Source organism: Streptomyces canus, from assembly GCF_001514145.1.
Lineage (GTDB): Bacteria > Actinomycetota > Actinomycetes > Streptomycetales > Streptomycetaceae > Streptomyces > Streptomyces canus.
Genome location: NZ_KQ948658.1, coordinates 295,041 through 352,711, shown reverse-complemented (window position 1 = coordinate 352,711; position 57,671 = coordinate 295,041). Strand labels below are relative to the sequence as shown.

The window sequence follows — 57,671 nt, the reverse complement described above, 5'->3', positions numbered from 1 at the left end:
ATGCCGGTGCTGTACGCGGAGAACGGCCGCGAGGGCATCGAGACCCTGGAGCGCAACCCGGATGTGGAACTCGTGCTGATGGACATCATGATGCCGGAGATGGACGGCTACGAGACCATCGCCGCCATCCGGCGCACCTCGCGCTGGTCCGGTCTGCCCATCGTCGCGCTCACCGCGAAGGCGATGCCCGGAGACCGAGAGAAGTCGATCGCGCGCGGCGCCAACGACTACGTACCCAAGCCGGTGGACGTCGACCAGCTGCTGACCGTCGTCTGGGCACTTCTGGACCCCGAGGGCGCTCGGACGGAGGAGCGGACCGACGTCGAGGAAGCGGTGGTCCCGCCCACCGACGACTGAATGAGGCAGTCACATGAGCAGCGCCGAGGCAAGGACCGACGAGAGCGCAGGCATCCTCCTGGTCGACGACATGGAGGACAACCTGATCGCCCTGGAGGCCGTCCTGGGATCCCTCAACGAACCACTGTTCCGCGCCCGTTCGGGCGAGGAGGCGATGAAGGCCCTGCTCCGCCGCCAGTTCGCCCTGGTCCTCCTGGACGTCCGCATGCCGGGCATGGACGGCTTCGAGACGGCGGCGCACATCAAACGCCTGGACCAGACGAAGGACGTCCCGATCATCTTCCTCACGGGCGCGGAGGACGACTCCGGCTACGCCTTTCGCGGCTACGCCACGGGCGCCGCGGACTATCTGACCAAGCCGTTCGACCCCTGGGTGCTGAGGGCAAAGGTGAGCGTCTTCCTGGAACTGCACAGGAAGAAGCAGCAGTTGGAGAGTCTGCTGGCGCGACAACGGGCGGACTACGAGGAGGTGAACAAGCAACTGGCCGCGCTGGAGACCGAGTTGGCCGATCCCCAGCGCACCCAGGTGAGAGAGCTACGTCAGCTTCTGGGGCGATTTTAGGGGCGCGGGGAACTGCGCGACCAGCCACGACGAACCCGCGGCCGCCCAGCAGCCCCCACCACCCTCCCGCTTACGCGCTACGCCTCCCGAGACCCCGCGTACATCTCCTCGATGAGGTGCTTGTACTCCCGCTCCACCACCGGCCGCTTCAGCTTCAGGCTCGGCGTGATCTCACCGTGCTCCACGTCCAGATCCCTCGGCAGCAACCGGAACTTCTTGATCGTCTGCCACCGCTGAAGCCCCTCGTTGAGCTGCTTCACATAGCCCTCGACCATGGAGACGGTGACGGGCGCGGCGACGACCTCCGCGTACGACTTCCCTTCGAGCCCGTTCTCCTTGGCCCACTCCAGGATGGACACCTCGTCCAGCGCGATGAGCGCCGTGCAGAAGTTCCGGTCCGCCCCGTGCACCAGGATGTTGGACACGTACGGGCACACCGCCTTGAACTGCCCCTCGACCTCGGCGGGCGCGATGTACTTGCCGCCGGACGTCTTGATGAGGTCCTTCTTGCGGTCGGTGATCCGCAGATACCCGTCGGGCGACAGCTCACCGATGTCCCCGGTGTGGAACCACCCGTCGGCCTCGAGAACCTCGGCGGTCTTCTCGGGCAGACCGTGGTAGCCCTCCATGATCCCCGGGCCGCGCAGCAGGATCTCCCCGTCATCCGCGATACGGACCTCCGTGCCGGGCAGCGGCTTGCCGACCGTACCGGTGCGGTAGGCCTCGCCCGGGTTCACGAAGGAGGCCGCCGAGGACTCCGTCAGGCCGTAGCCCTCGAGGATGTGGATGCCGGCGCCGGCGAAGAAGTACCCGATGTCGGGGGCGAGCGCGGCGGACCCGGAGACACACGCCCGCAGGTTCCCGCCGAACGCCTCGCGGATCTTCGAGAAGACCAGCGCGTCGGCCACCTTGTGCTTGGCGCTCAGCCCGAAGGACGCACCCGCGGTGCCGGTGCGCCGGAAGTTGTCCTGGCTCTCCTTGGCGTAGGCGCGGCCGACCTCGGCGGCCCACTGGAAGATCTTGTACTTGGCGCCGCCGCCCGCACGGGCCTTCGCGGCGACCCCGTTGTAGACCTTCTCGAAGATGCGCGGGACGGCCGCCATGTACGTCGGCTGCACGACCGGCAGATTCTCGATGATCTTGTCGACGCGGCCGTCGACGGCGGTGACGTGACCGACCTCGATCTGCCCGGAGGTGAGCACCTTGCCGAAGACGTGGGCGAGCGGCAGCCACAGGTACTGCACGTCCTCGCTGCTGATCAGGCCGGTCGCGGCGGTCGCCTTCGCCATGTAGGCCCAGTTGTCGTGCGGCAGCCGCACACCCTTGGGACGTCCGGTGGTGCCGGAGGTGTAGATCAGCGTCGCGAGCTGGTCCTTGGTGATCGCGCCGACCCGCTCCTTGATCAGCTCGGGGTCCTTCTCGAGGCGGGCGGCCCCACGGGCCTCCAGCTCGGAGAGGGTCAGGATCCAGTCGGCGGTCTCGACACCGGCCGGGTCGATCACCACGACGTGGGTGAGGGCGGGCAGTTCGCCGCGCTTCTCGACCGCCTTGGCGAGCTGGGCCGCGTCCTCCGCGATCAGCACCCGGCTCTCGGAGTCGGAGAGGATGAACGCCGACTCGTCGGCGTTGGTCTGCGGGTAGACCGTGGTCGTGGCGGCGCCGGCGCACATGATGCCGAGGTCCGCGAGGATCCACTCGATCCGGGTCGAGGAGGCGAGGGCGACTCGCTGCTCCGGCTGTACTCCCAGTTCGATCAGCCCGGCCGCGATGGCGTACACCCGCTCCGCGGCCTGCGCCCAGCTGAGCGACTTCCAGTCGTCCGGGCCCTGCCCGGAGGCCGCCGGTACCGGGTACCGGTACGCCTCGGCGTCCGGCGTGGCCGCAACGCGCTCCAGGAAGACGGTCGCCACACTCGGCGGACGGTTCTCGATCAGTGTCTGTGTGTCGCTCACGACATCCTCCGGGCCCGCGACAATGCGGCTGGCTCAGGTTGCGGCTGTTGTTTAACTCGCGAGTAACTATCGAGCAGGGATCAGAGTAAAGCGCGGCCGACCCGTTCGTAAGGGGCGGCGGCCTGTCACTTCGTACAGAGCGCGACCCTACGCACGCGTAGGGGTCCACCGCACTTTCGCACGACGGACCCCTTTCCGTCCGATTCGACGGGTAACCGGCTGTAACCCGCGGTTACTTCTTGCCCTTGCCCGACCCCGCGCTGTCATCACTGGAGAGCACCGCGATGAAGGCCTCCTGCGGAACCTCCACGGAACCCACCATCTTCATCCGCTTCTTGCCTTCCTTCTGCTTCTCCAGCAGCTTCCGCTTACGGGAGATGTCACCGCCGTAGCACTTGGCGAGGACGTCCTTGCGGATGGCGCGGATGGTCTCGCGGGCGATGACCCGGGAGCCGATGGCGGCCTGGATGGGCACCTCGAAGGCCTGCCGCGGGATCAGCTCGCGCAGCTTGGCGACGAGCCGCACACCGTAGGCGTAGGCCGCGTCCTTGTGCGTGATCGCGGAGAACGCGTCCACCTTGTCGCCGTGCAGCAGGATGTCGACCTTGACCAGGCTGGAGGCCAGCTCGCCGGTGGGCTCGTAGTCCAGCGACGCGTAGCCGCGCGTCTTCGACTTCAGCTGGTCGAAGAAGTCGAAGACGATCTCCGCGAGGGGAAGCGTGTAGCGGATCTCGACCCGGTCCTCGGACAGGTAGTCCATGCCGAGCAGGGTGCCGCGCCGGGTCTGGCACAACTCCATGATCGAGCCGATGAACTCGGACGGGGCGAGGATCGTGGCGCGTACGACGGGCTCGTACACCTCACTGATCTTCCCCTCCGGGAACTCGCTCGGGTTGGTGACGGTGTGCTCGGTGCCGTCCTCCATGAGGACGCGGTAGACCACGTTCGGGGCCGTGGCGATCAGGTCGAGGCCGAACTCGCGCTCCAGCCGCTCCCGGATCACGTCGAGGTGCAGCAGGCCGAGGAAGCCGACGCGGAAGCCGAAGCCGAGGGCGGCGGAGGTCTCCGGCTCGTAGACGAGGGCGGCGTCGTTGAGCTGGAGCTTGTCGAGGGCGTCGCGCAGCTCGGGGTAGTCGGAGCCGTCCAGCGGATACAGGCCCGAGAAGACCATCGGCTTGGGGTCCTTGTAGCCGCCGAGCGCCTCGGTCGCCCCCTTGTTCAGGGTGGTGATCGTGTCACCGACCTTGGACTGGCGGACGTCCTTCACTCCGGTGATGATGTAGCCCACCTCGCCGACACCGAGACCGTCGGCGGAGAGCATCTCCGGCGAGTTGGTCCCGATCTCCAGCAGCTCGTGCGTGGCGTTCGTGGACATCATCCGGATGCGCTCGCGCTTGTTGAGCTGTCCGTCGATGACTCGTACGTACGTCACCACGCCCCGGTAGGAGTCGTAGACCGAGTCGAAGATCATCGCGCGGGCCGGGGCGTCCTGGACGCCGACCGGGGCGGGAACCTCCGCCACCACCTTGTCGAGCAGCGCCTCGACGCCGAGCCCGGTCTTGGCGGAGACCTTGAGCACGTCCGCGGGGTCGCAGCCGATGAGGTTGGCGAGTTCCTCGGAGAACTTCTCCGGCTGGGCGGCCGGCAGGTCGATCTTGTTCAGTACGGGGATGATCTTGAGGTCGTTCTCCATCGCCAGGTAGAGGTTGGCGAGGGTCTGGGCCTCGATGCCCTGGGCGGCGTCGACGAGGAGGACGGTGCCCTCACAGGCGGCGAGCGACCGCGAGACCTCGTAGGTGAAGTCGACGTGTCCCGGGGTGTCGATCATGTTGAGGATGTGCGTGTTGGTCTTGTCGTGGGTCGGGGCCCACGGCAGACGCACCGCCTGCGACTTGATCGTGATTCCGCGCTCACGCTCGATGTCCATGCGGTCGAGATACTGAGCACGCATCTGGCGCTGCTCGACCACGCCGGTCAGCTGGAGCATCCGGTCGGCGAGCGTGGACTTGCCGTGGTCGATGTGCGCGATGATGCAGAAGTTGCGGATCAGAGCCGGGTCGGTACGGCTCGGCTCGGGCACGTGGCTGGGGATCGCGGGCACGCAGGGTCCTGATTCTTGAGGCGTCCGCAGTGTCTGCGGTCTCGGGTCGGATCGATACGTAGCCTCCATGGTCCCACGGGTGGGGACCGGCGACCGGTTTGGGCCAGTCGCGGAGCCGCTGGTACTCTGAGTGGCTGTGTCCTCATGCCCTCTCAGCGCGAGGCACAACTCCGAGAAATCACCTGGTACGGGACCCTGGGTTTCCCTTCGTGGGAATCCTCCTGGCCCCGTGCCTGAACCTGTAGAGGCTCATTCGTGGCGAACATCAAGTCCCAGATCAAGCGGATCAAGACCAACGAGAAGGCCCGGCTGCGCAACAAGGCCGTCAAGTCCTCCCTGAAGACCGCGATCCGCAAGGCCCGTGAGGCCGCTGCCGCGGGTGACGCCGAGAAGGCCACCGAGTACCAGCGCGCTGCTGCGCGTGCGCTCGACAAGGCCGTCGCCAAGGGCGTCATCCACAAGAACCAGGCCGCCAACAAGAAGTCGGCGCTTGCTTCGAAGGTCGCCGGCCTCTAAGGCTGACTCTTTCTGATCTGACCGGTCCCGTTCCACGGGGCCGAACCGCCGGAAGGACCCAGAGCGGGCCCTCTCTCATCCGCTCCCGACCGGCTCCCAGGAGCCACGCGCGGCCTGCGTTCGCCACGCGGGCGTGACTCCGACAGCTTGAACCGAAGGCCCCGGTGGCGTGCCCTTCCCCAGGGCAGCGTGACCGGGGCCTTCGTCATGATCTGCGTAGATCCTGTCTACCGGGCGGCTCAGTCCGCCCAGAACTCATTGCTCTTGTCGATGTCCTCGACGCACTCGTCGAGATCGGTGACCTTGTCCCCGACGATCCGGAAGACGATGCACCCGGTGTCGTCCAGGCGCCGGCCCTTCCGCTCGGCCGTGAACCGGCACATCCCGACGGCGTGACCACGCCCGTCCACGGCGATCCCGAGCATCTCCAGACGCATCGACCCGCCGGTCTCCTGCCCGAGCCTCTGATACATGTCGATGATCGCGTCCTGCCCCTTGAAGTCCCCCGAGAGCGGGTGACTACCGGGCACGTGATGCGTGGCGTCCTTCGCGATCAACTCCCGCAGGGTGTCCAGATCCCCCCGCATGAACGCCTCGAACCCCTTGCGAACGAGCACTGCGTGCGGATGCTCAGCCATGACGACCGCCACCTCTCCGTTGTCCGGCGATGTTCGGCTGACACGACGATTCTCCTCCCGAGCGCCCGAAGGGGCGCGGGGAGCTGCGCGGCCGACCGCAGCGCACGCCGCGGACGCACTACGGCAATGCGGGGCACCCCCGATGACGCGACGGCTCCCGCACAGGCACAGGCACAGGCACAGGCACGCCGGACGCTAACCGCGCCCCCGAGACCGCGCCGCCCGAGCAATCGCCACAACCGCCTTCTCCAGGGCGTACCCGGGATCGTCTCCCCCGCCCTTCACTCCCGCGTCCGCCTCAGCCACGGCCCGCAGCGCGACGGCGACCCCGTCCGGCGTCCACCCCCGCATCTGCTGCCGCACCCGATCGATCTTCCAGGGCGGCATCCCCAGCTCACGCGCGAGATCAGCGGGCCGCCCGCCCCGCGCGGACGACAGCTTCCCGATCGCTCGCACGCCCTGGGCCAGCGCACTGGTGATCAGGACCGGCGCAACCCCGGTCGACAACGACCACCGCAACGCCTCCAACGCCTCCGCGGCCCGCCCCTCCACGGCCCGGTCGGCAACGGTGAAACTCGAAGCCTCGGCCCGCCCCGTGTAGTACCGCCCCACGACGGCCTCGTCGATCGTCCCCTCGACATCCGCGACCAGCTGGGACACGGCGGACGCCAGCTCCCGCAGATCACTCCCGATCGCATCGACCAGGGCCTGGCACGCCTCGGGTGTGGCGGACCGCCCCGTCCCCCGGAACTCCTGCCGCACGAAGGCCAGCCGGTCCGCCGGCTTGGTCATCTTCGGACAGAGGACCTCTCGGGCCCCCGCCTTCCGCGCAGCGTCGAGCAGTGTCTTGCCCTTGGCTCCCCCCGCGTGCAACAGCACGAGGGTGATCTCCTCGGCGGGCGCCCCGAGATACGCCTTCACATCCTTGACGGTGTCGGCGGAGAGATCCTGCGCATTGCGCACGACCACGACCTTGCGCTCCGCGAACAACGACGGGCTGGTCAACTCGGCGAGCGTCCCCGGCTGCAACTGTTCCGGATTCAGATCCCGCACGTCCGTATCCGCATCGGCGGCCCGAGCGGCAGCGACCACCTCCCGCACAGCCCGGTCAAGCAGGAGATCCTCCTGGCCCACGGCAAGGGTCACCGGGGCGAGAGGGTCGTCATGAGCAGTCTTCTTGGCCATCGCGTACAGCATGGCACGGGCCACTGACAGCGCCGTAGCTGCGGACCGGGGGGATGACAGGGGGCTGGTGGGGCGCCGGAGCGGGTTGGTCGCGCAGCTCCTCGCGCCCCTGGACGGGCGCGCCCACGCAGGCCCGGCAGCGCTGCCTGCGCAGCACCCGCCGACGCGGGCGAGCGAAAACCCACCCCCGCCCAGCCCACCGGGCGTCACCTGACGAACCCGGCCCCACCTCACCCGGCCAAGCCGCCGCAGGCTCACGGCTCTTCCCGCCACCCGTCCCACTCCCCCGCGAACTCGTTCAGCTCCCCGGCGTCCAACCGCCCCGCCGCATCCCGCAGCACGACGAGCCACTGCGCGTCCTCCGCATCGTCCTCCCCCGCCAGCGCGTCCCGAACGACCTGCGGCTCCTCGTCCACCCCGAACCGCTCCGAGAGCGCCTCGACGACCTCCTCCGCGGCATCCCGATCGGGCAGCACCAGCACATGTCTCACATCGCTCACGGCACCATTTTCCAGCTCGGCCCCGGTGCCCGACCGCTCACCCCTTCGGCACGGCCTGCACACCGCCGTTCCCGTCGGGGTGCCGCACCGTCGGCACCTGGTCGAGCTCGATACCGAACCTCTCCCGGTACGTCCCCAGCACCTCCTCGTCCGTCCCCAACTCCCGTTCCTCCCGCGCCCCGTCGGCCTCCGTCACCTTGAAGACACGACCGCTGAGAGTGATCCGCCCGCCGTCCTCCGTCACCCTCGAACACACCAGTGACCGGGTGAAGTGCGAGGCCGGCGAGGTGCTGTGCCACCAGGCCCCGGCCACGAAATCCCCGAGCGCCCGGGGCCGCACCTCGAGCCGGTACTGGCTCCTGCCGCCCATGAGGACATCCAGATCCGCGGCGTCACTCCCTCCCCTCTTCACCGCACCGTCCCCGCTCCGCACCCCGGCGGCATCGGGCCCCGCCTCGACGATCCGGAAGGTCCCGCAGGGATCCTCCTGCTCTCCCCGCGCCCCGAACGCCAGCGGGTAGTGGCTGTGCGCCCCGAACCCGACATCGGCCAGCCACTCGCCCCCGTCCACGGTCCGCACTCGCAGGGCCAGATGGTCGTACGGGATCCCGAGCCGCCCCTCGTCCCCGTACACCCGGCCGGCGAGCAGAGTGACGTCGTAGCCGAGCGCGGCCAGCAACGCCCCGAACGCCCCGTTCAGTTCGTAGCAGAACCCTCCCCTCCGGGCGCCCACCACCTTCTCCACCAGCCGCTCCTCCTCCAGCACGATCTCCTCGCCGAGGTGGACCGACAGGTTCTCGAAGGGCACGGTCTGCAGATGGCGCAGATGCAGCTCGCGCAGGACCTCCACGGTGGGCCACGCCGGGTGCTGGACTCCCAGTCGGCGGAGATATGCGTCAACCTGTGTGGGATTCATGCCTCCAGTCTCGCGCCACCCACAGCTCCGCACCGCCCGCGCCACTGCCACCAGCGCCGCGCCCCGCACCTCCTCCGTCTCCGGCGTCTCCGGCTCTGTCTCCCTCTCTGTGTCCGCCGCCAGCCCCGGCGACCGCCAGCGCCCCGTCCCGGTCCGTCCGCAGCACCACGGCACCCCCGGCCCGCAGCGCGGCGACCGTACCGGGAGCCGGATGGCCGTACGAGTTGTCGGCACCGACGGAGATGAGCGCGAGCCGCGCGGCGGCCCTGAGTATCAGCTCCGGGTCCTGGTAGGCCGAACCGTGGTGAGCGACCTTGAGGACATCCACCCCGGCCAGCCGCGCACCCGCCGGTGACCTCAACAGCTCCTGCTGGGCCGGGGGTTCGAGGTCCCCGAGGAGGAGGAAGCGCAGCCCGGCCGAGCGTACGAGCATCGTGACACTGGCGTCGTTCGGCCCGTCCGTCGCCGCCACCGTCGCGGGGCCCGCCGGCGGCCACAGCACCTCCCAGGTGAGCGCTCCCGTACGCCGCTCCTCCCCGGCTACGGCACGCGTCACCGGAATGCGCCGGGCGGCCGCCTCCCGCCGTACGGCCTCGGCCTGGTCCAGCGGCTCCTCGAACCCCGTCGTCTCGATCGCCCCCACCGACCGCCCCCGCAGCACCCCGGCCAGCCCCGCCACGTGGTCGGCGTGGAAATGGGTCAGCACCACGAGCGGCACCTTGGTGATGCCGAGCGTGCGCAGACAGTCGTCGACGAGCCTCGGATCGGGTCCGGCGTCCACGACCACTCCCGTGCCCTCGCCCGCCGCCAGCACCATCGCGTCGCCCTGGCCCACGTCGCACATCGCCAGCCGCCAGCCCGGCGGTGGCCAGCCCGTGATCACCCGGGTCAGTGGTGGCGGCTGCACGACCGTGAGCACGAACGCCATGGCACAGACGGCACACCACCAGGGATGCCTCAGCAGCCGTCGCCCGACAAGCAGCAGGAGCCCGGTGACGAGTGCGAGCAGCCCCGCCCCTGTCCAGCTGCCCGGCCAGTCCACTCCCCCGCCGGGCAGCGACGCCCCGGTCCGGGCGACGTCCGCGATCCACCCGGCGGGCCAACTCGCACACCAGGCCAGCGCCTTGGCCACCGGCATCGTCACGGGTGCCGTCGCCAGCGCCGCGAAGCCGAGCACCGTAGCCGGGGCGACCGCGAACTCCACGAGCAGATTGCACGGCACCGCCACCAGGCTCACCCGCGCCGACAGCACAGCGACCACCGGCGCGCACAGGGCCTGCGCGGCGGCCGCGGCGGCCAACGCCTCCGCCAACCGCGGCGGTACCCGGCGCCGGCGCAACGCCAGGCTCCAGCGCGGCGCGAGCGTGAGCAGGGCGCCGGTGGCCAGCACGGAGAGCAGAAAGCCGTAACTGCGGGCCAGCCAGGGGTCGTACAGCACCAGCAGCAGGACGGCTGTCGCCAGCGCTGGGATCAGTGATCTGCGGCGTCCGGTCGCGAGCGCGAGCAACGCGACGGCCCCGCAGGCCGCGGCCCGCAGCACGCTCGGGTCCGGCCGGCACACGACGACGAATCCCAGCGTGAGGCCGCCGCCGAGCAGAGCGGTCGTCCGCAGCGACACCCCGAGGCGGGGCGCCAGTCCCCGTCGCTCGACGAGTTGGGCGAGGCCGGGCGGCCCGATGAGCAGGGCGAGCAGGATCGTGAGGTTGCTGCCGGAGACGGCGAGCGTGTGTGCGAGGTCGGTCTCCTTGAAGGCTTCGTCCAACTCGGGTGTGATCCGCGAGGTGTCTCCGACGACCAGCCCAGGCAACAGCGACCGGGCATCCGCCGGCAGCCCGTCGGTGGCTTCCCGCAGCCCTTCCCGCAACCGCCCCGCGAACCGCTGCGTCCCCGACGCCTCCCCCACCACCTCGGGCCCTCCCTGGTCCCGCACCCGCAGTACGGCCGCGACCCGGTCACTCCCGGCCAACGCCGGCGCGGCACGCGCGGTGACCCGCACCCGCGTGGACGGCAGCAACCCGAGCCAGGGCGACCGAGCCGGACCTTCCACGGCGGACGGCGCACTACGTGCCCCCTGTGCACCCGAGCCGGCGCCCGCACGCGCGTCGACGATCAACAGCACCGGCGCCCGCGTCACCACCGCCCGCCCGTCCGCCGTCTCCACCCGCCGGACGTCGGCACCGACGACGACGGCGGTCGGGGCCGCGTGGTCCCCCGTAACGCGGGGCCGGGTCAGCCGGGGGTCGGAGGTCACCTCGACCTCGGCGGTCACGGTGGCGTACTGCCGGGCCAGCGCGGGCACCGGTCCCCGTCGCAGATCGGCCCCGTGCAGCCCGGCCGACATGGCGGCCGCCGCGACGCAGAGCAGCACAGCGGCGACCGGCACCCGGCCGCCCCTTCCCGGGCCCCGCACTCGGCGCCACCGTCCCGCCAACAACACGCAGGCGAGCACCAGGCACCCGGCCACCATCCACGTGACCCACCCCGACGAGGCATCCAGGGTCACAGCGGCCGTGGCCCAGGCCGCGAGCGCCGCCGGTACCAGCCGCAGATCCGTAGGGCCTTCCTGCCGGGGGTGGGCATCCCCGAGTCGCTTCCCCGAGGCAGCGTGCACAGCGACCCGCACCGGCGCCTCGTTCTCATGCTCTCGCCGCATCCTGGAGTCGTGCCTCATGGCTGTACGAGATTCCGCAGATCGGCGAAGCGGCGGTCGCCGATGCCGTTGACCTCGCGCAGTTCGTCCACCGAGCGGAAGCCGCCGTGCCGGGTGCGGTAGTCGACGATGTGCTGGGCCAGCACAGGGCCGACGCCGGGCAGGGTGTCGAGCTGGTCCACGGTGGCGGTGTTCAAGGAGAGAGGGGCCGCCGGGCCGGCCTGGCCACCGGAGACGGAGCCGCCCGTGCCGGGCGCAGGCGGGGGTGGGGCCGGGCCGCCGACGATCACCTGCTCGCCGTCCACAAGGAACCGCGCGCGGTTGAGTGCGTCGGTGTTCGTGCCCGGCCGCACTCCACCGGCCGCCTTCAACGCGTCGGCGAGCCTGGAGCCGGCCGGCAGCCGCTGGATGCCGGGCTCACGCACCTTGCCACCGACATCCACGACGATCTCGGCCCCGGCCGGTCCGGCCGTGTTCGGAACCCCGCCCGAGACGGCCGGACCCGCTGCTCCTCGCCGTCCACCCGCGCTGCTCGCCCCGCTCTCCCCGAACGGGGCCGCAGCGCGCACCACTTCGGGCGCCTGGACGGACTGCGTCCGGCCCGTCCAGAAGTGCTGCACGGCGAACACCGCGGCGACGACGAGCAGCACCGAGAGGGCGACCACGTTCCGCCGCTCCAGCCCGCACCGCGCCTGCAGCCACACCGGCATCCGCTCCCGCAGAGCCGACCCGGCCCGTTCCCGCCAGTCCCCGTACCCGCTGCCGCTCCCGGAATCGGTGTCTCGCCAGGCCCCATCCCTGGTATCGGCGTCCCGCCAAATCCCGTCCCGAGAACCTGCGTCCCGACGGGTCCTCGTCGCGGAACCAGCGCCCCGCCGACTCTCTTCGGCAGCACCCGCCTCCCACCGAGCCCTCTCCACGAACCCGGCCGCGTCGGCGCGCGAACCGGCCTCGGCGACATCGACGGCACCGGCACCGGCAGTCTCCAGGCGCTCCGGGTCGCCCCCCGCCACTTCGTCGCTTACGCCCGGGCCGCCCGGCGGCGGCCCCTTCCCCGAGTCCCGCCGCTCCGCGGCCCGTTCGGCGAAGAGCACCTCTGCCCGCCGCTGGAGTTCGTCCGCCGAGGCGGCATGCCGATGCCGGACCCGGCCTTGAGTGCCGGGCGGTCGGCGATGCCGTGAACGCCCGTCGGAACGGGGGCCGCGGCCCGGCCCGCTGGTCGCCGTCGCTGTACGTGAGCGTGATCGAAGTGCCATGCGCCGAGGATCGGCCACATCCGCACTCTCGCGATGATCTTGGTCAATTCCCGGGGATTACCCATCGGTTGTGGAAAACTCCGCCACCCGGACGAGTGATTCAGGCACACCGCGTGGCTCCGTCACCGGGGCGAGACCACGACCCCCAGCAACCCGGGCCCCGTGTGCGCCCCGATCACCGCCCCGACCTCGCTCACATGCAGGTCGACAAGTCCCGTCACCCGCGCCCGCAGACGGTCCGCGAGGGCCGCCGCCCGGTCGGGGGCGGACAGATGATGGACCGCGATGTCGACCGGCGCGCTGCCGGCCCGGTCGGCCGCGATCTCCTCCAGGCGGGCGATGGCCTTCGACGCCGTCCGCACCTTCTCCAGGGGCTCGATCCGTCCGCCGACCAGCTTCAGCAGCGGTTTGACGGCGAGCGCGGATCCGAGGAGAGCCTGCGCGGCGCCGATCCGGCCGCCACGGCGCAGATAGTCGAGGGTGTCGACGTAGAAGTAGGCGGACGTGCCCGCGGCCCGCTTCTCCGCCGCCATGACCGCTTCGTCGACCGTGCCGCCCGTCTCCGCGGCCTCGGCGGCGGCGAGCGCGCAGAACCCGAGAGCCATGGCGATCATGCCGGTGTCGACCACGCGCACCGGCACCGGCGCCTCACGCGCCGCCACGACCGCCGCGTCGTAGGTGCCGGAGAGCTCGGCGGACAGATGCAGCGAGACGATGCTGGTGGCGCCGGACTCGGCGACCTTGCGGTAATGCTCCGCGAACACCTGGGGGCTGGGCCGCGAGGTGGTGACGGAGCGTCGCTTCTGCAGTGCCTGGGCCAGTGACCGGGTGGAGATCTCGGTGCCCTCTTCCAGCGCGCGGTCGCCGAGGACCACGGTCAGGGGTACCGCTGTGATGCCGTGCCGCTCCATCGTCCCCTGCGGCAGGTAGGCCGTTGAATCCGTGACGATCGCGACATGGCGGGACATGAGCTGGAGGTTACCTGCCGTAGCGTCCGGGTGGCAGCCCGGCCCCTGTCGCCCGGGGCTGCCGTGTCCGGATCAAGTCGTGCTCTCAGGACGGGGTTTCTTCTGCCAGGGGTAGGTGGGACGAGGGGCCTGCGGGGTGATCGCGGGCCGCGTCGGCTCCTCGGCGGTGCGGGAGCGTGGCGTCTCGGGCCAGGTCTGCTGCTCGGCGCTGCCGTCGGCGGTGGGGGTCTCGGGCCATGGGGGCGGTGTCGCGGTGGGCTCGGTCTTCGTCCAGTGCCGCAGGGCGCCGGACTCGACGTCGATCTGCGCGCTCAGCGTGTCCAGGTCGTCGTCGGCGAAGCGGCGCGCGCGGTCGCGTGCCGCCCAGCGCAGGGAGTCCGCCGACTGTGTGATGCGCTCGGTGCGCTCCCGCAGGCCGGGCAGGCGCTCCGCGAGCGTCGTACGGTCGGGCTCGGACTCCAGGCGCTTGAGTTCGCCGTCCAGTTCGTGGCCGTGGGCGCTGAGCCGCTGGAAGAGGCCGAGGGACTCCTTGAGGGATTCGTCCTCGGCCACGCCCGCGTGCAGCGCGTCCTGGGTGGCCCGCATCGAGGTGCGCAGCTTCAGCCGCAGCTGGGCCAGTTCGCCCGCCGGGCCGAGCTGGGCGAAGGACTTGGCGCGCAGGGTGTGGTCCTCGACCGTCCGCCGTGCCTGGGTGATGGTGCGGTCCACACCGCGCTTGGCGGCGCCGACGGCCTTCACCGTCGCGAACACGCCGAGCGCCACGAAGAGCACGAAGAGCAGGGCCACGATCGCGATCACCGCTTCCACGAAACTCCTCCTCCGCCCGGCCGACGGTCGCCGTGCCGTTCTTCAAAGGTAAACGCCACGGGCAGGCCCTGAGTTCCGGAGGAACCCCGAACCTGCCCGTACACAGCCCCTAGGGGTCTGAGGTCCTGGCCGGCGGATCACGCCGGGCGGGCCCTACGCCGGAACGATGTTCACCAGCTTCGGCGCCCGCACGATCACCTTGCGGATGCCCGCCCCGTCCAGTGCCGCCACGACCTTCTCGTCGGCCAGCGCGACCTTCTCCAGCTCGTCGTCGGAGATGGCGGGCGAGACCTCCAGGCGGGCCTTGACCTTGCCCTTGACCTGGACCACGCAGGTCACGGTCTCGTCCACGACGTACCGCGGGTCGGCGACCGGGAAGTCCTGGTGGACGACCGAGTCGGTGTGGCCCAGCTTGCGCCACAGCTCCTCGGCGATGTGCGGGGCCAGCGGCGCGATCAGCAGCACCAGCGACTCGGCGACCGGACGAGGCACCGCGGCGCCCGCCTTGGTCAGGTGGTTGTTCAGCTCGGTGACCTTGGCGATGGCGGTGTTGAAGCGCAGGCCCTCCAGGTCCTGGCGCACCCCGTCGATCGCCTTGTGCAGGGCACGCAGCGTCGTCTCGTCGGGCTCGGTGTCGACGACGGTCACCTCGCCGGTGGCCTCGTCGACGACGTTGCGCCACAGCCGCTGCAGCAGGCGGTACTGGCCGACCACCGCGCGCGTGTCCCACGGACGCGAGACGTCCAGCGGGCCCATCGCCATCTCGTACAGGCGCAGGGTGTCGGCGCCGTACTCCTCGCAGATCGCCTCGGGGGTGACGGCGTTCTTCAGGGACTTGCCCATCTTGCCCAGCTCGCGCTTGACCTGCTCGCCATGGTGGAAGAAGGCGCCGTCGCGCTCCTCGATCTCGGCGGCCGGCACCGGGAAGCCCCGGCTGTCGCGGTAGACGAAGGCCTGGATCATGCCCTGGTTGTACAGCTTGTGGAACGGCTCGGGCGACGAGATGTGCCCCAGGTCGTACAGGACCTTGGACCAGAAGCGCGCGTACAGCAGGTGCAGCACGGCGTGCTCGGCGCCGCCGACGTACAGGTCGACACCGCCGTGCGGCTGCCCCGCGCGCGGGCCCATCCAGTACTGCTCGATCTCCGGGTCGACCAGCTTCTCGCTGTTGTGCGGGTCCAGGTAGCGCAGCTCGTACCAGCAGGAGCCGGCCCAGTTGGGCATGGTGTTGGTCTCGCGGCGGTACGGGCGGGGACCGCGTCCGTCGCCCAGGTCCAGGGTCACGTCGACCCAGTCCTGGTTGCGGGACAGCGGGGTCTCCGGGGAGGTGTCCGCGTCGTCCGGGTCGAAGGTGCGCGGCGAGTAGTCCTCGACCTCGGGCAGCTCCAGCGGCAGCATCGACTCGGGCAGGGAATGGGCGATGCCGTCCTCGTCGTAGACGATCGGGAAGGGCTCGCCCCAGTAGCGCTGGCGGCTGAACAGCCAGTCGCGCAGCCGGAAGTTGACGGTGCCCTCGCCGATGCCCTTGCCCTGCAGCCACTCGGTGATGCGCGCCTTGGCCTCGGTCACGCCCAGGCCGTCCAGAGAGACGTCCTCGCCGTGCGAGTTCACGATCTTGGCGTCGTACGAGGCGAAGGCGTCGTCCCACGTCGAGGCGTCCGTGCCCCGGTCGTCGCTCGGCTCGACCACGCAGCGGATCGGCAGCTCGAAGGCGCGCGCGAAGGCGAAGTCACGCGTGTCGTGCGCCGGTACGGCCATGATCGCGCCGGTGCCGTAGCCCATCAGGACGTAGTCGGCGATGAAGACAGGGATCTGCTCGCCGTTGACCGGGTTGGTGGCGAACGCGCCGGTGAAGACACCGGTCTTGTCCTTGGCCTCGGCCTGGCGCTCGACGTCCGACTTGGAGGCGGCCTGGGCGCGGTAGGCGGCGACGGCCTCGGCCGGCGTGGCGTGGCCGCCGGTCCACACGTCGTGCGTGCCCTCGGGCCAGGCGGCCGGGGTGAACTTCTCGACCAGCGGGTGCTCGGGGGCCAGCACCATGTAGGTCGCGCCGAACAGGGTGTCCTGGCGCGTGGTGAAGACCGTGATCGCCTCGCCGTCGATCGGGAAGTCGACGCGGGCGCCCTCGGAGCGGCCGATCCAGTTGCGCTGCTGCAGCTTGATGGCCTCGGGCCAGTCCAGCTCGTTCAGGTCGTCCAGCAGGCGGTCGGCGTACGCGGTGATCCGCATGTTCCACTGGCGCAGCTTGGCCTTGAAGACGGGGAAGTTGCCGCGCTCGCTGCGGCCGTCCGCGGTGACCTCCTCGTTGGCCAGCACGGTGCCCAGACCCGGGCACCAGTTGACCGGCGCGTCGGAGGCGTACGCCAGGCGGTACTCACCCAGGACGTCGGCACGCTCGGCGGCGGACAGGGCGTCCCAGGAACGGCCGCCGGGAACCGCGCGCTCACCGGACTCGAACCGCGCGACCAGCTCGGAGATCGGGCGGGCCTGCTTCGCCTTGTCGTCGTACCAGGAGTTGAAGATCTGGACGAAGATCCACTGGGTCCACTTGTAGTACTCCGGGTCGATCGTGGCGAACGACCGGCGCTTGTCGTGGCCCAGGCCCAGCCGGCGCAGCTGGGACTTCATGTTGTTGATGGCGGCCTCGGTGGTGACCCGGGGGTGCTCGCCGGTCTGCACGGCGTGCTGCTCGGCGGGCAGGCCGAAGGCGTCGAAGCCCAGGGTGTGCAGGACGTTGTGGCCGGTCATCCGCTGGAAGCGCGCGAAGACGTCGGTGGCGATGTAGCCCAGCGGGTGGCCGACGTGCAGGCCCGCACCGGAGGGGTACGGGAACATGTCCATGACGTACTTCTTGGGCTTGGCGACCAGCCCGGGGTCGCCCGCCAGGTCACCCTTGGGGTTCGGCGCCGCATAGGTGCCGTCGGCATCCCAGACGTCCTGCCAGCGTGCCTCGATCTCGGCCGCGACGGCGGCCGTGTAGCGGTGCGGCGCGGCCACCTCGGCGGCAGCGGGGTTCGTCTCGCTCATGGTCCTCAAAGCTCCATCGATCGTCTCTGCCGGCGGCTGTGTCGTCCGGAAACGAAAAATCCCCTCGCACAGGAGGGGATGCCGCGCCGATTCCGACCACGTCTTCACCGGTGGTCGGGACTGATCAGCGCGGCTCGCTAAGCAGAAGGCGTACGGCACGCATGGCGTCAGAGTACCGCAGCCGTTGAGCAAGCCGCGACGAGCTTACGTATGCCTCTTTGGCACCGGGTGCCGCACTCGCCGCCGCAGTCGAGCGCAACCGTCCGATCCGACACTGGAACTGAGTCATGGCCAATGGTTACTTCGCGTAACAGCTACTAAGGGACATCACAACGGCCCCGCAGTCGTTTGATAACAACGCAATAACTCAAATGCCGTACCCATCGGTATGGCGCCACTTAGAGTGCGGCAGCGGGACCGCCTTCCCGAACCGCTCGGAGTTGCCCCCATGAACCCTCGTAGTACTAGCAGCACGCTCCCCAGGACCGGCCGGTCGGCCTACGGGGTGGCGACGGCCGTCTTTCTGCTGGCCATCCCTCTGGTCGTGGTGTACGGAGGTGTCTGGCTCCAGGACTTCCTCAACTTCGGAGCGGGCGTGGTGACGCTCGTCCTCCTCACCTGCTCCGTGATCTGGGGGCTCGTCGCACAGGACCGGCTGATCCTCAACACCCGGCAGCGGATCGTCGCGCAGGGGATCCACCGGATCACCGCCGTGGGCTCGATCGCGTTCCTTCTGTTGCACATCGGGATCAAACTGACCCTCGACCACACCACCTGGATCGCCGCGTTCATCCCGTTCGGGCTCGGCTTCAGCAGCAGCGGCGGCCTCATAGGTCTCGGCACCCTGGCCGGCCAGCTCATGATCTTCGTCGGCATCACCGGCGCCCTGCGCAACCGGTTCGCGTCCCCGGCGCCGGTCGCGGCACGGTGGCGGGCGATGCACATGCTGGCCTACCCGGCCTGGTGCGCCGGGCTGATCCACGGCCTGTACGCGGGGCGCGCGGTGAAGGCCCCGATCTTCACGTACATGTACGCGCTCTGCGTCCTCGGTGTCATCGCGGCCCTCGCCCTGCGCTCGGCACCCCGCCCCTTCAAGCGCAAGGTCACCGACCGGATCGCCATGCTCCTCGGCACCGAGGAGCGGCCGGGCCGCGAGGAACTGGAGGCCAGCCGCGCCAGGCGGGCCGCGGAAACCGCCGCACCGGGACGCGAGAGCCGCCGGCCCGCCGAGTCCGCCGGCCGGCGTTCTGAGTCCGCCCTGCCCGGCTACGAGGGCCTGACCCAGCAGACCGGCGGTATGCCCCTCTACCAGGCCCCACCGGCCCCGGAGCCCGCGGGCAGCGGATTCGCCGCCGCCTATCGCGCCGTGTCACCCAACGCACAGCAGCCCTTCGACACCGGCCAGACCGCGCGCATGGACATGCCGATGGACATGCAGGCCGCCACCGACCCCATCGCGCGCATGGACAGCGGCGGCAGCACCTCCGGCAGCTGGCCGGTCCCGTCCCCGCCACCGGTCGGCGAAGCGCCCCCCTCCGCCTACGACCCGCTCCAGGACACGGGGTACAACATCCCGACCTATGACGGTAATTCGGGCACGGCCAGCTATCTCTCAGGTGATGTGCGCGACACAGGTGAGACGAACACCCTTTACGGCACGTACAACCCGAATGACACGTACAACAGCGGTCCCGCCACGGATACAACGCCCGGTCAGTCGTACGACTTCGACACACCGGGCTCGGGCGAACCTTGGAACACGCCTTCCGGAGGCTATAGGTGAACGAGGCCCTGCCCGACGTACCAGAAGTCCGCGTGGTCGGCCTTCCTCAGCTCACGTCGGGTTTCGACCTTGTCGAACGACTTGACCTGCCCATGCACCTGAAGGTGCACGGGCCGCTCGAACCCATGGGCGGGGAGCAGCTCGCGAAGCTCTCCGAAGCCATCAACCTGAAGGGGCGCGGCGGCGCCGGCTTCCCCTTCCACAAGAAGCTGCGCTCAGTCGCCGAGGCAGCGATCAAGCGCGGCGTCCGCCCGGTCGTCGTCGTCAACGGCAGCGAGGACGAACCGGCCTGCCGCAAGGACACGGTGCTCATCAACCGTGCCCCGCACCTCATCCTGGACGGCGCCCTCCTGGCCGCCGAAGCCCTGGGTGCCCGCACGCTCGTGGTGGGGGTCACCCGGGAGTCCACCCAGCGGTCCATGGAGGCCGCCCTCGCCGAACGCGGTCTCAGCAACGGCCGCAGATCGGCTCTACGCGCACGCGTGCAGCGCAATCCCGTCCGTATGGTCACCGGAGCGGCGGCCTCGCTGATCCGTTCCATCGACGGCGGCCCGGCCATCCCGCCCGGTCGCAAGATCAGCGCCTCCCAGAGCGGCGTCGGCGGGGCGCCGACCCTGCTGTCCAACGCCGAGACCTTCGCGCAGCTCGCGATCGCCGCCCGCATCGGCCCGGAGCGCTACGGCAACACCGGGCTGTACGACGAGCCGGGCACCGTCATGCTCACGGTCTCCGGCGCCGTCGCCCGCCCGATGGTGATCGAGGTCCCCACGGGCGTACCGCTGCGCTACGTCCTGCAGTTGGCCGGCGCCCCGCCGGTCCCGCAGGGCGTGCTGACCGGCGGCTACCACGGCAAGTGGATCGACGCGGCCACGGTCAACGAGGCGATCGTCTCCCGCAACTCCCTGGACGCCGTGGGCGGCGCGCTCGGCGCCGGCGCGATCCTGCCGATCACTCAGGAGACCTGCCCACTGGGTGAGTCGCTGCGCGTGGCGCAGTGGCTGGCCGAGGAGAGCGCGGGCCAGTGCGGCCCCTGCTATCTCGGTCTGCCGGCCGCCGCGCGCGGCATGGAGGACATCCTCAACGGCGGCGGCCCTGCCGCTCTGGAGGCCCTCAAGCAGGTCGCCAAGAACGTGAAGCGGCGCGGTGCCTGCTCGCACCCGGACGGCTCCGCGATGTTCCTGGAGTCGACCATCAAGGCGTTCACCGACGACTTGGCCGCCCATGTCCTCGGCAACGGCTGCGGACGGCCCGTGGAGGGCGTTCTGCCGCTCTTCGAGGGCGGCAGGACACCCACCGGCATCCCGGGTGGCGCCGAGGCCGAGGAGAACGGTCCCAGCCGTCAGAAGATCTACGTCGACTGGACACTCTGCCGGGGCCACGGTCTGTGCGCCGACATCCTGCCCGAGGTCTTCGAACTCGGCGCCGACGGCTTCCCCACCGTCGCCCAGGCGCAGGTACCGCGCTACGCCGAGGCGAAGGCGCTACGCGCGGTGCGTCGCTGCCCCGCGCTCGCCCTGCGCCTCGAGGAGGAGACAGCGCGCGACAAGGGCCCTTCCCGCAACCTGCCGGTCCTCTCCCAGGGCCGCGGGCGCCGCGCACTGGGCCGCTGAACCGTCACCACGAAAGGGCCGCCCTGAAGAGGGCGGCCCTTTCGGCTGTCCGGCCACAACTGCCTCTGAAAACGCCGAGATCCCGCCGGATCGATGATCCGGCGGGATCTTTCTGTGGAGCTAAGGAGATTTGAACTCCTGACCCCCTGCATGCCATGCAGGTGCTCTACCAACTGAGCTATAGCCCCGAGCGGTGTTCCGCGGGTCTCCCCGGCGGCGACGCCAACATTACACGGTCCACCGGGTGGAACACCAAATCGTTTCGCTGGGGCGGGAGGGGCGACGTCAAGCGGTCACGAACGAGTAGAACCGCTTCAGCGTGCAGTGTTCTTCGAGGAGGCGGCCATAGATCGGCTCACCCTCGAGTTCGCGGTACGTCTCGATGGGGTCGCCTTTTATGATCAGCGCCCGCGCGCACTCCTCGCACCAGTACTGGTAGTCGGGATTGACCGGCTCCATGTCCCGCACGATCGGCGTCCCGCTGCCGCACCAGTCGCACTTTCGCCTGTGTGCACCCATCCGTCAGCTCCAGCTGTGGCCGCAGGCCGTGCACACGTAGGAGATCCCGCCGTTGTCACCGAGTACCTGGGCGACATGGACAGAACCGCAGGAAGGGCAGATGAGGCGGACCGTCGTGTCCCTTGTCGACGCCGCTTCGCGGAGGTGGCCGACCTCCACGATGATGCTCGCAGGCATCACTACTCCCTCCCGTCGGGCCGCGCCCCCTTCCGGCCGTTTGATTCTGCCACGGCCGGACCAATACGGTCAGCGACGCCTGAGTACCAGTCCGGACACGGCGCCCACCGCGGCGGTCCCGGCCAGCGCGAACATGCACGCCCAAAGCGCCTCCGCAGAGGTATACGCCTCAGAGGGGCCGAGTGACTCAAGTCGGTTCAAGAACAGTGTGCCGAAGCCCGCGACACCGATCAGCTGGCCGAGCTGGGTGACCGTGGCGAGCAGACCGCTGGCGTCCGCCGCGTGCAGGGGCGGCACCGTGGCCAGGGCCCCGGTGAGTGTGGGGCTGAAGGCAAGCGCGAGCCCCACGCCCACGCCGGCGTACGCCGCGTACAGCGCGACACCGCCGTCGCCACCGTCCTTGAGCGCCAGGCCCACGCCCAGCGAGGCCAGCACGGTGATCACGAACCCGGCGGGCGTCAACAGCCGCTGCCAGGAGGCCGGCCAGGCGCGCCAGGTCAGTCCGACGATGCCGAAGATCACCGCGGTCGGCGCGAAGGAGAGTCCGGCCCGCAGCGCGCTGTAGCCGAGGCCGCCCTGCACGTACAGGGTGAGCACGAAGAGGAAGCCGCCGTTGACGGCCATGACCGCCATGATCCGGAAGACGGCGAGGCCCATGCCGGGATGGCGCAGCACGCTCGGTGTGATCAGCGGGGCACCGCCGCGCCGCGCCAGCCGGGACTCGTAGCCGCAGAAAACGGTGAACAGGATCGCGGCGACGGCCAGCGACAGCCAGGACCACAGCGGCCAGTCCTCCTCCTGCCCGAGCACCAGCGGCACCGTGCACAGCGACACGGCCGCGCCGAGCAGGACCAGGCCGGGCAGGTCGAGGCCGCGCGCCCGGTCCCGGGGCGTCGGACGGTCCCCGGGCAACAGGACACGCGTGCCTACGGCGAGCAGGACCAGACCCACCGGCACGTTCACGAGGAACACCGGCCGCCAGCCCGTGCCGAACAGGTCGGCGCTGACCAGGACTCCACCGACGACCTGCCCGGCGGCGGCGCCGACCGCGAGGACCGCCGAGTACACGCCGAGCGCCTTCATCCGGGCCTCGCCGGTGAAGTTGCGCTGGATCAGGCTGAGCACCTGCGGGATCATCACCGCCGAACCGGCGCCCTGCACCAGCCGGAAGACGATCAGTGCGGTGGCTCCCTGCGCCAGCCCGCACGCGAGCGAAGCCGCCGTGAACAGGGCGAGCCCGGCGAGGTGGACGCGGCCGTGCCCGAACCGTTCGCCGAGCCGGGCGCCGGTGATCAGCAGCACCGAGTACGTGATGGCGTATCCCGCGACGACCAGCTGGAGTTGGGCGCCGGAGGCGTGCAGTTCCGTGCCGATCGTCGGGGCCGCGACGTTCACGATGAACACGTCGAGCAGCGCCATGAACTGGGCGGCGAGCACAAGCGCGAGCAGCGGCCGGGGCCGGTTGTCAGTGGCGGGTGCTTCACTTTTGGCAGAGGGGAAAACGGGTGCGGGATCCGGTCCCGTCCGGGGCGTTGTCGTCATGCCGTCGAGCCTGAGGACATCCCGGTAAGGGTGCCGAGAGCCCGCCGATGCTGGTACTGCCAGCACCTGGCAAGCGCTGGGTGCGGCACCGAGGATGGTCGTGACGAGGGGGACGTGACGATGAGGACGACACAGCGACGACGGCCCGAGCTGGCCACGTTCCTGCGCAGCAGGCGGGCCCGGGTGACTCCGGCCGACGTGGGCATGCCGCCGGGACTCAGGCGCCGCACCCCGGGACTGCGCCGCGAGGAGGTCGCCCAGCTCTCCGGCGTCGGTGTGACCTGGTACACGTGGCTGGAGCAGGGCCGGCCGATCAACGCGTCCGCGCAGGTCCTGGACGCCGTGGCCCGCACGCTCCGGCTCGACCCTCCGGAGCGGGAGCATCTGTACCGCCTGGCGCAGGTGCCGTTCGCCCCGGACCCGGAGGGCCTGACGCGGTCGACGGGCCCGGAGGTGCAGGGCATCATCGACGCCCTCGCCCCGCTCCCGGCGGTCGTCTACAACTCGCGCTACGACATCCTGGCCACCAATCCGGGCTACCGGGACCTGTTCCTGATCCCCGAGATCGTCGACATCGGGGTGGCGAACGCGCTGTGGACGCTGTTCACGGTCTCCGAGCGGGCATGTCCGCTGATGCACCGGGAGCGCGAGCTGCCCGTCATGGTGGCGACGCTGCGGTCCTCGTACGGCAGACATGTGGGCGAGCCGGCCTGGGAGCGCTTCATAGCCGGGCTGGCGGCGGCCAGCCCGTACTTCGCCGAACTGTGGGAGAGCGGAGAGGTGGTGCAACCGGGGCCACGCGTCAAGACGTTCCGTCACAAGGCGGTGGGCGAACTGCGGATGACGTCTCAGTCGCTCTCGATCGACGGGATGCCTGAGTGCCGGATCGTGGTCTACACACCGGAGGACGAGGAGACCCGGCAGAAAACGGCGCGGCTGCGGGAGCACACAGAAAATCCCGCCTCCTGAAGGAGACGGGACCCTGATGATCACCGATCTTTGACAACTCAACAGAGTGTCGATCTGTGGAGCTAAGGAGAATTGAACTCCTGACCTCCTGCATGCCATGCAGGCGCTCTACCAACTGAGCTATAGCCCCTTGTGTTCTTCCCGCTCGGCGGGCGAACAAGAAGAACTTTAGCCTGCGACCTGCCGGAAGTGAAATCCGCTCCGGAGCCCTCAGTCGTCGTCGCCGAGCACCGGCTCCGGGAGGGTGCCGGCATTGTGCTCCATGAGGCGCCAGCCGCGGGCGCCCTGGCCGAGGACGGACCAGCAGCAGTTGGAGAGGCCGCCGAGGCTCTCCCAGTGCCGGGAGTCCAGACCGAGCAGCCGGCCGATGGTGGTGCGGATCGTGCCGCCGTGGCTGACCACGACAAGGGTGCCGTCCTCGGGGAGCTTCTCGGCGTGCCGGAGCACGACGGGAGCGGCGCGGTCGGCGACCTCGGTCTCCAGTTCGCCGCCGCCGCGGCGGACCGGCTCACCGCGCTTCCACGCGGCGTACTCCTCGCCGTGCCGGGCGATGATCTCCTCGTGCGTCAGTCCCTGCCAGACGCCCGCGTAGGTCTCGCGCAGGCCCTCGTCGTGGGCCACCTCCAGGCCGGTGAGCGCGGCGAGCTCGGCCGCGGTGTTCGCGGCCCGCTGGAGGTCGGAGGCGACGATGGCGTCGGGCTGGAGGGAGGCCAGCAGCCGGGCGGCCCTGCGGGCCTGGCCGACACCGGTCTCGGTGAGCTCGACGTCGGTGGTGCCCTGGAAGCGGCGCTCCACGTTCCAGGCGGTCTGGCCGTGCCGCCACAGGATGACGCGACGGCCCCGGCCCTTCCGGTCGGCGGGAGCGGTCATCGCGGCTCCCCGAACTCGGCGGCGTCCTCCTCGGCCCGGAGCTTGGTGTGCTCCTCCGCCTTGCCGCGGGTCGCCTTGGCGTCGGCCGGCAGCTCCAGCTCGGGGCAGTCCTTCCACAGCCGCTCCAGAGCGTAGAAGACCCGCTCCTCGCTGTGCTGGACATGGACGACGATGTCCACGTAGTCGAGCAGGACCCAGCGGGCCTCGCGGTCGCCCTCGCGGCGCACCGGCTTGGCGCCGAGCTCCTTCGAGAGCCGCTCCTCGATCTCGTCGACGATGGACTTGACCTGGCGGTCGTTGGGTGCGGACGCCAGCAGGAAGGCGTCGGTGATCGACAGGACGTCGCTGACGTCGTAGGCGATCACATCATGGGCGAGCTTGTCGGCGGCCGCCTGCGCGGCGGCGTTGATGAGCTCGAGAGAACGGTCAGTGGCGGTCACTACAAGGCTTTCGGTCGGCGGTCGATTGACATCAAGGGTCTCACGGACCGCCGACGGCACCCCACGTGATCGTGGAGATCACGCGGGGTGCCGCTTCGGAGCCTGGGCCTGGGTCTAGGACGAGGAGGACGGCTTGTAGTCCTGGCCGAGGATCACGGAGACGTTCGCGCTCGACGACAGGTTGCCCTTGGTGACCGCGCCGGCGGGCAGGCCCAGGGTCTTGGCGACCTCGGTGGCGTTCGCCTTGTCGGCCGCGTCGGAATAGACGACCTTGGAGGTGGCCTGCGCCGAGGAGGGCGTGCCGCCGTCGACGAAGGTGAAGCCGCCGTTGAGGAGGACGACGCGCGCCTTCTCGGTGTTGTCCTTGGTGCCGGTGGCGTTCTGGACGGAGACGCTCACGGCCGCGTCCTTGTCGGGACTCTTCGCCTTGCCGCCGAGGACGTCCTTGACCACGCTCGCACTGGCCGCCGCGCTGAGCGTGCCGTCCTGCTGGACGGGCAGCAGCGCGGTCTTGTAGTCGCCGCCCTTGGCGAGGTCGGCGAGCTTGGCGAGGAAGGTGCCGAGATCCTTGTCGGTCAGGGACGGGTCCAGGATCTGGGCCAGTGTCTGCACGGTGGTGGTCGCCGCCGTCGGGTCGGAGGACAGCTTGCGCAGCACGCCCTGCAAGACCTGGCCGAAGCGCTCCAGCTGGGCGTTCTGGGCCTCGCCGGAAGCGCGGTAGGTGGCGTAGGCGACGGCCATCTTGCCGCTGAGGGTCTGCCCCTTCCCCTTGTTCACCAGGGGCGCCTGGCCCTTCTTCTTGGCGTCCGGGTCGGGTACGGCGGTGTTGGTGTCGACGTCGATGTTGCCGACGAGGTCGACCAGGTTCTGCAGATAGGGGGTGTCCAGACGCCAGGTGCCCTCGATGTCGGTGCCGAGGGCGGTGTCGAGGGAGTCGACGGTCCCGGAGGAACCGTCGTCGTCGACCGACTTGGCGAGGGTCGTGGTGGTGCCGTCGTCGGCCGTCAGGGCGAGGGAGTTGGGGATCAGGACGGTGGTGCCCTGCTGGGTGGTGGTGTTGTCGACGAGCAGCGCCGTGGAGGTGCCGCCCTTCGCGGTGTTGTGCAGATGGACGACGATCACGTCGCGGTTCTGGGCGCTCGCCGCGATCGTGGTGCCCTTCTTGCTCTCCGGTTCCGAGAGACCGGGCAGCTTTCCGGCGTACCAGAGGTAGCCGACGCCGCCCACCGCGACCAGGGCGAGGACGACGACCAGGGCGACGAGCCGGCTGCGGGCGCGGCGCTTGGCCTCCTCACGGCGCTCGGTGCGGTTCTCGGTGAAGTTGAGCCAGTCGATGACGTCCTCGGAGTCACCGTCGGGGTCCTCGACGAACGCGAACTGTGCGGTGTGGTACTGCCGTTCGTCCCCGTCGGCGGGGTCCGCGCCGGGACGGGCGGCGTCGGGACGACCCGCGCCGGCGAGGTCCTCCTCGACTGCGGGGCGGTAGCCCTGGTCCGCGTGAGGGCCCGCAGCATGCCTTGGGTCGACCTGAGCGCCCGCAGCGTGCCCCTGAGCGGCCTGCGTGCCCGGCGCATGGCCCCGGCCGGCCTGCGTGCCCCGCGCCGGCCCGCTCTGCTGTGGGATGTAGGCGGTCTGTTCGGCGACTCGGGGCTGCTGACCGCTCGCGGCGGCCTGGCCGTAAGGGTCGTAGGCCGCCGAACCGCCGCCCTGCTGGGCCCCGTTGGCGTAGGGGTCGTAGGGCGGCACGGGCGCCTGCTGACCGGTGTCGCCGGCGCCGTAGGGGTCGTACGGCGGGACGGGGTTCTGGGTGCCCGTGTCGTACGGCGCGGCCTGTTGGCTGTCCGTGGCATACGGGTCGTAGCCGTAACCCTGCTGCGCGTAGGGGTCGTACTGCTGTCGCGGGGCCTGTTGCGGCGGGACCTGCTGGTACACCGGCCGGCCGTACTCGTCGTAGCCGACGAGTGCGTACTGGTTCTCCTGATCGTTGCCGTAGCCCGCGTCGTATCGGTCGTTCACCGGTGCCCCTCTCGGCTCACTCGCCGCGGTACAGCTCGCGCTTGTCGATGTAACGCACGACTCCGTCCGGCACCAGGTACCAGACGGGGTCGCCCTTGGCGACTCTCGCCCGGCAGTCGGTGGAGGAGATGGCCAGGGCGGGGACCTCGACGAGCGAGACACCGCCCTCGGGCAGCCCGGGGTCGGCCAGGGTGTGGCCGGGCCGGGTGACTCCGATGAAGTGCGCGAGGGAGAAGAGCTCTTCCGCGTCCCGCCAGGTGAGGATCTGGCCGAGGGCGTCGGCGCCCGTGATGAAGAAGAGGTCGGTGTCGGGGTTGAGGGACTTGAGGTCGCGCAGCGTGTCCGTGGTGTAGGTCGCGCCGCCGCGGTCGATGTCGATGCGGCTGACCGAGAACTGCGGGTTCTCGGCGGTCGCGATGACCGTCATCAGATAGCGGTCCTCGGCCGGGGAGACCCGGCGGTGGGTCTTCTGCCACGGCTGGCCGGTCGGTACGAACACCACCTCGTCCAGGTGGAACTGCGCGACGGCCTCGCTGGCCGCCACGAGGTGCCCGTGGTGGATCGGGTCGAACGTCCCGCCCATGACGCCGAGGCGGCGCTTGCCGGGGTTCGACGGGCTGTTGCCCGGGCCGGTAGGCATGTCCTGCTCTCCCATGCGTGCAGACCCTACCGGCCCGATCTGAGGAGACCGGCCGGTGGAGGCCCCAAGTGCCCCGCTTTGGGCACTCGGCGCCTCAGCGGTCGCGGTTGAAACGGGTGGTGATCCACAGCAGGAGCAGCAGGATGAGGAACGCGGCGCCGCCGGTCACCAAGGGGTCGAGGCTCTCGTGGTTGCCGCCGTGCTCCTCGCCCTCTGCGGCGAGGGTGACCAACTGGGCAGCAGTGCTGTGGATGCTCATCTTCGGCAGGACCTATCCGGTGGGCGGGATAAAGATGTCGGCCCATCGTAAGCGGGCGCGGTGAGGGCGAACACGCCGACTCCACCGTTGGGGGACGGCAGGGAACCTTCGCCCTTTCTCAGTCGTCCTTCCGCTTGTACCCCCGCAGCAGGAACCACGCGGTGAACGCACAGCCCACGAACATCACGATCAGTACCACCCGGAGCAGATCTCCGGACCCCTGCTGCTCGGCGGCGCTCGCGGCCTCGGTGAGCCAGGCGGCCCGGGTGTGCTCCATGACGTGGACTCCTTCGCTGTACTGCCCGTCCACGCTATCTCCGCCTAGGCTGGGCTCTGCTTCGGGGGGCGCAAAGGGCCGCACAAGGGTCCGCAAAGGATCACAGAGGTCAAAGGGCACAGCCAAAGACGCACATGGGGGAAGACATGTCCGACGACGGCCATCAGAACAACGGGCACGAGAACGTGCCGAGCAGGCAGCGCAAGCGTTTCCCGGGAATCTCCTCCCGTGCGTACGAGCACCCCGCCGACCGCTCCGCCCTGGTGGCGCTGCGCAAACTGAGCGGTTTCGACACGGTGTTCAAGGCGCTCAGCGGTCTGCTCCCCGAGCGGAGTCTGAGGCTGCTGTTCCTGTCCGACTCGGTGCGCGTCTCCGACCAGCAGTTCGCGTACCTCAACGACATGCTGCGGGACGCGTGTTACATCCTGGACCTCGAGAAGGTCCCGCCGATGTACGTCAACCAGGACCCGCAGCCGAACGCGATGTGCATCGGCCTGGACGAGCCGATCATCGTCGTCACCACGGGTCTGGTCGACCTGCTCGACGAGGAGGAGATGCGGGCGGTCGTCGGCCACGAGGTAGGCCACGCGCTGTCCGGCCACTCGGTCTACCGGACCATATTGCTGTTCCTGACCAGCCTCGCCCTCAGGGTGGCGTGGATCCCGCTGGGCAACCTCGCGATCATGGCGATCGTGACCGCGCTGCGCGAGTGGTTCCGCAAGTCGGAGCTGTCGGCGGACCGGGCGGGCCTGCTGGTCGGCCAGGATCTGAAGGCCTCGATGCGCGGCCTGATGAAGCTGGCCGGCGGTCACCATCTGCACGAGATGAACGTGGACGCGTTCCTGAAGCAGGCCGAGGAGTACGAGGCCGGCGGCGACCTGCGCGACTCCGTGCTGAAGATCCTGAACGTCCTGCCGCGCTCCCACCCCTTCACCACCGTGCGGGCGGCCGAGCTGAAGAAGTGGGCCGAGTCCCGCGACTACCAGCGGATCATGGACGGCCACTACCCGCGCCGCACCGAGGACAAGGACACCTCGGTCACGGACTCCTTCCGCGAGTCGGCGGCGAGCTACGCGACCAACGTCAAGGGCTCCAAGGACCCCCTGATGAAGCTGGTCAGCGACATCGCGGGCGGAGCGGGCGATCTGGGCGGCAGGGTGCGCAGGGGCTTCGGGGGCTTCACGAACTCGGCCCCACGGGAGGACGAGCCGCCGACGGACACGTCCCGCAACAACGAAGAGGACTGAAACCCCCGGGGTGCGGGGGCTGTGTCGCCGTGCGGCTCCGCCGCGTGGGCGCGCGACCGGCCCCTCGGGCCCCCATCGGCCCGCCCGCAACGATCCGCCCCTGTGCCCCGGTCACACCTTCGGCTGCGCGCCGGTCGCCAACGACCCGCACAGCGCCGGGGCACTCCCCGTCGCATACGGATCCGTCCCCGCCGGCCCGCCTGCCTTCGCCGTCTCCCCGGCCAGCAAGGGGTGCAGCCGGTTCGTGGAGTCCTCCGCACAGGACAGCGGCCCGGCCTGGACATACGAGACGACCAGCTGAGCCGTGTGCATCCGCAGATCGTCCCGGTCGAACCGGAAGTGCAGCTCACGCCGGACGGTGAACAGTGACACCTCGGCCTTGGCGTCCGCGGCCGCGGAACGCAGCGCGTACACGAAGGTGTGGTCCGCCGTGACCTCCAGGGTCGACGAGTCGGTCTCGGCGGCCTGCAGGCTCCCCTGCACCCGGATCCGGTGGTCGGCCAGCCGCGTCTCCGCGGGGTCGAAGCGAACCAGCCACCCGGTCGGCGCGTGCCGCCCGTCCGCGGCCGGGTGGGCGAAACTCTGGTCGAACTGGTCGAGTTGGTCCGTGTCGAGGAGCACCCGCACGGCACGGACCTGGTCGCCGACGAGGACGTCCGGGTCGAGCGCGGACCGCACGATGTAGTCCTTGGCGGTGGTCAGCGCGGACACGACCTGGCTGTCGGAGAAGTGGGCGGTGCGGCGGGAGGCCGGCAGCGGAATGCCCTCGGCGCCGACGCGGTACTGCGCGGCCGGGCTGTGCCCGTACAGGTACTCGGCGTCGGTGTGCCCCGGGACCTTGCCCTGGGGGGCCAGCGGGATGACGGTCATCCGCAGGGGCTCGACGGGCCGCCGGACCCCGGAGGTCTGGTAGGGGTGCCGTACACCCATGTAGATCGCGGTGCCGAAGGCGACGGCGATCAGCAGGAACAGGATCAGCGCCTGCCGGGACAGTCCCCGGCGCAGCGGCGGGCGACGGCGTACGGCGGGCGCGTGGTCCGTCATGCGCTCCTGCGCGGAGTACTCCTGGAGGCGGGCAGCACGAACGAACGACTCGTCGAACACGACGGATCGGTACTCGTCCTCACCACCCACGGGGCCGCCCTCGGGTGTCCCCTCAGGTGGGTCTCCTGGCCCTCCCATATCTTCAGGGTAGGTCTCGGGGAGCTCAGGTAAACGCCCTGCTGTGCGACAAGTTCTGACAGGTTCTCACCAGGAGTGTCAGGGCGTTCGCGGGACCGCGGAGACGGCTGGCTGGGAGTAGTCGGCCGACGCCGAGGGCGTCACCGTGCTCCCCTGTTCCAGACCGGTCGAGGCCGGGGGCGGAACCCGGTCGCGGCTGCCCGAGGAGGCGCCCCTGTAGACCGCCGTGAAGGCCAGCGCGACCATGCCGATGCCCATGACGAGGGCGAGCATCCAGGCGACGGGGCGGTGCCAGCGGACCTGTTTGCCGTACGTCCCCGGAGCGCCGTAGCGGCCTTCGAGGACCTCGGTGTCGTCCAGGTCGTCGAGCTCGGGATCATGGCCGAAACTGCCGGGTCCGTAGCCGTCCTCGTAGCGCTCGCCTCTGGGGCGTGCGCGGCGGGCCTCGGCCTCGGAGGCCTCCGCTCTCGCCTGGGCTGCAGCCAGGAGGCGCTCGACGGCGGTCGGCTCGTGCACCACGGCCGCCCGTACGAAGGCCTCGTCGAAGACCACGGAGGCGAACTCTTCGTCCGACACCCCGCGGTCGTGGTCGTCGTCGGGCTCCCAGCCGTCAGGGAACGGCGTGCCCCCCACGTCCTCCGGCACGGATCCAGAGTAGACCTGGGGGGTCATTTTGGGCAGACGGTATGGAAATTCATCCGCCTGGTGAGACACCTCCCGCGCGCCGCGGAAGCGGGGCGGGGGCGCGTGACGGACGCATATGCGCAGGTGCGCACCCCTGTGCGGGTAGGCCGTCAGCGCCGGATGTGACCGTCCCCGGTCACGATGTACTTCGTGCTCGTCAGCTCCGGCAGGCCCATCGGACCGCGCGCGTGCAGCTTCTGGGTGGAGATGCCGATCTCCGCGCCGAAGCCGAACTGGCCGCCGTCGGTGAAGCGGGTGGAGGCGTTGACCGCGACCGTCGTGGAGTCGACCAGCTGGGTGAAGCGGCGGGCGGCCTGCTGGGAGGTGGTGACGATGGCCTCGGTGTGTCCTGAGGTCCACAGCCGGATGTGCTCGACGGCCTTGTCGAGCGAGTCGACGACGGCGGCGGCGATGTCGTAGGAGAGGTACTCGGTGTCCCAGTCGTCGAGCGTGGCCTCGACGACGGTCGCCTTGGTGTCCTTCGCGTACGCCAGCACCCGCTGGTCGGCGTGGACGGTCACCCCGGCCTCGGCGAGGGCGTCCAGGGCGCGCGGCAGGAACTCGGGGGCGATGTCCTGGTGGACCAGGAGGGTCTCGGCGGCGTTGCAGACGCTGACCCGCTGGGCCTTGGAGTTGATCAGGATGTCGATCGCCATGTCGAGGTCGGCGTGGGCGTCGACGTAGACGTGGCAGTTGCCCACGCCGGTCTCGATGACCGGGACGATGGACTCGGTGACGACGGTCTGGATCAGCGAGGCGCCGCCGCGCGGGATGAGCACGTCGACCAGGCCGCGGGCACGCATCAGCTCGCGCACGCTCTCGCGGCTCTCGCCGGGGACGAGCTGGACGGCGTCGGCGGGCAGCCCGGCACCGCCCACGGCGTCGCGCAGGACCCGTACGAGGGCGGCGTTCGACTCGTACGCGGAGGCCGAGCCGCGCAGCAGGACGGCGTTGCCGGACTTCAGGCAGAGGGCGGCGGCGTCGACGGTGACGTTCGGGCGGGCCTCGTAGATGATCCCGACCACGCCGAGCGGGACGCGGACCTGGCGCAGGTCGATGCCGTTCGGGAGGGTCGAGCCGCGCACGATCTCGCCGACCGGGTCGGGCAGGGCGACGACGTCGCGGACGTCGGAGGCGATCGCGCGCACCCGCTCCGGGGTGAGCGTCAACCGGTCGATGATCGCCTCGCTGGTCCCGGCCTCGCGGGCCTTGGCGATGTCCTTGGCGTTGGCGTCGACGATCTCGCTCGTACGGACCTCCAGGGCGTCCGCGATGGCGAGCAGCGCGTCGTCCTTCTCGGCCCGGGGCAACGGGGCGAGGTCGGCGGCGGCGGCCTTGGCCCGGTAGGCGGCCTGGGTGACCGGGGTCATGGAGTCGTACGGCGAGAGCGAGGTCATACCGGAAGGGTAGTGCGCCAGGCGGGGCCGTCCACCTGTTGTTCCACAGCGCGAGACGGGATCAAAGGGACACCGGGTGCCATGATCAGAACGGGTGTGCTCCGACCGGTGTGGCCGGGGGCGGACCGTACCCCTCGGCGATGCGCTGGTGGTAGGTCTGGCGGTCGATGACCTCCAGGCCGACGATCTCCCACGGCGGCAGTCCCGCGGTCTGGCGGTGCTCCCCCCACAGGCGCAGGGCGACGGCGGCCGCGTCGTGCAGGTCGCGGGCCTCCTCCCAGTACCGGATCTCCGCGTGGTCGTTGGCATAGCGGCTGGTCAGCAGGAAAGGATGGTCGTGGGCGAGCTGCTCGAGGGCGCGCCGGACCTCCTTGAGCGGGGCCTCCTCGCCGGAGACGCTGAGGGTGACATGCCACAGGCGCGGCAGATCCCGGGGCTCCTCGCCCTCGAACCGGTCCCCGGCCGCGACACTCGTCAGGGCCCGCTCCTCTCCGGCCGGCCTCGCGGCAGAACCGCCGGCCGGGCCCGCGGCTCGGGCCGCCGAGCCACCACCGGCCTCACCCACCGCCCGCGCCGCCGAGCCACCGGTCTCGCCTGCAGCTCGCGCCGCAGAGCCACCGCCCTCACCCACCGCCCGCACCGCAGAACCACCGGCCTCACCCACCGCCCGCACCGCAGAACCACCGGCCTCACCCACCGCCCGCACCGCAGAACCACCGGACGTCCGCACGACGGGCCCGCCGGGCGGACCGGATCCGCCGCGGGAAGCTGCCGCACCATCGTGGGACGCCGCCGCCCCAGGGCGCACTCGTCTCACGACGGCCTCCTTCATGCACAGGTCGACCCCACGGGTCGGGCGGAATGTGTTCCTGGGACAAAGTTGAGCAGGCCGCAACGGCTCATGGGGCGATTTTGCGGAACGTCCACCTCAGGGCGACGCTCTTGGCAGGGCGTTCACCCCGTTTTCGGGCACACAGGGCACCGGGAGGGGCGCCGGAGGACCTCAGGGGTGCAGGATCACCAGATCGTCCCGGTGGACGACCTCCCGCTCGTAGGCCGGTCCCAGATCCCGTGCCAGCTCCCGGGTCGAGCGGCCGATCAGCTGCGGGATCTCCTTGGCGTCGAAGTTGACCAGCCCGCGGGCCACCGCGTGGCCCGTGCCGTCCCGCAGCTCGACGGGATCACCCGCGACGAACTCGCCCTCGACGGAGGCGATCCCGGCCGGCAGCAGCGACTTGCGACGGTCCACGACCGCCTTCACCGCCCCGTCGTCCAGGGTCAGCGAGCCCTGCGGGGTGGACGCGTGCTGAAGCCACAGCAGCCGGTCGGCGGAGCGCTTGCCGGCCGGGTGGAAGTACGTGCCGGTGTCACCGCCGGACAGCGCCTCGGCCGCATGGATCGTGCTGGTCAGCACGACGGGGATGCCGGCGGCGGCCGCGATCCGGGCGGCCTCGACCTTGGTGACCATGCCGCCGGTGCCAACCCCCGCCTTCCCCGCGCTGCCGATCTCGACGCCCGCCAGGTCCTCGGGCTGCCGCACCTGAGCTATCCGCGAGGTCCCGGGCTTGCTGGGGTCGCCGTCGTAGACGCCGTCGATGTCGGAGAGCAGGACCAGCAGGTCGGAGTGGACCAGGTGCGCCACCAGGGCCGCGAGCCGGTCGTTGTCGCCGAAGCGGATCTCGTCGGTGGCGACGGTGTCGTTCTCGTTGACGATCGGGAAGGCGCCCATCGCGAGGAGCTTGTCGAGGGTGCGGGACGCGTTGCGGTGGTGGGCGCGGCGGCTCATGTCGTCGCTGGTCAGCAGCACCTGGCCGACGCGGACGCCGTACCGCGCGAAGGAGGCGGTGTAGCGGGCGACGAGCAGGCCCTGGCCGACGCTGGCGGCGGCCTGCTGACGGGCGAGGTCCCGGGGGCGGCGGCGCAGCCCCAGCGGGGCGAGTCCGGCGGCGATGGCTCCTGAGGAGACGAGGACGATCTCGCGCTCTCCGCCGCTGCGGCTCTTGGCCAGGACGTCGACGAGCGCGTCGACCCGGTCGGCGTCGAGGCCGCCGGCGGCGGTGGTCAGCGACGAGGAACCCACCTTGACGACGATCCTGCGGGCCTCGCCCACAGCCTGCCTTGCCCCTGCCACCTTGTGTCCTGTCCCCTCGCGCCACTTCGGGTACCTCGTCCGCAATGTACGCGAAGGGGACGCGGGGACGCGCGCCCGTCCAGTCCCCGGACCCGGTACCGGACGCGCCCCAGGGCCGGTTCGGTTCCCTTTTTGAGAAAGCCCAAGGGAATCGGAATCACACCTTCCCGTTAATCGTAAGTGAATTCTTTTCGACACCAAGATGTACAACCATTCACCTCCGCCTCGTGTCGAACTGCCGACAACAAGGTCATTGCCGTAGCTCGAGAAAGCCCCACCCATGACGATCCGTCGGTTGTGCGCCGCCCTGCGCGTTCCCGGGAAGACAGAACTTCTCCTGGTGATCCTTTTCGGTGCCGGTTTCGCGGCGCTGCCCGTCCTGGCACTGCTGCCGTCTCTGTGGGGTTTCACGGCGGCATGGGCCGTGACCCACCTGGCGGACGAGGCCCTGCACGTCAAGGCCCTGGGATTCGTCCGGCGCCTGGCGACCCTGCAGCTCAGCCGCACGATGCGGTTCGCCGTGCGCACCGTGATGCTGCTCGCCCTGGCCGACCGGATGGACGCGCCGGGCGCTGTGCTGGTCACCGGGCTCGCCGTCCTCAGCGCCCATTTCCTGCTCGTGATGATGTATTCGGCACTGCATCACGCAATCCGCAGGCGCCGGATCCTCCCGGTGATCGTGCGCAATCTCGAAATGAGCGGGATCGACATACCGGAACGCCCGCCCGCCTATCTCTACCGGCGTTTCCTGCGCAAGCTGCTCCACCTCGATCTGCCGGCCCACGCGGGTCTGATCGTCGCGCTGGCGACCGGCACGTGGTACTCGGCCTACGCCGGCTACGCGCTGACGATCGGCGCGGCCTCGGCCGCCCTCATCGCGCTGCTGGGACAGTTCCGCGCGGTCCGCCGGATGCCCCGCCGGGACGCGGTGATCGGCGAGGTCAACCGCCAGCTTGACGCGTACCGGCCCGAGGTGGCCCTGTACTTCAGCTTCGCGGCGGTGTCCCGGGACTTCATGTACCAGGTCAACATGTGGATCGAGACGCTGGAGCAGCTCGACCGGCGCCCGGTGATCGTCCTGCGCGAGCGGGCCTCCTTCCGCTTCCTCGGCCGCACCCGGATCCCCGTGGTCTGCGTGCCCAAGGCCGACGACCTGGCCGAGCTCGAGCTGTCCGGCGTCCGGGTCGTCCTCTACCCCGGCAACGCCGGCAAGAACGTCCACATGCTGCGCGTCGCCGAGGCCAAGCACGTCTTCATCGGCCACGGCGACAGCGACAAGCTCGCCAGCAGCAACCGCGTCAGCAAGGTGTACGACGAGATCTGGGTGGCCGGACGGGCGGGCCGGGACCGCTACCGGCGGGTGCGGCACGCCATCAGTGACAACGCCATCGTCGAGGTGGGCCGCCCGCAGCTGGCCCCGGTCCGGCCGCACGCCGAGCACATCGCCGGCCCGGTGCCCGTGGTCCTCTACGCACCCACCTGGGAGGGCTGGAGCGACGACGACTGCCACACATCGCTGATCCCGATGGGCGTACCCCTGATCGAGAAGCTCCTCGCGGAGAACGTCCGGATCATCTACAAGCCGCACCCCCTCACCGGCAAGCGCTCACCCGAGGCGGCCGCCGCGGACCGGGCCATCAGGGAACTGCTGCGGGCCGACCACGAGAAGGACACCGAAGCCGCGAGAGCCGGGCTGCGGGAGATCCGGGCCCGTCTCGACGAGATGTCGGGGCGTCACGAGGGCGACGACGCCCAGCAGTTGCGGGACGCGCGGGTCCCCGACCGGGACGGCGCGGCCGAGTGGCAGGAGCTGCGGGACGAGTGGCACCGGATCTTCTGGGCGAGCCGGAGCACCGCACGGCATCATGTGATCCTCGAACAACTCCCCACCCTGTACGAGTGCTTCAACCAGGCGGACCTGCTCATCAGTGACGTCTCCTCGGTGGTCGCCGACTTCGTGGCCAGCCTCAAGCCGTACGTCCTGACCAACGCCCGGGACCTGCCCGACGAGGAGTTCCGGGCCGCCTGCACCACCGCGGGCGGCGCCTATCTGCTCGACCGTGCCTGCACCCGGCTCCCGGAGATCCTGCGCTCGGTCCGCGAACCCCGTCACGACCCGATGGCCCCGCAGCGCCGCACCCTCAAGGAGTACGTGCTGGGGCCCGACCGGCCCCCGTCCATGGAACGGTTCAACACCGCCGTGAACGACCTGGCCGACAAGGCGGTGGCGGAACGGGCCGAGGATCTCGTCGCGCCGGTCGCTCACGTCGCCCAGCACGAACCCGTCGCATAGCACTTCCCCGCCCCGGAGGGCACAGGACACGCGCGTGTCGTCCGGAGGTCGGCACGCGTTAACCAAGGCGTCCGTCTCGCGACGACCTTGGAGTGACCCCCGTGCGAAAACGCCTTCCCCGCCTCCGGCCCGCGCTGCGGCTGCCGGGCCGGCAGACCGTGACGAGAGTCCTCGTCGCCGCCGTCCTGGCCGCCGCCGTCGTCGCCCAGGCCGTCGCCGCTCTGCGTCCGCACATCCCGCTGCTGCTCGCCGCGACGGCCGCCTCCCTGGCCGTCGAGGGCGTCCTGCACCGGTGGCAGCGTGGCATGGTCTCCCTGTTCGCCAAGTCCCACGCGGACATCACCGTGCGGCACGTCCTGCGCGACCTGCTGCTGGTCCTCGGCCTGCTGCGGCTGACCCCGGAGGACGAGGAGACGGCGTACACCGTGCTGGTGGCCGGCCTGCTCGCCTTCTACGCGCTGCACTGCGCGATCCAGACGGCCTCCGTCCTGGTCCGCCGCACCCGCACCCTCCCGGTCGTCACCCGGAACATCGACGCCTCCGCGCTCCGCCTGACCCCGGCCCCGCCGGCCCTGCTGCGCCGCCCCGGCCCCCGCCTCCTGGTCCACGGCCTGCCCGCCACGGCGGGCCTGCTGGTCACGGCGGCCACCGGCGAGCCCCGGTGCGCGGCCTTCGGCATCGCGATGTCCCTCGGGCTCGCCCTCATGGGCCTGTACGACCTTCTCGTACGACTGCTGCCGAGCCGGCGTCCGGCGGGTGAGCAGGAGGTGCTGGACTGGTTCGACGCATGGCTCGCCGCGTACCGGCCGACCGTCGGCCTGTACTTCTCCGGCGGGGCCTCTTCCGCCTACCAGGCCAACATGTGGCTGGAGCCGCTCGCGAAGCTCGACGGGAGACCGGTCATCATCCTGCGCGAGCGGTTCATGATGCAGAAGATCGCCGCGACCGACGTCCCGATCGTCTGTCTGCCGAAGGTGTCCACGCTGCTGCGCCTGGAGCAGTCCACGCTCCAGGTCCTCATCCATCCGTCGAACTCCGGCAAGACCTCCCAGGTCCTGCGCATCCCCACGATCAAGCACACCTTCGTCAACCACGGCGAGAGCGACAAGCTGTCCTCCTGCAACCCGTACGCCAAGGCCTACGACGAGGTGTGGGTGGCCGGTCCCGCGGCCCGCGAGCGGTACGCCGCGGCCGAGGTGGGCGTCGAGGACAAGGACGTGGTGGAGATCGGCCGCCCGCAGCTGGACGCCGTACGGCCGTACGCGGGGCCGCCGACCGGGACGTACACGACGGTGCTCTACGCGCCCACCTGGGAGGGCTGGGACGGCAATCCCGGCAACACCTCGGTGATCGAGGCAGGCGAGAACATCGTGCGGGCGCTGCTGGCCGATCCCGGGGTACGGCTGCTGTACAAGCCGCATCCGCTGACCGGATCGGTGGACGCGCGGGCCGGCGCGGCGGACCTGAGGATCCGTGAGCTGGTGCGGGCGGCGAACCGGGAGCGGGCGGGGGAACGACCCGCGGACGACGGCGAACTCTCCCGCAGGGCACGCGAGTTGGACCGGCTCACCATCGCGTCGTTCCGGGCCGCCGCGGACTCGGTCGAGCGGATGCTGCTGCAGTCCACGCCGGAGCCGGGCCGCGCGGAGGCGGTGGCCCGCGCGACGGCCGCCTGGGAGCGGGCGTACTGGGCCTCGCTGCCGGAGTGGGAGCACCAGGTCGTGACCGACGCCCGGCCCGCGCTGTACGCCTGCTTCAACCGGGCCGACCTGCTGATCAGCGATGTGTCGAGCGTGGTGAGCGACTTCCTGGCGAGCGGGAAACCGTACGCCGTCGCGAACACCAGCGGGCTGAGCGAGGCTGCGTTTCGTGGGGCGTTTCCCACGGCGGGGGCGGCGACCGTGTTGACGCCGGACGCGGTGGGGGTGCGAGCGCTGCTGGATGCCGTACGACAGCCTGAACTGGACGAACTCGCCGAGGCGCGGGCCCGGTTGAAGCGGCGGTTGCTGGGGGCGGACGAGCCTTCTTCGCAGGAACGGTTCGACATGGCCGTTCAGGCGCTGTGTGCGGTGGCCCGGAAACGGCGGGTCCCCGGCCAGCGGCGGGACGAGGAGACCGTGTCCGTCTCCGGGACGTTCACCCTGCCGGGGTGAGGACCCTTCGCGCTTTGCGTACGGCCCGGCGCAGCAACTGGTCGACGCCTATTTCCCTGTAGCCCGGCACCTTGCGGGCCTCGCGCGGCTCGGCCAGATAGAGAGCGTCAGGGAGATCCGTCGACGGGTCACGGAAGAACGGGTAGGCGAAGTACACCCGGCGGCCGCCCTTCTCCAACACGGTCTCGGGGGTCTTCTTCGCCTTCAGGAACTCCAGGACCTCCACCAGGAGATCCGGGCGGCCCATCGCCACCAGCTGGATCCGCAGACGTTCGTGGACCCGGAGGCGGTGGGCCACCTCACGGGTCCAGTGCGCGTCCACCAGCGGCTTCGCCAACTCCAGCTTCTCCCGGCGTACCGCCTCGCTGTCCTTGAGGAACTTCGGGCCGAACTGCGGGAGCAGGGTGACGAGGAAGGGGCGGACCATCAGGGCGTCGCGTCTCGCGCCCGGCGGGACCATGTCGGCGATCAGGTTCATCAGGGCGCGCGCGGAGTCGAAGCGCAGGACGTGGCTGCCGGTCTTGGTGACGTGCTTGCCGTCCTCGCGGCCCACCAGGTAGTAGCAGGTGTGGTCGGCGATCACGGAGACGCCGTCGGCCCGCAGATAGGCCTCCATGGTGAACAGCGCGTCCTCGCCGGTCCACAGGGACTCGTCGAAACGCATGCTGTGCCGCTCGAGGAACGCGCGGCGGAACAGCTTCTGCGCGCTCAATGTGAACTTGATGTTGGAGGAGAAGACGTCGGTGCGCTCCAGGGTCTGCCCCCACATCGACGTCGGCGGCTTGCGGTTGACGCCCTCGACCCTGCCGAGGACGACGTCCGTGCCGTTGCGGTCGGCCATCGCGACCATCCGCTCCAGGGCCTCGGGGCCGAGCCGGTCGTCGGCGTCGAGGAAGAAGACGTAACGCCCCCTCGCCTTGCCCAGACCGACGTTGCGCGGGCCGCTGGGGCCGCCGGAGTTGTCCTGCCGGATCACCGTGACGTCGAGGGAGGTCCGCTCGGCGAACTCCTCCAGGTACTCCCCGGTGCCGTCCGCCGAGCCGTCGTCGACCGCGATGACCTCGACGCGCGCGTGGCCGATGGTCTGTGCCTCGACGGAGGCCAGACAGTCCACCAGATACGGCATCGCTTCGTACGCCCCGATGACCACGGTCACATCAGGCTGGACAACGGTCACATCTCCCCCAGTCACGGTCTGTTTCCCCCAGTTCCGCTCAGGGGCAATCCCCTAGACGGCCGCCCGGGGCAAAGGGTTGCATCCGGCACTGGGACATACGCAGGAAGGGCCCGGATTTCGGGATCACTCCGAAATCCGGGCCCTTTCTTTACGAAGGGGAGGTCAGGCCTTGGTCGTGGCCTCCGCCGCCGAGGACGCCGCCCGTGACTCCTGGCCGACGTTGCGCGCTTCGGCCTTGATCGCGAGGTTCGCCACCGCGGTGTTGAACTGCTCGATGGACGTGGGCTCGTCCGGTCCGAGCAGGTACTGCTTGAGCTCCACCCGGTCCTCGGCCAGCGGGTCGGCCGCCGGGTCGCGGACCGCCTCGAGCAGCTCGCCCAGCTCGGCGGCGGTGTTGGACAGGATCGTGGCGGCCCGCACGGCGGTGTTCTGCCGCTTGAACTCCTCCACGCCCAGCTCGGCGGAGTCCGTCACCGCGTACGGCTTGCCGCTCGCGATGAAGTCGGAGACCACGCTGGAGATGTCGGAGACCATCGCGTCGGAGACGTTGAAGCAGTCGTACAGCCGCGGCTCGGCGCCCGTGACCACCCGGTGCTCCCACACCGGGAAGGAGCGCCAGTACGCGTCGTTCCACTCGCCGCGCAGACGGGCGATCTCCTCGTACTTGGCCACGTCGACCACGCCGTCACGGCTGGCCTCGGCCTCGTCGCCCTTGTCGCCGCCGTTGCCGGCGAGGACGGCGAGCCGGGCCTCGATACGGGCGAGCTCGGCCTTGGCGGCGGTCTGGGCCGTGGCGTCGGCCTGGAAGCGGGGATCGGTGGCGCGCTCGATGGCGGCCTTCTCGATCAGCGCGGTGACCTTCTGGTGCGCGGCGCCCGCCTTGGCGAGGACCGTGCCGGTGAAGGGGTGCGGCTTGTAGAGGACACGCACCGGCGGGTCGGCCGTCAGCAGCTTCTTCACGATGTTCTCGCCGGCCAGCATCAGCGAGGTGTTGCCCGGGTCACCGTCCCAGCCTTCCCAGGTGGGGGCGTAGAGCACGGTCGGGCAGTGTCCATCGGCGGCTCCGCCGAGGGGCCCTTCCGGCGTCCCCTGCCCGTTCTGGATCGGCGCCAGCTGCGGGCGGCCCACCTCGACGATGTCCTCGTCGCGGACACCCACGTCGGCGATGGCGTAGCGGTCGCGGCCCGCCCGGCCCGCGGTCCACACCTCGTCGTACGCCTTGCTGAACGGGTTGACGCTCGCCAGCTTGTCGCTGTCCCCGTGGCCGATGAAGACGTGCTTCATGGTGGGGACGCGCAGCAGGTGGATATTCTTGCCGACGTTCGCCGCGTACAGCGCGACCCGCACCGTGGACAGGTCCATGTTCATCAGGTGCACCCCTCCGGGCACGCAGATGACGGGGACCGTGGTGGGCGCGAGGTTCTGCAGGATGACACGCTCACGCAGGATGATCAGCGGCCTGGAGTCCAGCTGCTCCATGGTCTCCAGCCACATGTTGACCTGGTAGGCGGAGTCCTTGGAGCCGGAGAAGTAGAGCACCGTCTCCGGCTTGTAGTCGCGCAGCCAGTCGTCGACGGTGGCGAGGACCTCGTCGGCGTTCGGCGGGATCTTCTTCTTGCTCACGTACGGCATCAGCGCGAGGACGTACAGGGAGCCCAGGGCGATCGTCACGCCGATGCCGATGAAGCCCGGCAGTGCGAAGTCCATCGCGGCGGCGACGAGTGTGCCGGCCACGGCCGCGACGTCGAGGTGGAGCATCTTCTCGGCCGACCGGTTCAGCAGGCCCATCGGCGGAGCGTCCGGGATGCGGATGCGGGAGGCCAGGTCGACGTTGCGGGTGGCGACCGGGAGCCGGCGGCGGTTGCGGATCAGGGTGACCAGCGCGCCGTGCGGGGCCTGGAGACCGTAGAACGCGATGAAGCAGGCGGTGGCCCCGTAGAAGATCAGGTTGTCGGAGAGGTCGAGCCGGGCCAGCAGCAGGATCAGAAGGAGCTCTCTGATCAGGAAGCGGATCGACAGTCCGGCGCGCACCTTGCTGAGGCGGTTGATCAGATAACTGCCCTGGCGGTGCAGATAGTGGTCCGCAAGGTACGTGACGGCGGTCGCGGCCGCGAAGGCTGGGACGCTCGGAATGAGCGCGGCCACCATTATGGCGGGGAAACCCGCCAGCATGAGGACCGCCGCGGCCAGCTCGGCCGCACTGCCCACCCGGGCGACGCGAATAGCGGTGCTTATCACTGAAAACCTGCTCTGGGAGGGATGCCGGTTGTTTACGAATTAACGGTGCTTAAGGCTTCAGGCCCCTGTGAATGCACCAGGAACGGGCAGCCACAGAGGCCTGAATTTACCGAAGACTAATTGTCCCTGATTATGCCACGCCGTCCTGACGGTCCAGAACGCTGGCCAGCGCGGCCTCGAAGCCGGAGGCCTGCCCCGCGGAGGCCGTCGGGTCCTGCTGGCGGACGTCGATGACATGCCCGGTCAGCTCGGAGAGCAGCACGTCGAGCGAGGTGCGGGCCACCGCCTCGGAGGACAGCAGGCTGCCCGCGGGCTCCTGGCCGAAGGCCTTGGTGCGCATGGGCGTGGCGGTGCGCTCGGGGTTGATGCAGTTCACCCGGACGCCGTCACCCGCCCATTCGTCGGACAGGGCCTGCGTCAGGTTGACCATCGCCGCCTTGGTCGAGGAGTACAGGCTGTACTCGGCGCGGCCGCGGGTGTAGCTGCTGGAGGTGTACAGCAGCAGCTGGCCCTTGGTCTCCGCCAGGTACTTGTACGAGGAGCGCGCGATCTGCACCGGGGCCAGGTAGTTGACCTTCAGCGCCTCCTCGATGGTGGCGTTGTCGGTCTCCGCCAGCTTGCCGATGCGCAGCACGCCCGCGGTGTTGACGACGTAGTCGATGCGCCCGGTCTCGGCGTACGCCTTGGAGAGCGCGTCGTCGACCTCCTCCGGGTTCTCCACGTGGGTGCCGGTGGTGGAGCGGCCCAGCGCGTACACCTTGGCGCCGTAGGCCTCGGCGAGTTCGCCGATGTCCTTGCCGATGCCGTAGGAGCCGCCGAAGACGACAATGGTCTTACCGGTGAGCAGCTCGCGGTAGGCCTCGTCGCTCACCTGCTCGGGAGCCGCGGTCGAGGCGAGCTGGAAGAGCTTGTCGGCGATGAAGACGTCGACCGGCTGGGTGACCTTCATGTTGTACTCGTCACCCGCGACGACGTGGATCGGCACGTCCGGCAGGTACTTGAGCACGACCGAACAGTCGTCCGTGGCCTGGAAGTTGGGGTCCCCGGCGGCGACCTCGTAGGCGCGCTTGATGGTGGACAGCTTGAAGGCCTGCGGGGTCTGGCCGCGGCGCAGCCGGGAGCGGTCCGGGATCTCGGTGATGAACTCGCCGTCCAGGCCGTGGGTGCGCGTCACGATGATGGTGTCCGCGGACGGGATGGCCACGTCGACGGCCTGGAAGCGCTCCAGGGCGACCACGCAGTCGTCGATCACACGGCGCGAGAGCAGCGGGCGCACGGCGTCGTGGAACAGGACGTTGAGGTCCTCGCCCTCGGCCAGGCCCTCACCGAGGGCCGCGATGGCACGCTCGGTGGTCTCGTTCCTGGTGGCGCCACCCTCGATGATCTTCTTGACCTTCCGGAAGCCGGCCTTGGCCACGATCTTCTCTATGTCCGGAACATAACCCGGCGCCATCAGCACGATGATGTCGTCGATGGAGTCGGCCTTCTCGAAGGTGGTCAGAGTGTGCTCGATGACTGCCTTGCCGGCGATCTTCAGCAGCTGCTTGGGGATCGAGAGACCCACGCGCTGACCGGTGCCACCGGCCAGGATCACTGCGGTGGTACGGGGCTTGGCGATGTGCTGGGACACAGAAGACCTACCTCGGGGCGACAGGGAACGGGGAAATGGTCCCACTTGCGGTTACCGCTGTGCAAGGTGACCGCCGTTCACCGCATATGTACGCGCTACCTGTCATTCATCTTGCACTGCCAGTAACGACGACGGTACGGGAGTTCAGCGGCGGCGCAGCTTCTTCAGACAGCGGTGTCCGAGTACCCGCACCAGTTCCTTCGACGACGTCTGGTGCACCGTGCGCGCCTTGGCGGGCGTGCTGTGCCGCACCGGCGACTCGGCGGCCGCGGCGAGCGCCCCGTACAGCGCCCGGGCCGCCACCTCGGGCGAGATCCGCGGGGCGGGGATCCCGTCCAGGGCGGGCGTCTTCGGTACGGCGGACAGGAGCCCGGGGTCACCGATGACCCGCACACCCAGGTCAGCGATGCGCCGCATCATCCCAGCACCGATCTCGGCGGCGGCCTCCACGGCCCACTCGGGAGTGAGGATCTTCACGTCCTCGGGCGATGGACTGCACGCGTTCTTCATATGCATGACCGCGCCGTTGCGGACGAGCTTGGAATACAACTCGTCCGGCAGTCCATTGCCGCGGAATTCCTTGTTAAGATTCCGCAGCATTTCGGTCTCGGCGAGAGTAAGAGAGCGATTCGTCGCATCCGGAACGGGCTGGAGGAGATTCTCGGGCAGCCCGAGGAGTTGTTCGAAAGTGCGCATCAGCCCCTCGCGGTCGCGGTCGTCGACCACGACGACGGTGATCCGCTCCGCACCGACCGCCCGGGCCCAGCGCTCGACGAGCCGGTCATGCCGGTGGCGGCGCCAGAAGCTGGGGGTGGGCTGCTCGTACGGCGCCTTCCTCAGCATGTGGGTGAGCCAGTTGTCGTAGCCCATGCGCAGGCCGTTCTGCACGTACTGCTGCCACTGCGAGGGCAGGATCTTCGCCAGCGGACGCAGGGTGACCAGCCCGTGGACGCGCTCCCCGCCGAGCTGCTCGACGATCCGCGCGATCGTGTCGTCGCCCTCGGCGTCGGCGAAGAACTCGCTGCTGATCACCGAGGTCTTCCCGCCGGTGGCCTCGACCTGTTCCAGCAGTCGCGTCCAGTGCTTCTCGGTGGGCGCGGTGTCGCCGATCATCGCGGGCCTCGCGCACGCGGCCAGGGCGGCCTCCATGGGGTGTCTGCTGTGCGCCGGGAAGACGACGCCGTGCTCGGGCAGCAGGTCCCTCACCGCGAACAGCGCGCCCTGGATGGCGGTCGTGCCGGTCTTGTGGGGGCCGATGTGCAGCAGGCGGGTGCCGGCGGGCAGCGGAGCGGTCACGCCGGTCACCGGAAGGTCGTTACTCGTACAGTCCGTCTCCATGGTCAGAGGACGGTAAGAGAAGTGCCTGAGTGTGACCTGAGAGAAGCGTGGGACGGCGATGAGGACCACGCCCCGCTCAGGCGACGTCCTCACACCAGCCGGACCCCGGGCTTGCCCGCGTCCACGCGGAGCTGCGCCAGCGTGCTGGGCGTCGCCTGCGGTCCGACCACCGTGTCCACGGCCCGGACCTGGGCGTCGATGCCGTGCCGGTCGATGTCGAAGAGGTGGTATCCGCGATGGGCGTCGACGAACTTCCAGTGCGGGTTGTCGGCCCTCAGCGGGTCCCACTGGGTGTGGAAGGCGGTCTGGTCCTGGTCGCCGTTGCTGGAGATGGACGTCCCGACGAACTCGGCGCCGACCACCCGGGAGGACGGGTCGGCATAGTCCTCCTTGAGGTCGCTGATCATCGTGAAGTGACGGTCGCCCGAGAGCACGACCGGGTTGCGCACGCCGGCGAACTCCTCGAGGAGCGCGTTGCGTTCGACCTGGTAGCCGTCCCAGGCGTCGTAGTACCAGAGCTTGCCGGCGCCGAGCAGGATGTCGGTCTCGGCCATCATGATCTGCGAGGCGATGACGTTCCAGCGGGCCGGCGAGTCGTGCAGCCCGTCCAGGAGCCACTGCTTCTGCTCGGCGCCGAGCATGATGAGCGAGGGGTCCTGGGCGGCCGCCTGACCGGTGACCTGGTCGCTGCGGAACTGCCGGGTGTCGAGGACGTTCAGCCGGACCAGACGGCCGAACTCCAGGCGCCGGTACATCTGGATGTGCGGGCCGTCCGGGAAGGCGGTGGCACGGACCGGCATGTGCTCGTAGTACGCCTGGAAGGCCGCGGTCATCCGGGCCACGAACGCGTCGTGCGGCTGCTTGTCGGGGTCCTGCGGGATCTCACCGGCCCAGTCGTTGTCGACCTCGTGGTCGTCGAAGGTGACCACCCAGGGCACGTTCGCGTGGATCTCGGCGAGGTCCGGGTCGGTGCGGTACTGGGCGTACCGGTTGCGGTACTGGACGAGGGTGTACGGCTCCCCCGTGCCCTCGTGCCGGCGCGGACCGGCCGACGACGGCGCCGACTCGTAGATGTAGTCGCCGACGAACAGCACGACGTCGGGGTCCTGGTCCAGCATGTCGGCGTACGGCGTGAAGTACCCCTGCTGCCAGTTCTGGCAGGAGGCGAGCGCGACGCGCAGGGTGCCCTGGGAGGTGTACCGGGCGGGGGCGGTGCGGGTGCGGCCGGTGCGCGAGAGCTGGCCGTCGGCGCGGAAGCGGTACCAGTACGTCCGGCCCGCCCGCAGCCCCCGCACATCGACGTGAACGCTGTGTCCGAACGCGGGCATGGCCTGGGCGGTGCCCCGGCGGACGACCTTTCTGAAACGCTGGTCCTCGGCGAGTTCCCAGTCCACCGGTACCACTCTGTAGGGCATACCTCCGCCGTTCAGCGGGTCCGGGGCGAGCCGGGTCCACAGCACGATGCCGTCCGGCAACGGGTCACCGGAGGACACACCGAGGCTGAACACACCGTCGGGCAGCGGGGTCTCCGCCGCTCGCGCGGTGCCCGGCAGCCACAGCTGGGCGGAGACGGCGGCGCCGAGCACAGCGGCGCCTGTGGTCAGAAAGCGGCGTCGGCGGGGTGATGCTGCTCCGTACATTGCGCGAACTCCCTTGCGGCGCTGACCTCTTGGACACCCTGGAAGCTCACGCTTCGGGGGATCCGTGCGTTGAACCAGAGTGTTCGCGTACATGACAAATGGAGAGACAAGAGAAGAGCCGTTGCGACTCGGGTATCACATGATGAACGTGATCCCTGCGCAACGGCCCTCAGGACACTGCCGGCTGACGATCTTTTGGGTTTGGTTGGCGAAGCCCCAGCCCAGAGGGGTCTTCGAAGGACCACAAGGATCCCGCGCCCGCGTTGGCGTCACCCACATGGACGACGTCCGGCGTGCCGGACGTCGCCCGAGATTCACTCAGAAGGGCTCGAAGTCGTCGAACTCCTGGGTTGCCTCGTCCCGTTCGGCCTGCTTGTCGCGGCGGCGCTGGGCGGCCGGCCGGGGTGCCTCGAAGCGGTGGTCCTCGCCACGCCGGCCGAGCATCTCGGCGCCGGCCATGACGGTCGGCTCCCAGTCGAAGACGACCGCGTTGTCCTCGGGGCCGATGGCGACGCCGTCGCCCGAGCGGGCACCCGCCTTCATCAACTGCTCTTCCACACCGAGGCGGTTGAGGCGGTCGGCGAGGTAGCCGACGGCCTCGTCGTTGCTGAAGTCGGTCTGCCGCACCCAGCGCTCCGGCTTCTCGCCGCGCACCCGGAACAGCCCGTCCTCCTCGCGGACCACGGTGAAGCCCGCGTCGTCCACGGCCTTGGGCCGGATGACGATCCGGGTCGCCTCCTCCTTGGGCTTGGCGGCCCGCGCCTTGCCGACCAGCTCGGCGAGCCCGAAGGACAGCTCCTTCAGCCCCATGTGCGCGACGGCGGACACCTCGAAGACGCGGTAACCGCGCGCCTCCAGATCCGGCCGCACCATCTCGGCGAGGTCCTTGCCGTCCGGTACGTCGATCTTGTTCAGGACGACGATGCGGGGACGGTTGTCGAGGCCGCCGTACTCCCTGAGCTCCTCCTCGATGATGTCGAGGTCGGAGACCGGGTCGCGGTCGGACTCCAGCGTGGCGGTGTCCAGGACGTGCACGAGGACACTGCAGCGCTCCACGTGCCGCAGGAACTCCAGGCCCAGGCCCTTGCCCTGGCTGGCGCCCGGGATCAGACCCGGCACGTCGGCGATGGTGTAGACGGTCTCGCCCGCGGTCACCACGCCCAGGTTCGGGACCAGCGTGGTGAAGGGGTAGTCGGCGATCTTCGGCTTGGCCGCGCTCAGCACCGAGATCAGCGAGGACTTGCCCGCGCTCGGGTAGCCGACCAGCGCCACGTCGGCGACGGTCTTGAGCTCCAGGACGATGTCCTGGAGGTCTCCCGGCACGCCGAGCAGCGCGAACCCGGGGGCCTTGCGGCGGGCGGAGGCCAGCGCCGCGTTGCCGAGGCCGCCGCGGCCGCCCTGGGCGGCGACGTACGAGGTGCCGTGGCCGACCATGTCGGCGAGGACGTTGCCCTGCCGGTCGAGCACGACGGTGCCGTCCGGTACCGGCAGGACCAGGTCCTGGCCGTCCTTGCCGGAGCGGTTGCCGCCCTCGCCGGGCTTGCCGTTGGTGGCCTTGCGGTGCGGGGAGTGGTGGTAGTCGAGCAGCGTGGTGACGGACTGGTCGACGGTGAGGATCACGTCACCGCCACGACCGCCGTTCCCGCCGTCCGGGCCGCCGAGCGGCTTGAACTTCTCACGGTGGACGGAGGCACAGCCGTGACCTCCGTTACCCGCGGCGACATGCAGTTCGACGCGGTCCACGAAGGTGGTCATGGTTCGGTGCCTCCAAAAACGTTCACGAGTACTACTGCCTTAACACGCGAAAGGCGGACCCGCCTTCCCACCAGGGAAGTGAGGTCCGCCTCGCGAAAGCTTCCGATCAGGCGACCGGAACGATGTTCACGACCTTGCGGCCACGGCTGGTGCCGAACTGCACCGAACCGGCCTCGAGGGCGAACAGCGTGTCGTCGCCGCCACGGCCGACGCCCGCGCCGGGGTGGAAGTGGGTGCCGCGCTGGCGGACCAGGATCTCGCCCGCGTTGACGACCTGACCACCGAAACGCTTCACGCCGAGGCGCTGAGCGTTGGAGTCACGGCCGTTACGGGTGGACGATGCGCCCTTCTTGTGTGCCATCTCTCCTCAGTCCCTTACTTCGCAGCCGCGGGGATCTCAGTGACCTTGATCGCCGTGTACTGCTGGCGGTGGCCCTGACGACGGCGGTAGCCGGTCTTGTTCTTGTAGCGAAGGATGTCGATCTTGACGCCCTTGTGGTGGTCCACGACCTCGGCCTGGACCTTGATGCCGGCCAGGACCCACGGGTCGCTGGTGACAGCTTCGCCGTCGACAACGAGCAGGGTCGAGAGCTCGACCGTGTCGCCAACCTTGGCAGTGGAAATCTTGTCAACCTCAACGATGTCGCCGACAGCAACCTTGTGCTGGCGACCACCGCTGCGCACGATGGCGTACACGCGGATCTCACTCTCACTCGAAGAACGGCACCCCCGCAGTCCAGCCGCCCGGCCAAAAGCACGAACGACCTCTCCCGGACAGCCGGAGCACCCGGAAGGAAAAGAGGTTTACGGGGATGTGGCGGCCACGATGGACACGCCGACGGTCAAGGTTACGGGGCCCCGGCGTGGGGGTCAAACCGGACCTCGGACCGGCCGGGAAACGGGAGCGGCCGCAGGGCTGAACCAGAGGGTGCCCGCCGGGCCGGAGGTACCCGGCCCGGCGGATCAGCCGGTGTCAGCCGGTCACCGCTTGGATGCCGCGGCGGATCGGCGCGAATGCCGAGCGGGGGCGGCGCAGATTGCGGGCCCGCACGAGGGCCGGCCAGAAGTCCGCCCCGAGCAGGATCTCGCCCTGGACGGCGTTCTTGCGCAGCAGTACCTCCTCCGGAACGACCTGCGGGTCGTCGGCGCGGTACTCCTCCATGATCTTGTCGTAGTTGTCCTTCAGCACGGTGCTGGTCGGATCGGCTCCGAAGATCGCCACGACACCGGTCGGCTTGGTGTCGAGCTCCACCACCACCAGATCGGGGCGGAAGCGCCGCAGCACCTGCGCCACCTTGAACACGTCACCGGTCCACATGCCGGTGTGCCGGTCGCGGGCCGCCTCGTCGACGTTGCGCGGCAGCATGTCGTCCAGCACGATCACACTGGACCAGCGCGAGTGCCGCTCGACGTTCATGAAGTCCCGCAGCGCGAACTCGAAGAGGTGCATGCCGTCGATGAACGCCATCTCGATCCGCGGGTCACCGCCCAGGAAGTTCAGCGGATCGCGGCGGGCGAGCGCGCGGAACGGGTTGCGGCCGTTGCGCAGGTGGATCAGCGGGTCCTTGCGACCGAAAAAGTCGTCGCTCGTGGCCTTGACCATGTGCACATCACAGCTGACCTCCGACGTCACCTTGAACGCCGGGTCGACGGCGACCGTGGGAACGCGGGACAGCGTCAGACTGCGGCCGTCGTTCACTCCGATCTCAAGGTAGTTGCGGGGGCGATAGACCTTGTGCAGTTGGCGGAGAAACCCGTGCCGATCCACGTAAAGTGCGCCCTTCAAGGTGGTTGACGACTAAGCGATTTACGGAAGCTAGCCGGGGTTCGACCGGGGAGTAAACACCTACCGGACAGTAACTTCATAGGCTTTCAGAGTTCCGAGCGATAGGCGACGCAGTCCTCGTAACGGGGCAGCAGGCCCTGTGCCGCCGCCTCCGCCAGCGTCGGAGCGGCGGCGTCCTTGTCCGAAAGCAACGGCTCCACGTCCGCCGGCCATTCGATGCCCAGCTCGGGATCGAGGGGATGGATGCCGTGCTCCCGCCCCGGCGCGTAGCCCTCGGAACAGAGGTAGACGACGGTCGCGTCGTCGGTCAGCGCCAGGAAGGCGTGTCCGAGACCCTCGGACAGGTAGACCGAGGCGTGCGTCTCGTCGTCGAGCCGGACCAGCTCCCACTGCCCGTAGGTGGGGGAGCCGACCCGGATGTCGACGACGGCGTCGAGCACGGCGCCGCGTACGCACTTCACGTACTTGGCCTGGCTCGGCGGCACGTCTGCGAAGTGGACACCGCGGAGGGTGCCGCGGCGGGACACCGAGCAGTTCGCCTGGGCAAGGGACAGGTCATGCCCGGTGCTCGAGCGGAAATCCGCTCCGCGGAACCACTCGTGAAAGCTGCCGCGCTCGTCCGGGAAGAGGCTGGGCTCGTGGACCCAGGCGCCTTCGATCGAAAGGGGCTTCATGATGGAGCGGGACCTCCGGTTCAGGATGAGAGAACTCGTTTGACCTTCTTGGCGAGTTTGCGCCACGTGGCCTCGGACTCCGGGGACTTGTCCGGGACCGGGTGCATGTTTCCGCCGATGTCGAGAGCGAGCCGCCCGTCCCTGGTCCAGTAGGGAGCGGCCTGGATGTTCAGGCGCTGGGACCGCTCACCACCGCAGGGCAGCAGCTCGCTCACCGGGCCGCCCTCGATACGGGCCATGCGTTCGATCCCGAGCAACTGGACATTGACATGGACGTCGTACAGGCCCTTGGGGAGCCGACCGCCACATGCCGCCGTGTCCGGATCGATGCGCACGGTTCCCGTGATCTCCACAGTCCCGTCGGCAGCCACCGTCAGCTTGGACTCAACCGCGGCGAACCAAGCCTGGGCCTTGTTGCGCTGGCGCAGCTGGAAATCCACGACCGCACGGTTCTCTATGTCCTTGAAGGACCATTCCGGCCCGCCGTCTATCCCCTGGACCACGGCGAGGTCGAGGCCGTAGCCGTCGGCCAGCTTCCTGACCTTCACCGTGGCACCGTCCTGGTAGCGCAGCCGGGCGCGGAACGGCGCGACCAACACACCCCGCTGCCAACGCACCGGGCCGTCGAACTCGACCTCGCTGACGGTGTCACGGTAACGCTCGGCCACCTTGCGCAGGTCCTCGACACGGTCGGCCTCAAGCAGTTCGGCGCGGAACCGCCACAGCGGCGGCAGCCCCTCACGGACGGAGTCCGAGTACTCCTCGACGGCCACCTTCCGGGCCGCCTCGTAGTGCCCCATGCTGAAGGGATCGCCCTTGAGGAAGCCCCCTGTGGAGGTGTTCCGCAGGACCTCGACCCGGTAGTTGCGCGTCAGAAAGGCGTCGCGCACCGGTCCCGGGCTCGTGCTGGCCTTGACTATCTGCGCGGTCTTGGCAAGCCAGGGATAGTAGTCTCCCGGCTCGGTCCGGGTCTTGCTGTTGTTACTGCCGTCGTCGCGCTTGCTCCAGTCGTAACACACGACATCGCCGACTATCGTTATGTTCTTGGCGAGCGGATAGGCCTTCGCCAGGAACATCTGGTCCTCGAGGCGGCAGCGCCCCTCCTGGAATTTGATGTCGTTGTCGAGCAGGAACTGGCGCCGGAACATCTTGTGCGGGGTCAGCGTCTCGTACAGCTCGGCGAACTCCGGGCCGACGCTGTCGGCCGACTCGCGGAAAAGGCGAATGGGGCCGCGCATGTTGCCCTTGACCTTGCCGACGACGATGTCGGAGTTGTTCTGTCGCGCCCGGTCGTACATCACCTGCAGCGCCTTCGGCCCCAAGGCGTCGTCCTGGTCGAGGAAATGTATGTACTCGCCGCGTGCATTGGCGACACCGACATTACGGGGACGTCCGGGCCAGCCCGAGTTCGGCATGGAGAACACCCGGAAATTCCCCGTGTCGTCGGCCATTTTCTTCAGCCGCTCCGCGGAGTCATCGGTCGATCCGTCGTCGATAAAGAGCACCTCGAACTCGTCCTGCGGCAGTGACTGCTTCAGGAGCGAGTTGATCGGGCGCTCGATGTAGACCCCCGCGTTGTAGACCGGGATGATGATGCTGACCTTCACGGTCATGGGTTCCCCTCCTGTAGCTCCGCGACCAACACGGGCATCGCGCAGCTGAGACTCTCGGACCAGTCACGAATCGGTTCGATGCCGGCCTGCTGCCAGCGGTTGTGCCCCAGCACGCTGTACGCGGGTCGGGGCGCGGGGCGGGCGAACGCCGCGCTGGTGGTCGGCCGGACCCGCTCCGGATCCGCGCCCAGCAGCCGGAAGATCTCCCGGGTGAGCCCGAACCACGTCGTCTCGCCACCGCTGGTGCCGTGGTACACACCCGCGGGAGCGGTCCCCGCGAGGGCGGCTTGGCCGAGGCGCACCAGGCGGTCGGCCAGATCGACGGTCCACGTGGGCTGGCCCCGCTGGTCGTCGACGACATCGAGGGTGTCCTTGACGCCCTCCAGCTTGATCATCGTCCGCACGAAGTTCCCACCGCCGGTGCCGTAGAGCCAGGCGGTGCGCACGACGTACCCGCGCTCGATCCCGAGCACGGCCTGCTCGCCGACCAGCTTGGTGCGGCCGTAGGCGCTGCGCGGCGCGGTGGGGGCGTCCTCCGCGTACGGCTCCTGGGCGTCCCCGGCGAAGACGTAGTCCGTGGAGACGTGCAGCAGGACGGCCCCGGTGCGGGCGCAGGCGTCGGCGAGGTGGCGGGGCCCGTCGCCGTTGATCGCGAGCGCCTCGTCCTCACGGGTCTCGGCGTCGTCGACGGCCGTCCAGGCGGCGCAGTTGACGACCACGGCGGGCCGGTGCTCCTCGACAGCCGCGCTCACCGCGTCGGCGTCGGTGAGGTCCAGCGCCTTGCGGTCGAGCGCGACATACCGCTCCCCCGCCCGGTCCAGCCGGGCCAGGACGTCCTGGCCCAGCATGCCGCCCGCGCCCGTGACCAGCCAGGTGCGGTTGTCGGTCACAGCGCGGCCCGCTCCTTCAGCGGCTCCCACCAGGCGCGGTTGTCGCGGTACCACTGGACGGTCTCGGCGAGGCCCTGCTCGAAGCTCTTGCGGGGCTCGTAGCCGAGCTCCTCGCGGATCTTGGTGCAGTCGACGGAGTAGCGGCGGTCGTGGCCCTTGCGGTCCTCGACGTACTCGACGCTGGTCTCCCAGTCGGCGCCGCACGCCTTCAGCAGCAGACCGGTGAGCTCCTTGTTGGAGAGCTCGGTGCCACCGCCGATGTTGTAGACCTCACCGGCGCGGCCCTTGGTGCGCACGAGCTCGATGCCCTGGACGTGGTCGTCGATGTGCAGCCAGTCGCGGACGTTGCCGCCGTCGCCGTACAGCGGGACCTTCTTGCCGTCGAGAAGGTTGGTCACGAAGAGCGGGATGACCTTCTCGGGGAAGTGGTGGTGCCCGTAGTTGTTGGAGCAGCGGGTCACCCGCACGTCCAGGCCGTGGGTGCGGTGGTACGACAGCGCGATCAGGTCGCTGGACGCCTTCGCCGAGGAGTACGGCGAGTTGGGCTCCAGCGGGTGCGTCTCGGGCCAGGAACCCTCGTCGATCGAGCCGTAGACCTCGTCGGTGGAGATGTGCACGAAGGTCTTGATGCCCGCGCGGTGGGCAGCGTCGATGAGGGTGTGGGTGCCGACCACGTTGGTGCGCACGAACTCCGCGCCGCCGTCGATGGAACGGTCGACGTGCGACTCGGCGGCGAAGTGCACCACCTGGTCGTGCTCGGCCATCAGCTTGCCGACCAGCTCGGGGTCGCAGATGTCGCCCTGCACGAAGGCGAATCCGGGGTGCTCGCGCACCTCGTCGAGGTTGGCCGGGTTGCCCGCGTAGGTCAGCTTGTCGAGGACGGTGACCGAGACGTCACCGGGTCCCTCGGGGCCGAGCACGGTACGGACGTAGTGCGAGCCGATGAAGCCGGCACCGCCGGTCACCAGAATCCGAGTGGTCATGAAGAGATCTGCACCTTGCTGTGATCACCGAGCACGAGCCGGTGTGCCTTGGGGTTACGGGGCGCGGGCGTGACCTCTACGTCACGTCCGATGAGCGAGGCCTCCACGCGGCGCACGCCGGTCACGGAGGAACCGCGCAGCACGATGGAGTACTCGATTTCGCTGTCCTCGATCCGGCAGTCCTCGGAGACGGACGTGAACGGACCGATGTAGGCGTCATTGACCACCGTGCCGGCACCGATGATGGCAGGACCGACGATCCGGCTGCCACTGACGCTGGCACCCGCCTCGATGCGGACCCGGCCGATGATCTCGCTGCTCTCGTCGACCGTGCCCTCGTTCACCGGATCGACGGTCTCCAGGACCGACCGGTTGACCTCCAGCATGTCGGTGACGTTGCCGGTGTCCTTCCAGTAGCCGGAGATGGTCGTGGAGCGGACGTCGCGCTTCTGGTCGATCAGCCACTGGATGGCGTGCGTGATCTCCAGCTCACCGCGCCAGGAGGGCTCGATGGAGCGGACGGCCTCGTGGATGGCCGGAGTGAAGAGGTAGACGCCGACGAGCGCCAGGTCGCTCTTGGGCTGCTTCGGCTTCTCCTCCAGGCCCACCACCCGGCCGTCGGCGCCGAGTTCGGCGACACCGAAGGAGGTGGGGTTGGGGACCTTGGTCAGCAGGATCTGCGCGTCGGGGCGCTCGCCGCGGAACTCCTCCACCAGGCCGGTGATGCCACCGACGATGAAGTTGTCGCCGAGGTACATGACGAAGTCCTCGTCACCGAGGAAGTCCTGGGCGATGAGGACGGCGTGGGCGAGGCCCAGCGGCGCTTCCTGCGGGATGTAGGTGACCTTGATCCCGAACTGGGAGCCGTCACCGACCGCCTCACGGATCTCGTCCGCGGTGTCGCCGACGACGATGCCGACCTCGCTGATCCCGGCCTCGGCGATCGCCTCCAGGCCGTAGAACAGCACCGGCTTGTTGGCGACCGGCACCAACTGCTTGGCGGAGGTGTGGGTGATCGGGCGGAGGCGGGTGCCCGCTCCCCCGGAGAGCACGAGAGCCTTCACGAAAATCCCTTTTTGTCTAAATTAAGCGTCAATCTCGGCTCACATCATAACCCTGGGGACAGGCCAGAGATTCACTAGCCATTCACATGATCGATCACCGATTGACAACTTTTGGTCGGACGCAATAGTCACAGAATCACGAAATCCGCCCCCGGCGAACCGGGAGCGGATTTCGATCTTCAGACGGCTGAAACTATGCGGTGACCGTCCGTCAGGCCTCGTCGGCCGGGGTCGACACGGACCGCGGCGACAGCTGCTCGGCCGCCACCGTCTTCTTCGACGCCGCCTTCTTCGCGGTCGTCTTCTTGGCCACGGTCTTCTTCGCGGCCGTCTTCTTGGCGGTGGTGGCCTTCTTGGTCGCGGCCTTCTTCGCCGTGGCCTTCTTGGCCGTCTTGCGGGCCGTCTTCTTGGCCGGGGCCGCCTCGACGGGCGCCTCCGCCTCGGCCGGAGCCTCCGCCGAGGGCACGACCACGACGGCCGCTTCCTCGGACGCGGTGGGCGCGGTGGCCTTGCGGACGGCACGACGGCGCGGACGGGCCGGGGCGGCGCTCTCGGCGACCGCCTCGGGCTCGGCCGACGCGGTCGGTTCAGCCTGCGGCTCGGCCACCGGCCCGGTCTCGGCGACGGTCACCACGGCGGCCTCGGCACCCGTCGGCGAACCGGCCGGGGCCGATGCCCTCCGGGTGGCCCGGCGGCGCGTACGGCCCTGGGGAGCGGCCTCGTCGGCGGCGGGCTCGCTCGCGGACACGGCCTCCACCACGGGGTCCTCCGCGGCGACCGGCTCGGCCTGCGCCTCGGCGGCCGTCTCCGGCTGCACGGGACGCTCGGCCTCCACCTCGGCCGGCACGGCCTGAGCGGTCGGCACCACGACGTCCTCGGAGACCGGGCTCTCCTGGTCGGCCGGCGCCTCGGCACCGCCCGACCTCCTCGACCCGCCACCCCTCGGGGCACCGGCCGGAGCCGACGCCCTACGGCTCGACCTACGGCGACCACGCCCGCGCGTGGCCGCGGCCTCCGCCTCGGCGACGCTGCTGTACAGCTCCTCGTCGGGCGCGAACTCAGCCGGTGTGAGGGCGATCGGCTCGGCCACCTCAGCGGCGAGCTCGGCCTCGGTCTCGACCTCTTCGGGCGCCTCGGGAGCCTCTACGGCGGCCACGGCCTCGTGGACGTGCTCGTGCCCGTCACCACCGCGCCCGCGCTTCTTGCGCTTGCCGCCGCCACCGGCGGAGGTCGGCTGCTCCATGTGCACGATGACACCG

General features: G+C 69.8%; 49 protein-coding genes and 2 tRNA genes (2 of these 51 cut by a window edge). 9 read left to right on the top strand and 42 right to left on the bottom strand.

Annotated elements, in window-relative coordinates:
* Together AQJ46_RS11035 and AQJ46_RS11030 are read left to right on the top strand one after the other, a co-directional pair.
* Window positions 1–357: the 3' portion of a HAMP domain-containing protein gene (locus tag AQJ46_RS11035; RefSeq protein WP_208616911.1), read on the top strand. The gene continues 3,774 nt to the left of window position 1, outside the view; the window shows 357 of its 4,131 coding nt (coding positions 3,775–4,131); its start codon lies beyond the left edge, outside the window; it ends in the stop codon at window positions 355–357.
* 13 nt (window positions 358–370) lie between these two features.
* Complete coding sequence (locus AQJ46_RS11030; protein WP_059205384.1) at window positions 371–919, top strand: response regulator; 549 nt, start codon at window positions 371–373, stop codon at window positions 917–919.
* 77 nt (window positions 920–996) lie between these two features.
* Here the strand turns inward: AQJ46_RS11030 and AQJ46_RS11025 are convergent, their stop codons facing one another.
* Together AQJ46_RS11025 and lepA are read right to left on the bottom strand one after the other, a co-directional pair.
* Window positions 997–2,871 (bottom strand): AMP-dependent synthetase/ligase, encoded by a 1,875-nt coding sequence (locus AQJ46_RS11025; protein WP_059205383.1) that lies wholly within the window; start codon window positions 2,869–2,871, stop codon window positions 997–999.
* Window positions 2,872–3,103: 232 nt separating this feature from the next.
* Window positions 3,104–4,972, bottom strand: a complete 1,869-nt coding sequence (gene lepA / locus AQJ46_RS11020) for a translation elongation factor 4 (protein WP_059205382.1) — start codon at window positions 4,970–4,972, stop codon at window positions 3,104–3,106.
* Window positions 4,973–5,227: 255 nt separating this feature from the next.
* Between lepA and rpsT the strand changes: the two genes are divergently transcribed.
* Window positions 5,228–5,488 carry a 30S ribosomal protein S20 gene (gene rpsT, locus AQJ46_RS11015; protein WP_057615865.1) on the top strand — a complete coding sequence of 87 codons (261 nt, stop codon included), beginning with the start codon at window positions 5,228–5,230 and terminating at the stop codon, window positions 5,486–5,488.
* A 239-nt stretch (window positions 5,489–5,727) separates the two neighbouring features.
* Here rpsT and AQJ46_RS11010 read toward each other — a convergent pair whose 3' ends face one another.
* The 9 genes from AQJ46_RS11010 to leuS all read right to left on the bottom strand — a co-directional run bounded on the left by AQJ46_RS11010 (window position 5,728) and on the right by leuS (window position 17,435).
* Entirely contained in the window at window positions 5,728–6,126 is a 399-nt protein-coding gene (locus AQJ46_RS11010) for a nuclear transport factor 2 family protein (RefSeq protein WP_057616045.1), read from the bottom strand.
* 195 nt (window positions 6,127–6,321) lie between these two features.
* Window positions 6,322–7,311: a DNA polymerase III subunit delta gene (gene holA, locus AQJ46_RS11005; protein ID WP_199873985.1), complete on the bottom strand. Its 990-nt coding sequence runs from the start codon at window positions 7,309–7,311 to the stop codon at window positions 6,322–6,324.
* Between the two features lie 254 nt (window positions 7,312–7,565).
* Window positions 7,566–7,811, bottom strand: coding sequence for a hypothetical protein (locus AQJ46_RS11000; protein ID WP_057615870.1), 246 nt, complete (start codon window positions 7,809–7,811; stop codon window positions 7,566–7,568).
* A gap of 37 nt (window positions 7,812–7,848) precedes the next feature.
* Complete coding sequence (locus AQJ46_RS10995) at window positions 7,849–8,727, bottom strand: arylamine N-acetyltransferase family protein (RefSeq protein ID WP_059205381.1); 879 nt, start codon at window positions 8,725–8,727, stop codon at window positions 7,849–7,851.
* Window positions 8,708–11,380: a ComEC/Rec2 family competence protein gene (locus AQJ46_RS10990; protein ID WP_225887298.1), complete on the bottom strand. Its 2,673-nt coding sequence runs from the start codon at window positions 11,378–11,380 to the stop codon at window positions 8,708–8,710. Before AQJ46_RS10990 ends, AQJ46_RS10995 begins: the two co-directional genes overlap by 20 nt.
* A gap of 14 nt (window positions 11,381–11,394) precedes the next feature.
* Complete coding sequence (locus AQJ46_RS57160; protein ID WP_225887297.1) at window positions 11,395–12,633, bottom strand: ComEA family DNA-binding protein; 1,239 nt, start codon at window positions 12,631–12,633, stop codon at window positions 11,395–11,397.
* Window positions 12,634–12,755: 122 nt separating this feature from the next.
* Window positions 12,756–13,601 (bottom strand): DegV family protein, encoded by an 846-nt coding sequence (locus AQJ46_RS10980; protein ID WP_059205379.1) that lies wholly within the window; start codon window positions 13,599–13,601, stop codon window positions 12,756–12,758.
* A gap of 72 nt (window positions 13,602–13,673) precedes the next feature.
* Window positions 13,674–14,408 carry a hypothetical protein gene (locus AQJ46_RS10975; protein WP_059205378.1) on the bottom strand — a complete coding sequence of 245 codons (735 nt, stop codon included), beginning with the start codon at window positions 14,406–14,408 and terminating at the stop codon, window positions 13,674–13,676.
* Window positions 14,409–14,561: 153 nt separating this feature from the next.
* Window positions 14,562–17,435 carry a leucine--tRNA ligase gene (gene leuS, locus AQJ46_RS10970; protein WP_059205377.1) on the bottom strand — a complete coding sequence of 958 codons (2,874 nt, stop codon included), beginning with the start codon at window positions 17,433–17,435 and terminating at the stop codon, window positions 14,562–14,564.
* Between the two features lie 448 nt (window positions 17,436–17,883).
* Between leuS and AQJ46_RS10965 the strand changes: the two genes are divergently transcribed.
* Window positions 17,884–19,218 (top strand): cytochrome b/b6 domain-containing protein, encoded by a 1,335-nt coding sequence (locus AQJ46_RS10965; protein ID WP_225887296.1) that lies wholly within the window; start codon window positions 17,884–17,886, stop codon window positions 19,216–19,218.
* The gene (locus AQJ46_RS10960) at window positions 19,215–20,828 is read left to right on the top strand and encodes an NADH-quinone oxidoreductase subunit NuoF family protein (protein ID WP_059205375.1); all 1,614 of its coding nucleotides are present in this window, start codon (window positions 19,215–19,217) and stop codon (window positions 20,826–20,828) included. The genes AQJ46_RS10965 and AQJ46_RS10960 overlap by 4 nt, the downstream gene beginning before the upstream one ends.
* Before the next feature lie 115 nt (window positions 20,829–20,943).
* Here the strand turns inward: AQJ46_RS10960 and AQJ46_RS10955 are convergent.
* From AQJ46_RS10955 to AQJ46_RS10945, 4 genes are all read right to left on the bottom strand, one after another.
* Window positions 20,944–21,016, bottom strand: a tRNA-Ala gene (locus AQJ46_RS10955).
* Window positions 21,017–21,113: 97 nt separating this feature from the next.
* Entirely contained in the window at window positions 21,114–21,347 is a 234-nt protein-coding gene (locus AQJ46_RS10950; RefSeq protein WP_003976229.1) for a hypothetical protein, read from the bottom strand.
* Window positions 21,348–21,350: 3 nt separating this feature from the next.
* Window positions 21,351–21,524, bottom strand: a complete 174-nt coding sequence (locus AQJ46_RS54150; RefSeq protein WP_107104982.1) for a hypothetical protein — start codon at window positions 21,522–21,524, stop codon at window positions 21,351–21,353.
* Window positions 21,525–21,593: 69 nt separating this feature from the next.
* Window positions 21,594–22,961 carry an MFS transporter gene (locus AQJ46_RS10945; protein ID WP_225887321.1) on the bottom strand — a complete coding sequence of 456 codons (1,368 nt, stop codon included), beginning with the start codon at window positions 22,959–22,961 and terminating at the stop codon, window positions 21,594–21,596.
* A gap of 225 nt (window positions 22,962–23,186) precedes the next feature.
* On the opposite strand from AQJ46_RS10945, the gene AQJ46_RS10940 reads away from it, so the two are divergent.
* A complete protein-coding gene (locus tag AQJ46_RS10940) occupies window positions 23,187–24,035 on the top strand; it encodes a helix-turn-helix transcriptional regulator (RefSeq protein ID WP_079072241.1) in 849 nt (282 codons plus the stop codon).
* A 57-nt stretch (window positions 24,036–24,092) separates the two neighbouring features.
* Here AQJ46_RS10940 and AQJ46_RS10935 read toward each other — a convergent pair.
* The 7 genes from AQJ46_RS10935 to AQJ46_RS56160 form a co-directional block, all read right to left on the bottom strand.
* Window positions 24,093–24,165 (bottom strand) — tRNA-Ala (locus tag AQJ46_RS10935).
* 80 nt (window positions 24,166–24,245) lie between these two features.
* Window positions 24,246–24,905, bottom strand: a complete 660-nt coding sequence (locus tag AQJ46_RS10930) for a histidine phosphatase family protein (protein ID WP_059205374.1) — start codon at window positions 24,903–24,905, stop codon at window positions 24,246–24,248.
* Window positions 24,902–25,345: a ribosome silencing factor gene (gene rsfS / locus AQJ46_RS10925; RefSeq protein WP_057615887.1), complete on the bottom strand. Its 444-nt coding sequence runs from the start codon at window positions 25,343–25,345 to the stop codon at window positions 24,902–24,904. The genes AQJ46_RS10930 and rsfS overlap by 4 nt, the downstream gene beginning before the upstream one ends.
* 114 nt (window positions 25,346–25,459) lie before the next feature.
* Window positions 25,460–27,361, bottom strand: coding sequence for an LCP family protein (locus AQJ46_RS10920; protein ID WP_059205373.1), 1,902 nt, complete (start codon window positions 27,359–27,361; stop codon window positions 25,460–25,462).
* A gap of 16 nt (window positions 27,362–27,377) precedes the next feature.
* Window positions 27,378–28,016, bottom strand: a complete 639-nt coding sequence (nadD, locus tag AQJ46_RS10915; RefSeq protein WP_057615891.1) for a nicotinate-nucleotide adenylyltransferase — start codon at window positions 28,014–28,016, stop codon at window positions 27,378–27,380.
* A gap of 79 nt (window positions 28,017–28,095) precedes the next feature.
* Window positions 28,096–28,260, bottom strand: coding sequence for a hypothetical protein (locus AQJ46_RS56165; protein ID WP_167368208.1), 165 nt, complete (start codon window positions 28,258–28,260; stop codon window positions 28,096–28,098).
* A gap of 118 nt (window positions 28,261–28,378) precedes the next feature.
* Window positions 28,379–28,537, bottom strand: a complete 159-nt coding sequence (locus AQJ46_RS56160; RefSeq protein WP_167363013.1) for a hypothetical protein — start codon at window positions 28,535–28,537, stop codon at window positions 28,379–28,381.
* 146 nt (window positions 28,538–28,683) lie between these two features.
* Between AQJ46_RS56160 and AQJ46_RS10910 the strand changes: the two genes are divergently transcribed.
* The gene (locus AQJ46_RS10910; RefSeq protein WP_059205827.1) at window positions 28,684–29,784 is read left to right on the top strand and encodes a M48 family metallopeptidase; all 1,101 of its coding nucleotides are present in this window, start codon (window positions 28,684–28,686) and stop codon (window positions 29,782–29,784) included.
* Between the two features lie 111 nt (window positions 29,785–29,895).
* On the opposite strand, the gene AQJ46_RS10905 is transcribed toward AQJ46_RS10910, so the two are convergent.
* The 5 genes from AQJ46_RS10905 to proB form a co-directional block, all read right to left on the bottom strand.
* Window positions 29,896–30,966 (bottom strand): SCO2583 family membrane protein, encoded by a 1,071-nt coding sequence (locus AQJ46_RS10905; RefSeq protein WP_059205372.1) that lies wholly within the window; start codon window positions 30,964–30,966, stop codon window positions 29,896–29,898.
* A gap of 78 nt (window positions 30,967–31,044) precedes the next feature.
* A complete protein-coding gene (locus AQJ46_RS10900; protein ID WP_455770089.1) occupies window positions 31,045–31,611 on the bottom strand; it encodes an SCO2584 family spore wall biosynthesis protein in 567 nt (188 codons plus the stop codon).
* A gap of 149 nt (window positions 31,612–31,760) precedes the next feature.
* Window positions 31,761–33,047, bottom strand: a complete 1,287-nt coding sequence (locus tag AQJ46_RS10895; RefSeq protein ID WP_059205370.1) for a glutamate-5-semialdehyde dehydrogenase — start codon at window positions 33,045–33,047, stop codon at window positions 31,761–31,763.
* A gap of 85 nt (window positions 33,048–33,132) precedes the next feature.
* The gene (locus tag AQJ46_RS10890) at window positions 33,133–33,612 is read right to left on the bottom strand and encodes a hypothetical protein (RefSeq protein WP_059205369.1); all 480 of its coding nucleotides are present in this window, start codon (window positions 33,610–33,612) and stop codon (window positions 33,133–33,135) included.
* A gap of 438 nt (window positions 33,613–34,050) precedes the next feature.
* Window positions 34,051–35,157 carry a glutamate 5-kinase gene (gene proB, locus AQJ46_RS10885; RefSeq protein ID WP_059205368.1) on the bottom strand — a complete coding sequence of 369 codons (1,107 nt, stop codon included), beginning with the start codon at window positions 35,155–35,157 and terminating at the stop codon, window positions 34,051–34,053.
* A 301-nt stretch (window positions 35,158–35,458) separates the two neighbouring features.
* Between proB and AQJ46_RS10880 the strand changes: the two genes are divergently transcribed.
* Window positions 35,459–37,471, top strand: a complete 2,013-nt coding sequence (locus AQJ46_RS10880; protein ID WP_059205367.1) for a hypothetical protein — start codon at window positions 35,459–35,461, stop codon at window positions 37,469–37,471.
* A gap of 134 nt (window positions 37,472–37,605) precedes the next feature.
* Window positions 37,606–39,624 (top strand): hypothetical protein, encoded by a 2,019-nt coding sequence (locus AQJ46_RS10875; protein ID WP_404828430.1) that lies wholly within the window; start codon window positions 37,606–37,608, stop codon window positions 39,622–39,624.
* On the opposite strand, the gene AQJ46_RS10870 is transcribed toward AQJ46_RS10875, so the two are convergent.
* The 15 genes from AQJ46_RS10870 to AQJ46_RS10800 form a co-directional block, all read right to left on the bottom strand.
* Window positions 39,608–40,801 (bottom strand): glycosyltransferase family 2 protein, encoded by a 1,194-nt coding sequence (locus tag AQJ46_RS10870; RefSeq protein WP_059205366.1) that lies wholly within the window; start codon window positions 40,799–40,801, stop codon window positions 39,608–39,610. The genes AQJ46_RS10875 and AQJ46_RS10870 overlap by 17 nt on opposite strands.
* Before the next feature lie 162 nt (window positions 40,802–40,963).
* Window positions 40,964–43,039 (bottom strand): hypothetical protein, encoded by a 2,076-nt coding sequence (locus AQJ46_RS10865; protein ID WP_225887295.1) that lies wholly within the window; start codon window positions 43,037–43,039, stop codon window positions 40,964–40,966.
* A 130-nt stretch (window positions 43,040–43,169) separates the two neighbouring features.
* Window positions 43,170–44,669: a bifunctional cytidylyltransferase/SDR family oxidoreductase gene (locus AQJ46_RS10860; protein ID WP_059205364.1), complete on the bottom strand. Its 1,500-nt coding sequence runs from the start codon at window positions 44,667–44,669 to the stop codon at window positions 43,170–43,172.
* A gap of 144 nt (window positions 44,670–44,813) precedes the next feature.
* Complete coding sequence (locus AQJ46_RS10855) at window positions 44,814–46,007, bottom strand: hypothetical protein (protein WP_059205825.1); 1,194 nt, start codon at window positions 46,005–46,007, stop codon at window positions 44,814–44,816.
* Window positions 46,008–46,096: 89 nt separating this feature from the next.
* Window positions 46,097–47,647 carry an alkaline phosphatase D family protein gene (locus AQJ46_RS10850; RefSeq protein ID WP_059205363.1) on the bottom strand — a complete coding sequence of 517 codons (1,551 nt, stop codon included), beginning with the start codon at window positions 47,645–47,647 and terminating at the stop codon, window positions 46,097–46,099.
* Between the two features lie 318 nt (window positions 47,648–47,965).
* Window positions 47,966–49,402 carry a GTPase ObgE gene (gene obgE, locus AQJ46_RS10845; RefSeq protein ID WP_059205362.1) on the bottom strand — a complete coding sequence of 479 codons (1,437 nt, stop codon included), beginning with the start codon at window positions 49,400–49,402 and terminating at the stop codon, window positions 47,966–47,968.
* A 106-nt stretch (window positions 49,403–49,508) separates the two neighbouring features.
* On the bottom strand, window positions 49,509–49,763 hold the full coding sequence (rpmA, locus tag AQJ46_RS10840; RefSeq protein ID WP_057615924.1) for a 50S ribosomal protein L27: 255 nt from the start codon (window positions 49,761–49,763) through the stop codon (window positions 49,509–49,511).
* Window positions 49,764–49,777: 14 nt separating this feature from the next.
* A complete protein-coding gene (gene rplU, locus AQJ46_RS10835; protein ID WP_030601628.1) occupies window positions 49,778–50,098 on the bottom strand; it encodes a 50S ribosomal protein L21 in 321 nt (106 codons plus the stop codon).
* A 277-nt stretch (window positions 50,099–50,375) separates the two neighbouring features.
* Window positions 50,376–51,170 carry an O-methyltransferase gene (locus AQJ46_RS10830; protein ID WP_059205361.1) on the bottom strand — a complete coding sequence of 265 codons (795 nt, stop codon included), beginning with the start codon at window positions 51,168–51,170 and terminating at the stop codon, window positions 50,376–50,378.
* A gap of 104 nt (window positions 51,171–51,274) precedes the next feature.
* Window positions 51,275–51,862, bottom strand: coding sequence for a dTDP-4-dehydrorhamnose 3,5-epimerase (gene rfbC, locus AQJ46_RS10825; protein WP_059205360.1), 588 nt, complete (start codon window positions 51,860–51,862; stop codon window positions 51,275–51,277).
* Window positions 51,863–51,882: 20 nt separating this feature from the next.
* The gene (locus tag AQJ46_RS10820; RefSeq protein WP_059205359.1) at window positions 51,883–53,475 is read right to left on the bottom strand and encodes a glycosyltransferase family 2 protein; all 1,593 of its coding nucleotides are present in this window, start codon (window positions 53,473–53,475) and stop codon (window positions 51,883–51,885) included.
* The gene (gene rfbD, locus AQJ46_RS10815; RefSeq protein WP_059205358.1) at window positions 53,472–54,365 is read right to left on the bottom strand and encodes a dTDP-4-dehydrorhamnose reductase; all 894 of its coding nucleotides are present in this window, start codon (window positions 54,363–54,365) and stop codon (window positions 53,472–53,474) included. The genes AQJ46_RS10820 and rfbD overlap by 4 nt, the downstream gene beginning before the upstream one ends.
* Window positions 54,362–55,348, bottom strand: coding sequence for a dTDP-glucose 4,6-dehydratase (gene rfbB, locus AQJ46_RS10810; RefSeq protein WP_020116357.1), 987 nt, complete (start codon window positions 55,346–55,348; stop codon window positions 54,362–54,364). Before rfbB ends, rfbD begins: the two co-directional genes overlap by 4 nt.
* Window positions 55,345–56,412: a glucose-1-phosphate thymidylyltransferase gene (locus tag AQJ46_RS10805; protein WP_059205357.1), complete on the bottom strand. Its 1,068-nt coding sequence runs from the start codon at window positions 56,410–56,412 to the stop codon at window positions 55,345–55,347. The genes rfbB and AQJ46_RS10805 overlap by 4 nt, the downstream gene beginning before the upstream one ends.
* Window positions 56,413–56,623: 211 nt before the next feature.
* On the bottom strand, window positions 56,624–57,671 hold the end of the coding sequence (locus tag AQJ46_RS10800) for an Rne/Rng family ribonuclease (protein ID WP_059205356.1). 3,014 nt of this gene lie beyond the right edge of the window; only the last 1,048 of its 4,062 coding nucleotides appear in the window; the start codon falls outside the window, past its right edge; its stop codon occupies window positions 56,624–56,626.

Coding starts and splice junctions, on each gene's coding strand:
- AQJ46_RS56160 (WP_167363013.1), bottom strand. CDS start 28,537: ATGGAGCACACCCGGGCCGCCTGGCTCACCGAGGCCGCGAGCGCCGCC.
- rfbB (WP_020116357.1), bottom strand. CDS start 55,348: ATGACCACTCGGATTCTGGTGACCGGCGGTGCCGGCTTCATCGGCTCG.
- rfbC (WP_059205360.1), bottom strand. CDS start 51,862: ATGAAGCCCCTTTCGATCGAAGGCGCCTGGGTCCACGAGCCCAGCCTC.
- AQJ46_RS10965 (WP_225887296.1), top strand. CDS start 17,884: ATGAACCCTCGTAGTACTAGCAGCACGCTCCCCAGGACCGGCCGGTCG.
- AQJ46_RS10910 (WP_059205827.1), top strand. CDS start 28,684: ATGTCCGACGACGGCCATCAGAACAACGGGCACGAGAACGTGCCGAGC.
- AQJ46_RS10995 (WP_059205381.1), bottom strand. CDS start 8,727: ATGAATCCCACACAGGTTGACGCATATCTCCGCCGACTGGGAGTCCAG.
- leuS (WP_059205377.1), bottom strand. CDS start 17,435: ATGAGCGAGACGAACCCCGCTGCCGCCGAGGTGGCCGCGCCGCACCGC.
- AQJ46_RS10905 (WP_059205372.1), bottom strand. CDS start 30,966: ATGGGAGGGCCAGGAGACCCACCTGAGGGGACACCCGAGGGCGGCCCC.
- AQJ46_RS10895 (WP_059205370.1), bottom strand. CDS start 33,047: ATGACCTCGCTCTCGCCGTACGACTCCATGACCCCGGTCACCCAGGCC.
- AQJ46_RS10940 (WP_079072241.1), top strand. CDS start 23,187: ATGAGGACGACACAGCGACGACGGCCCGAGCTGGCCACGTTCCTGCGC.
- AQJ46_RS11010 (WP_057616045.1), bottom strand. CDS start 6,126: ATGGCTGAGCATCCGCACGCAGTGCTCGTTCGCAAGGGGTTCGAGGCG.
- AQJ46_RS10820 (WP_059205359.1), bottom strand. CDS start 53,475: ATGACCGTGAAGGTCAGCATCATCATCCCGGTCTACAACGCGGGGGTC.
- rpmA (WP_057615924.1), bottom strand. CDS start 49,763: ATGGCACACAAGAAGGGCGCATCGTCCACCCGTAACGGCCGTGACTCC.
- AQJ46_RS10990 (WP_225887298.1), bottom strand. CDS start 11,380: ATGCGGCGAGAGCATGAGAACGAGGCGCCGGTGCGGGTCGCTGTGCAC.
- AQJ46_RS56165 (WP_167368208.1), bottom strand. CDS start 28,260: ATGAGCATCCACAGCACTGCTGCCCAGTTGGTCACCCTCGCCGCAGAG.
- AQJ46_RS11030 (WP_059205384.1), top strand. CDS start 371: ATGAGCAGCGCCGAGGCAAGGACCGACGAGAGCGCAGGCATCCTCCTG.
- AQJ46_RS10855 (WP_059205825.1), bottom strand. CDS start 46,007: ATGGAGACGGACTGTACGAGTAACGACCTTCCGGTGACCGGCGTGACC.
- holA (WP_199873985.1), bottom strand. CDS start 7,311: ATGGCCAAGAAGACTGCTCATGACGACCCTCTCGCCCCGGTGACCCTT.
- AQJ46_RS10980 (WP_059205379.1), bottom strand. CDS start 13,601: ATGTCCCGCCATGTCGCGATCGTCACGGATTCAACGGCCTACCTGCCG.
- AQJ46_RS10950 (WP_003976229.1), bottom strand. CDS start 21,347: ATGGGTGCACACAGGCGAAAGTGCGACTGGTGCGGCAGCGGGACGCCG.
- obgE (WP_059205362.1), bottom strand. CDS start 49,402: ATGACCACCTTCGTGGACCGCGTCGAACTGCATGTCGCCGCGGGTAAC.
- AQJ46_RS10930 (WP_059205374.1), bottom strand. CDS start 24,905: ATGACCGCTCCCGCCGACCGGAAGGGCCGGGGCCGTCGCGTCATCCTG.
- AQJ46_RS10880 (WP_059205367.1), top strand. CDS start 35,459: ATGACGATCCGTCGGTTGTGCGCCGCCCTGCGCGTTCCCGGGAAGACA.
- AQJ46_RS10850 (WP_059205363.1), bottom strand. CDS start 47,647: ATGTACGGAGCAGCATCACCCCGCCGACGCCGCTTTCTGACCACAGGC.
- AQJ46_RS57160 (WP_225887297.1), bottom strand. CDS start 12,633: ATGGCACTTCGATCACGCTCACGTACAGCGACGGCGACCAGCGGGCCG.
- nadD (WP_057615891.1), bottom strand. CDS start 28,016: ATGGGAGAGCAGGACATGCCTACCGGCCCGGGCAACAGCCCGTCGAAC.
- AQJ46_RS54150 (WP_107104982.1), bottom strand. CDS start 21,524: ATGCCTGCGAGCATCATCGTGGAGGTCGGCCACCTCCGCGAAGCGGCG.